Below are 57,671 nucleotides of genomic sequence, written 5' to 3'. Positions count from 1 at the left end.
GCGAAGCCGCGTTCCTGCATCACGCCAAACTCTGCATGCGTTACGGCGCCGCCGCCGTGGTGATGGCCTTCGACGAGAAGGGCCAGGCGGATACGTACGAGCGCAAGATCGAGATCTGCAAGCGCGCCTACGACCTGCTGATGACGATTGGCTTCCCGCCCGAAGACATCATCTTCGACGCGAACATCTTCGCGATCGCCACCGGCATCGAAGAGCACAATAACTACGCCGTAGACTTCATCGAAGCCGTGCGCTGGATTCACCAGAACCTGCCGTACGCCAAGACCAGCGGCGGCGTGAGCAACGTGAGCTTCAGCTTCCGTGGCAACGACCCGGTGCGCGAAGCGATCCACACCGTATTCCTCTACCACGCCATCAAGGCGGGGCTGACCATGGGCATCGTCAACGCCGGTCAGCTGGGCGTGTACGACGACCTCGCGCCCGAGCTGCGCGAGAAGGTGGAAGACGTTGTATTGAATCGTCACCCCGACGCCGGCGAACGCCTCGTCGAGTTCGCACAGACCGTCAAAGGGCAGGCCAAGGAAAACGTGCAGGACCTCGCCTGGCGCGAGTGGCCAGTTGAAGAGCGCCTGTCGCACGCGCTGGTCAAGGGCATCACGCAATTCGTCGTCGAAGACACCGAAGAAGTGCGCGCAAAACTGTTCGCTGAAGGCAAGCCGCCACTCGCCGTGATCGAAGGCCCGCTGATGGACGGCATGGCCGTCGTCGGCGACCTGTTCGGCGCAGGCAAGATGTTCCTGCCGCAGGTGGTCAAATCCGCCCGCGTCATGAAGTCCGCTGTCGCGCATCTCATCCCCTACATCGAGGAAGAGAAGAAGCGCACGGGTGCCGCCGGCAAGGGCAAGATCATCATGGCCACGGTGAAGGGCGACGTGCACGACATCGGCAAGAACATCGTCGGCGTGGTGCTCAGCTGCAACGGCTACGAAGTCATCGACCTCGGCGTGATGGTGCCGACCGAGAAGATCCTGCACGCCGCCAAGGAGCATGGCGCACAGGTCATCGGCCTGTCGGGCCTCATCACGCCTTCGCTCGAAGAGATGAGCTTCGTGGCCAGCGAGATGCAGCGCCAGGGCTTCGACATTCCGCTGCTGATCGGTGGCGCCACCACCAGCCGCGCGCACACGGCCATCAAGATCGCGCCGCACTACGAGCAGCCGATTGTGTACGTGCCCGACGCCTCACGCGCCGTGGGTGTCGTCACGAGCCTGCTGTCCATCGACGGCCGTGCCAGCTTCGTCGCCGAGATCGCGGCCGACTACGAGAAGGTGCGCCAGCAGCACGCGGCCAAGGCTGGCGTGAAGCTCATCAGCCTGGAAGCCGCGCGTGCGAATCGCTTCAAATGGAACAACGACCCAGCGTACGTGCCCGCCAAGCCTTCGCGCCCCGGCATCCAGCGCCTGCGCAATATCGATCTGGCGACGCTCGCCGAGTACATCGACTGGGGCCCCTTCTTCCAGACCTGGGACCTCGCCGGCCCCTACCCGGCGATCCTGACCGACAAGGTCGTGGGCGAGACCGCGACCAACGTCTTCAACGACGCGCAGAAGATGCTCAAACAGGCCATCGACCAGCGCTGGATCGAAGTGCACGCCGTCTTCGGCCTCTTCCCCGCCGCGACGAAGAACGACAGCGTGCTCATCTACGGTGACGAGTCACGCAGCGAAGTCGTCGCGCAATGGCACGGCCTGCGTCAGCAACACGAACGCCCCGAGGGCAAGCCCAACTATTGCCTGTCCGACTTCATCGCTGATGCCGACAGCGGCACACCCGACTGGATCGGCGCCTTCGCCGTGAGCGCTGGCCGTAATCTGGAAAAGCGCGTCGCCGAGTACGAAGCCCAGCACGACGACTATCACGCCATCATGCTCAAGGCCATCGCCGACCGCTTCGCCGAAGCCGCTGCCGAATGGCTGCATCAGCGCGTGCGCAAGGAATACTGGGCGTATGTGCCCGACGAAGCACTGAGCAACGACGAGATGATCGCCGAGAAGTACCAAGGCATCCGCCCCGCCCCCGGCTACCCGGCCTGCCCGGACCACACGGCAAAGGGCGAATTGTTCCGCCTCATCAACCCGACCGAAGCCATCGGCCTGGAACTCACCGAGACCTTCGCCATGAACCCGGCGGCGGCTGTTTCGGGCTTCTACCTCGCCCATCCTGAAGCGCATTACTTTGCGGTGAGCAAGATTGCTGAGGATCAGATGAAGGATTGGGCGTTGCGGGCGGGGTTCAGTGAGGCGGAGGCTAAGCGGTGGTTGGCGCCGTTGTTGTGATGCTGATGGTATGAATCAAAACGGGCCGCAATCGCGGCCCGTTTCACATTGCGTGCGGATATTCGTAGATACTGTTATCCCGGTCAAGCCTCTTCTACGCGGCCTGCCCGCCCTGCGCCCCGCCGGCTCAGGGTCGCCCCGTCTGCGTCAGGTCTAGAGCCCCAGTTCGCCAAGCCCCGGATGGTCATCAGGACGGCGCCCCTGAGGCCAATGGAACCTGCGCTCGCCCTCGGCAATGGGCAGGTCGTTGATGCTGGCGTAACGCCTTGCCATCAAGCCGTGTACGTCGAACTCCCAGTTTTCGTTGCCGCAGGAGCGGAACCACTGACCCGCTTCGTCGTGCCACTCGTAGGCGAAGCGCACGGCGATCCGGTTACCGGTGAAGGCCCACAGTTCCTTGATGAGGCGGTACTCGTGCTCGCGCGCCCACTTGCGTGTGAGAAAGGCCTCAATCTCGGCGCGGCCGCGCGGAAACTCGCTGCGGTTGCGCCACTGACTTTCGGGCGTATAGGCAAGTGCCACGCGTGCGGGATCGCGACTGTTCCAGGCATCTTCGGCGAGGCGCACTTTCTGGCGCGCAGTCTCTTCGGTGAAGGGCGGCAGCGGTGGGCGGGCGGTGGCGTTCATGGTTTCGGGTCCTGTGTGGATTGAAGCTGGGCGACTTGCGCGCGCAGTTGCTGCAACTCTTCAAGCAAAGGCGCGAGCATGGGTTTGAGTTCAGCTTCGGTGTAGCGCGGCGTGATGTGCTGCGGGCAGTTCCATTCGATGGCGTCGATGTGGATGAGTACGCCGCGCTCGACTTCGGCCGGGTAGGCAGGCAAGGCCAGTTGCGCCATCACGTCCGGCGCATCGTCGGCATGCACGATGCGCGCCCTGCCCCACAGCTTGAGGCGGCGCTGGCGCGGGTAGTCCATGAGGATCAGCGAGACGCGCTCGTCGGCATTGACGTTGCCCACGCTGATGTACTGCGCGTTGCCGCGAAAGTCCGCATAGCCGATGGTGCGAGCATCGAGCACGCGCAGGAAACCGGCCGGCCCGCCGCGGTGCTGCACGTAGGGCCAGCCGTTCTCGCCCACGCTGGCCTGATAGAAGCTGTCGCGTGAGGTGATGAAGGCGATGTCGGCTTCGCGCAGCGTGTTGCGCGGGTCAGAGGCACGTTCGAAGCCCTCCATGTGCGCGCGGCTGCCATAACGCGTCTGCGCCGCGCGCACGCTATCGGTGAAGCTGATGTCTGCAAAGGCGCGCGCCATGGTGATTCCTTTCTGTTGATAAAGCACCACGGCCTGAGCTTGCAATACCGTTCAGTCAGGTGAATGGCATCACGTTTCGTCGTTCCCGCGAAGGCGGGAACCCAGTGTCTTTCAACGTCGCTGGATTCCCGCCTTCGCGGGAATGACGAGCCTCAGGCCGGGACTGGTCGTGCTCAGACGGACTTGTGCGAGACGAGGGGGAAATCCACGTCGGTCTGCGCCACGTTGTTGATGTAGTTGGTGAGCACGTTGAGCGCGACGTTGAGCACGATCTCGACGACCTCTGCTTCGCCGAAACCGGCAGCACGCAGGCTGGCGAGGTCTGCATCGACGACGCGACCACGCTCGGCGGCCACACGGCGGGCAAACTTCAGTGCGGCAGCAGTCTTGGCATCACTGGAATGCGCGTCACGCGCTGCGTTGATCTCGGCCGCGTCGATCTTGGCGAGATTGGCGGCGAGGTAGCTGTGCGCCGAGAGGCAGTAGTCGCAGCCGTTGTACTCGGCAATCGCCAGGGCGATGCGTTCGCGCAGTTGCACGGGCAGCTGACCCTTGGCGAGTGCGCCGTTGAGCGAGAGATAGCCTTCCAGCGCGGCCGGGCTGTGGCCGACCAGCTTCATCAGGTTGGGCACGACGCCCAGTTGATTGTGGACGGCGTCCAGCAGGGGGCGGGATGCGGCGACGGATTGTTCGACGGTGGGGATGCTGATGCGGGACATGGTGGATCTCCTTGGGTTTGCGGGGCCGTTGCACACCATGTGCAGCGGATGGAGCGCATTCTTCCAAGTTCCACTTCGTTGAAGAATATCCATACAATGCAATTCTTAATTCCTCTTTTCGGAATACCGGATTCGCGCCATGGATCGCCTGCTGGTCATGTCGGTGTTTGTCGCTGTCGCCGAAGAAGAGAGCTTTGCCGGCGCTGCGCGGCGTCTGGCCATGTCGCCGCCGGCCGTGACGCGCGCCGTGGCCAGCCTCGAAGCGCACCTGGGCGTGAAGCTGCTCAACCGCACCACGCGCTACGTGCGGGTGACCGAGGCCGGACAGCGTTACCTCGACGACGCGCGCCGCGTGATCGCTGCAGCGGATGAAGCGGACGAAGCGGCGGCTGGCATCAATGCCGCCCCGCGCGGCCATGTGACGCTGACGGCGCCGGTTTCATTCGGCCGGCTACATGTAATGCCCTGCGTGGTCGACTACCTCGCCCGCTATCCCGAGACCGAAGTGTCGGCCCTGCTGCTGGACCGCGTGGTGAATCTGGTGGAAGAAGGCGTGGACGTGGGCGTACGCATCGGCGAACTGCCGGACGCCAGCTTCAAGGCCCTGCGCGTGGGGCAGATCCGGCGCGTGCTGTGCGCGTCGCCGGACTACATCGCGCGCCATGGCGCGCCGACCACTCCCGAACAACTCGCGCATCACCAGATCATCGCCGCGACCAGCGTGAGCCCGATGGTGGAATGGCGCTTCGAGCGCGAGGGTGAAGCGCATGCCGTGCGCATCCGCCCGCGCCTCACGGTGACGAACAACGACGCCGCCATCGCCGCCATTGCGCGCGGCGCAGGCATTGCGCGACTGCTCTCCTACCAGGTCGCCGAGCATCTCGCGGCGGGCAGCCTGCAGGTGTTGCTGGCCGACTACGAGCCGCCGCCCATGCCCATTCATGTCATCCACCGCGAGGGACGGCAGGCCTCCGCCAAGGTGCGCGCACTGGTCGACCTGCTGGTCGCGCATTTGCGCGCCGAGGGCTCGTTGCAGTCGCCGGCCGCGGGCGTTCCCGGCCAGGTGTCCATGCCCATCGCGAACATGGACTGATGCCCGGCCTTGGCGGCTGGCGCACCACGTCTGCCTGTCCCGCTGCGGCTGTCGTCGGCCTCAGGGCTGCGTCGTTTCCCGCAGCCACTCGCGCGGCGACGCGCCTGTACAAGCCTTGAACGCGCGCGACAGCGCCGCCTCGCTGCCATAGCCCACTTCGATGGCGACGCGTTTCAAGGGGACGCCTTGCTGCAACGCGCGCTGGGCGAGGCTGACGCGCCAGCGCTGCAGGTAGGCGCCCGGCGTGCTGCCGACGCGTTGGCGGAAGTTGTTGGCGAAGACGCTGCGCGACATGCCGGCAAGCTGCGCGAGCTCGTCCAGATGCCAGTCCCGCGCGGGTTGCTCGTGCATGGCGATGAGCGCATGGCGCAAGCGCGCGTCCCCGAGCCCCGCGAGCATGCCCAGCTCGACCTGGCCCGATTCCATGAGCGTGCGCAGCACCTGGATGAGCACGATCTGGAAGAGGTTGTTGAGCATGGCAACGCGGCCGCAGTGCTGGGCAAAGGCCTCGGCGAACAGCAGGTCGAGCACGGCAGCGCTGCCGGGCAGCGCGTCGAGCGGCAGGCACACGAAGGCGGGCAAGGCAGCGGCCAGAGGGTTGGCCGCGCCACCGGCAAAGTGCAGGTTGGCGCAGGCGAGATCGGCGCCCTGCTGCGCATCGCTCACGAAGCGATGTGCGAAGGGGCGCGGGTAGAGCAGCAGGCTGGGCGCCGCGATGCGCGCGGCCGTCGTGCCGCCGTGCCGGACTTCGAGTGGGCCGCGCCGCACGAGGTGGAGCTGGCCCGCGCCTTCGGCGCCCTCCGCTGCGGCGGGCAGATCGTGAATGCCGCAGAGAGTGCCGGTGTGGAAGACGCGGGCGGTGACGGCGAAGTGTTCGAGCAGGGCGGCGAGTCGGTCGGCCATGGGCACGCTTTCGGAGCTGATACGTTCAATCAAGTATTCAAGACTATTTGTAGCAGATCGTATCAACTCTTGCGGCACAGTGACGACATCGCGCGGCACCCGCCGCCGAAACCATCACAAGGAGTTTTGCCATGTCGCTCGAAAAAGTGCTCTACACCGCTGAAGCTACCGCTACCGGAGGCCGCGAGGGCCGCGCCGTCTCGTCGGACGAAGTCCTGAATGTGCAGCTCTCGACGCCGCGCGAGCTGGGCGGCGCCGGTGGCCCGGGCACGAACCCGGAACAGCTTTTCGCTGCCGGCTATTCGGCCTGCTTCCTGGGTGCGCTGAAGTTCGTCGCGGCGCAGGCCAAGGTTGCGATTCCGGCTGATGCGCAGATCACGGGCAAGGTGGGCATTGGCCCGATCCCGACAGGCTTCGGCATCCAGGCCGAGCTGACCATCAGCCTGCCCGGCGTGCCGCGTGACGAAGCCCAGGCATTGATCGACAAGGCGCACATCGTGTGCCCCTATTCCAACGCCACGCGCGGCAACATCGATGTGACGCTGGTGCTGGCATAAGCGAAGCGCCGCAACCAGGGGGCGGCGTGGTCGCGCGGCCCCACCCTCGCGAGTCACACCGGGGCAAGTGCGTCAGGCCACAATGCTGCCCGTCATGGCATGCTTGCCAAACTTTATGCCCTCATCGTTCTCAGGGAGTGTGACGTGAAAGCCCTTCTTGTCTGCGGACTGCTCGTGATGTCGATTGCCGGCCCGCAAGCCCATTCTCAAGCCTACAAGTGCAAACAGGCGAATGGCCGCGTGAGCTTTCAGGATCAGCCCTGCTCTGACGCCGCCTCCGGCAGCACAATCAACCTGCCTGCCGCCCCGGCGAAAGGCGCAGCCGCGAGCGGCAACGAGTCGACGCCGAAAAAAACCGCCGAAGAACAGTGGCGCGATGTGCAAAGCCAGCGCCTGGAACAGAAGGCTCGCGAGCAGAACGAGAAGACTGCGGCATACAACAAGTCGGTGCGCTGCGATAACGCACGCCGCCGCCTGGAATTCCTGAAGATCGACCGACCGATGTTCACGCGCGACAAGGATGGCAACCGGCAATACTACGAAGACGGGCAGCGCGCATCGATGATTGCGGCGGCAGAGCGCACCGTGGCCGAGGAGTGCCGCTAGGGCGTGTTGCCGTGTGTCGCAGCAGCGCGACGCCGGCAGACCAGCAGCACTTCATCCACGCCAACACCATCGATCATGCCCGGCTCCAGCACCAGTTTGGGTTGGCGCGAGAGGCTCAGTGGCATGAAGAGGTTGTACCACCACATGGCGCGCTCGCGCTGATGCGTCAGCCACCACATGCCCGCTTCGAGCACGCGTGAAGACTTGGCCTGCAGGCCGTAGATCGCGCTTTGTTCCACCACGAATCCGTGCTCGTCGAGTTTGGCGAGCAAGCGCTCCGGCTCGTAGCGGCGGTGGTGCCCCACGAATTCGTCAAAGGCGTTCCAGCGTTCCGGGTGCAGCGGCACCGAGGCCAGCATGACCGCACCGGGGCGGGTAACGCGCGCCAGTTCGGCGAGCGAGCCATCTTCGTCTTCGACGTGTTCGATCACGTCAAAGGCACACAGAAAATCGGCAGAGCCCGACGCCAGCGGCAGACTGCCTATCTGGCCTTGCGCAACGCGCGCGCCGACGGCCTTCAGCGAAGCAAGCGCCGCATGGCTGATGTCGATGAACAAGGTGTCTTCCAGTGGCAGGCGCGGACGCAAGCCGGGGGCCACCTCGACCCGGCACTGCTGCGGCGCGAGCAGGCGACTGACAAGCGGCCAGGTGTTGAAGCGTTGAGGCCGCACAAGGCGTGCACCCGACCACAACGATTCGTAGAACCTTCGATTGTCTTCGACGATGTTTCTGGCAGCGGCGTCTCGCGGATTGCGCATCGATGGACCTGTGTTCACCCTGTGCGGGTGGCGTTGGGCAGGGCAAGAGCCGGCAGTATCGCATCAGTGCGGCGCCTGCACGCCGCGCCAGCCGCTCAGACCTTCTTGAGAAAACAGGCCTTGAGCATGAACTTGCCCTCGTCGAGCTTGCAGTCGACTTCGTGATCGCCCTCGCCAACGAGGCGGATGCTCTTGACCTTGCTGCCTTGCTTGAGCGTGATCGAAGAGCCCTTCACTTTGAGGTCCTTGATCAGCACGACGGAATCGCCGTCCTGCAGGACGGTGCCATTGGCATCACGCACGATGCGACCTGATTCCTCGGCAACAGCCGCTTGCTGCGGCCATTCATGTCCGCAATCTGCGCAGATGAAGTTGTCACCGTCGGGGTAAGTGTTTTCCATTGAACAGACGGGGCAGGCGGGAATGGCAGACATGGCGGGAACGCTTTGCGGATGGTTCAGAGGGCTCGCAGTATAGGCGCATCGCATGGTCTGCCATGCCGAAGTGGTCAAACCGGAAGGCGCCAGCGACCCACAACAGAAGCCCCGATCTGTGGCGAGGCGAGCAAGACGGCAGGCATCACTGGCGTGACGGGAGAGGGGATTTATATCCCGGATTCGACCAACACCAGGCGCTGAGCGGCAAGGTGCGCGCCTCGGCTCGACTCCGCACTCCGGACGGCGGAAACCTGTCGCCATCTGTGACTTATTCCCGATCCTTCGTTCTCCCGCACATACCGCGACATCACTTCCAGCACCGTTTTGACGCGGGTTCTGATGTTCTGCAACGGGTGCAAACCGCACCCCATCTGGCTGACCGGGGTGTGTCGCCATGGAGCTCAGCTCACCCTGCAAACCCCGGAAAACGCGCCGTAAGCAGACAGATCAGGATCATCCGCCTGATGATTCGGCAAGCCTGCTGAATCTTTAACCCATTGTTTTTCCGGTTTATTTTTGATCCGCAGATCTCGCGGGGCAGTAACTTCGGCCCCTGTGACGGATTTGTTGTTTTTATTAGTTTTGACGTTGTTAATTTATCCGCCTCACCGACAATGCACCTATCGCCAAGGCCGACACGGATCGGCGAGCAGCCTAAGCAGACAGAAACAAACTCTCGACTCTTCAGGGGACAAGGAATGAAAGCAATGCAGAAAACCACGCTGGCACTGGGTCTCTCCCTCGCCTTCGGCAGCACGGCCATGGCGGGCACGACTGGCGGATTCTCGACAGCCGATGGTGGCAACAAGACTGGCGCGCTGGCACGTACAGCCACATCCCTGCAAGACATCATCGATGCGATTGCCGAAGCCAAGACAGCCAAGCTGCCCCTCGTCGTGACCTACACGGGTAACGAAGACTCCTTGATCGCTGCCATGGTCGCCAACCACACGAAGAACTCGGCTGGCGACTGCCCCAACCCGCGCTGGAGCGACACATACCGCAAGGTGGAAGTCAGCGGCTTCACCTATGGCCTGACGATCCAGGGCGCAAACGGTTCGTCCGCCAACTTCGGCATCGTGCTCAAGGGTGGCTCCAGTGACGTGATCATTCGCAACATGAAGATCGGCGCGCTCGCCGGTGCCGCCAATGACGCAGATATGATCCGCATTGATGGTGCGTCGAACGTGTGGGTCGACCACAACGAACTCTTCGCGGTGAACAACGAGTGCAATGGCTCGCCCGATGGCGACCTGACCTTTGAAAGCGCGCTCGACATCAAGGGCGCGTCGCACAACATCACCGTGTCGTACAACTACATCCACGACAGCAAGAAGGTCGGCCTCGATGGCTCCTCGAACACCGACATCCAGGGCGGTCGCAAGATCACGTTCCACCACAATATCTACTACAACGTGAACGGTCGTCTGCCGCTGCAACGCGGGGGCTGGACCCACATGTACAACAACTTCTACGACAAGATCACCACCTCGGGCATCAACGTGCGCCAGGGCGGCTACTCGCTGGTCGAGAAGAACTGGTTCCAGAACTCCATCGATCCCGTGGTCTGCTTCTTCGATGGTGGCAGCAATTGCGGCTTCTGGGATCTGCGCAACAACAACATCACGGGCACAGCTGACTTTGCGAAGTACGGCATCACCTGGTCGACCCCTGCCAGCGGCGACAAGAGCGCTTCGGCATGGACCACGACGGCCACCTTCCCGCTCACCCTGCCCTACACCTATGAACCGGTGACGGCCCAGTGCGTCAAGGACAAGCTCGCCAGCTATGCAGGGGTCGGCAAGAACAACGCGCAACTGACCGCTGCAGCCTGTGGCACTGCCACCAGCTCCAGCAGCTCGGCCGCCGCTTCGTCAGTCGCTTCGTCCGCTGCGTCCTCGGCTGCTTCTTCTGCTGCTTCATCAGTCGCCTCCTCGGCCGCCTCGTCTGCTACAAGCAGCGCAGCCAGCTCGTCCGCCGGTGGCACGCCGCCGACACTGGCCGGCACGGGTGACTACCCCACTGGCTTCTCGAAGTGCGCCGACCTCGGCGGTACCTGCTCGGTCAGCTCGGGCACCGGCTGGGTCGCCTTCGGTCGCAGCGGCAAGTGGGTGCTGAAATATGTCGGTGTGGGTGGCAGCGCCGCCTGCACTGTCGCCGTGTTCGGCAGTGACCCCGGCGGCAACCCGAACAAGTGCTCGAAGCAGAACTGAGCACCAAGGAGCAACAGCAGTGACAAAAAAGCGCCCCGCACGGGGCGCTTTTTCTTTCTCAGGTGCAAACCCCGATGGCAGCGGGCGGCGCATGTGAAACACTGCGGGCACTTGATTTCACACAAAGATGAATCCGATGCATTTCACAGAGAGCGGCCGCCCGCCCACCGGAGCGGCCGAGCGTTACCGCGTGATCATCGCCGGCATCTGTGCCCTGATACTCAGCGTGGGGCTCGCGCGCTTTGCGTACACGCCGATGCTGCCCATCATGCGCGAACAGATCGGCCTGTCGGATCTCGCGGGTGGCTGGCTGGCGACGATCAACTACGCCGGTTACATGTCGGGTGCGCTGCTGGCCGCGTCAATCAGCGATCTGCGGTGCAAGTTCGTGCTCTATCGCGCAGGACTCGTCCTCGCCGTGCTCAGCACGGCAGCAATGGGGCTGACCGATGAGCCGGTGCTGTGGGCCGTACTGCGTTATCTCGCCGGACTCTCCGGCGCAGCCGGGCTGCTGCTGGCCTCCGGGCTGGCTTTGAACTGGTTGATACGCCATGGTCATCGCCCCGAGCTGGGCCTGCATTTCGCCGGGCTCGGGCTGGGCATTGTCGTATCGGGTCTCGCGGTCGCCGCCATGGTGGACTGGCTGAGCTGGGCGCAGCAGTGGCTGGGTCTGGGTCTGCTGGGTTGCGCGTTCTTCGTGCCGGCCTGGTTGTGGCTGCCCGCGCCAGCCCCCGCGCATGCCACGACGAATTCGCGTATCACAGCAGCGCAAGCCGCGTCACCGCGCTGGGTCTGGCTACTCACCGGCGCGTACTTCTGCGCAGGCTTCGGCTTCGTGATCAGCGCCACCTTCATTGTGACCATCCTCGTCAAATTGCCCATGCTGGCCGGCCACGGCGGCTGGGTGTGGGTAATCGTCGGCCTCGCGGCAGCGCCGTCGAGCTTCTTCTGGGATCGCGTCGCGCAAGCGTTGGGACCAAGCCCGGCGCTACTGCTGGCCTATGGTCTGCAGGTCATCTCCATCCTGCTGCCGGCCCTGAGCGGCGACCCGCTGCTCAACCTCTTGAGCGCCGCTCTGTATGGCGTGACCTTCGTCGGCATTGTCAGCCTCACGCTGACGCTGATAGGTCGCCGCTTTCCCGGCAATCCGGCAAAAGCCATGGCGCGCATGACCCTGAGCTACGGCGTGGCGCAGATCGTAGCCCCCGCCATGGCCGGCTACATCGCTACAGCTACCGGCAGCTACCGCGGCGCCCTGTTTGCCACGGCGGCGATCATGCTGTGCGGCATGGCCTTGCTGGGCTTGCTGATAAGGGAAGAACGCCGCCAACAGGCCTGAAGCTAACGTGCGACGCTGCACTGTCGCCCATATGGTTGCATTGCTAATCAACGTGATCTAGCATGAGTCCATGTTCGAGCAATGTCTCTACTTCAACACCACGGCGCTTGCACGTCTGCTTGAGCGCTTGTGGACACAGGCTTTCGCGCCGTTCGGTCTGACACCCGCACAGGCCTTCATGCTGCGTGTCGTGCTGGAGAAACCCGGCCTGCTGCAACGCGAACTGGCGGACGAGCTCACCATTGCCCGCGCCACCGCCACGCGTACGCTGGACGGTTTGCAGAAGCTCGGGCTCATCGAGCGCCACAGCACCGAGAATGATGGCCGCGAACAGGCGATTTTTCCTACCACGCAGGCGGTGCGTCTGCGTGATGCGATCAATGCTGCCAGCGGCGAGGTGACGCGTCGACTCAAGCGCGAGCTGGGTGCACAACACTTCGATGCAGTCGTTGCCGGCCTGCGAGGCATCCGCTCAAACCTCGAGTAAAAATTTTTGGGCTTTTAGTTGTATTGCTAATCAAAAGGAGATCGCCATGCCCATACTCAATGTAAAAGTCAGCGCCACAAAATCCCCCGAGCTCACGCGGCGCATCGCCGATCTGCTGCTTGACCTCACCTCACGCATCCTGCGCAAGAAGCGCGATGTCACGGCCATCGTCATTGACTACGTCGCTCACGACGACTGGCTGATCGCTGGCCGCCCGCTCAGCGAGCACGGCAAGAACAGCTTCTACTTCGACATACACATCACCGACGAGACCAACACCAAGGACGAGAAGGCGCAGTACATCCGTGAAGCCTTTGCAGGTTTTGCGGCCATCCTCGGCAATCTGCACGAAGAGAGCTACATCCACGTGCAGGATGTGCGGGCTGCTTCGTACGGCTATGGCGGCCGCACGCAGGAGGCGCGCTATCAGCATCCAGGCTGAGAGGGCGGAAGCGCACTTCTCCAGACCTGTAGTGATCGGCGTTTGTTGAGGAAGAACTGTCTTCGCGTGGCGAGCGTGGTCGCTCACCTGCCGGATCACAGAGAGTCCTAGCGCCGGCGGTTCTCGCTGGCTTTTTTTACTCTCAGCGCTTCATGTTGAACAAGGACAAGTGAAATGTGTGCCCCGATACCGATCCGCGTTGCAGCAGTCGGGGCGCCGCATCACTCCAGGCGCACGGCCGTGTCGAATATCCAGCTGCGGCGTATCTCGACGACATCGTAGTCACGGCTCAAGGCTGACGGGAACGCGGCATACGGCGCAGCGCCCTTGATGATCTGTCGTATCGATTCATCGATGGCGGGCACGCCACTGGAGGTAACAAAGGTCACCGATTCGACCGAGCCGTCGGCGCGAATGGCCACGGTGATGAGCGGGTGCACGTGTGGCTGCTTTGCGATGTCACGCACTTTCTCGATGGCGGTGTTGAGCTGGATCTTGCGGGCCCAGGCTTCGGCGTAGAGGACGAGATCGGTGTTGGCATCGCTGCGCCCGAAGAGCCTCGCACGGCGCACACCATAGGACAGAGGCAACGTAGTCGTACTGGCGCGCGATGCCGCGTCCCGTCGCGCGGCCTCTTCATCGAGCTGACGACCGATGGCCTTGAGCCGTGCCTCGCGCGCGGCCTCCTGTTCAGCCAGCTCGCGCTGCGCCTTTTCCTGCCGGGCACGTTCCTGACGTGCCGCCTCCTGTCTGGCCGCCTCCTGTCTCGCCGTTTCCTGCAAGGCGGCAAGACGCGCCACTTCGAGCAAAGCCCTCTCCTGTCGTAGCGCCTCGAGTCGCGCGGCCTCCTTGCGGGCCGCCTCCTGCCTTGCAGCCTCTTGCACCGCAGACTGCCGTGCGGCTTCGATACGCGCGGCCTCCTGCTGGGCGAGCTCGCGCTGTGCCTGCTCCTGCCTGGCGCGCTCATGCCTCAAAGCCTCTTGCTTCAAGGCCTCCTGTCTCGCGACTTCCTGTTTTATCGCTTCCTGTCTCGCCGCTTCGAGACGCTCGGCCTCCTTGCGCGCGGCGTCGGCGCGCTCCTGCTCCAGTCGTGCAGCGGCTTGTCGCGCTGCTTCCAGCCTTGCCGCTTCCTGCAGCACACGCTCGCGTTGCAGTTGGTCCTGTCGCGCCCTCTCCAGCCTGGCGGTCTCCTGTCTGGCGGCCTCGATACGTTCCGCTTCCTTGCGCGCCGCATCGGCCCGCTCCTGCTCCAGTCGGGCTGCGGTCTGACGCGCAGCTTCGGCCTGTGCGGCTTCCTGCAAGGCCTTTTCGCGTTGTGCCTGCTCCTGGCGCAGCTTTTCGAGGCGAGCCGCTTCCTGACGTGCAGCTTCAAGGCGTTCGGCTTCGCGCCGGGCTGCTTCGGTGCGCGCTTGCTCAAGGCGCGCTGCCTCCTGCCTTGCTGCCTCCTGCCTTGCTGCTTCCTGTTTCGCCGCCTCCTGCTGCGCACGCTCGCGCTGCAGCTGCTCCTGCCTGCTCCGCTCCTGACGCAAGATCTCCAGGCGTGCGATTTCCTGGCGCTCGTATTCGAGCCGCTGCGCTTCAGCGCGTTCCTGTTCCTGCCTCACCGCCGCCAGTCTGGCTGCCTCCTGGCGTGCCAGCTCCTGCTTGAGTTGCTCCTGTCGCACAGCCTCAAGCCGTGCGGCCTCCAGTCGCTCTGCCTCGCGTTTTGCCGCCTCGATGCGCGCCACTTCCAGACGCGCCTGTTCTTGCTTTGCCGCTTCCAGGCGCTCGGCTTCAAGTGCCACCCGCCTGCGTTCAGCCGCCTCGGCTTCTGCGCGCCGCACGCGCTCGGCCTCAGGCTCGGGCGCACTTTGCTCGATGATGGGTTCAGGTTGTCGCAGCGGCGCATTGCCGGGTTCAACACGGATGCTGGCTTCAGAACGCTCAGCCACCAGCACGGGCGCCTGCTCGGCGACGACAGCCACTGCGGGAACCTCTGGCGCCACATCGACGCGCTTCTCTACAGGTGGCGCAGCTCCGCGCTCGGCACTCTCGTGTGGCATGACGATCTGCGCGTCCGGGGACTCGGGCTCCACGGCCGTCGTGACCAGAACGGCTCGCAGCGTATCGAACCGGCGCTCGACGGCCGACAGGCCCAGCCCCGCACCGCCGAACCCGAGGGCCAGCAACAGGGCGTGCACCAGCAGGGACGCCAGGACCGCCAGACCCAGTCGCCTGTTGTCACGCGGAACGTCGAAATCAGATCTCAAACCGTAAAGCCTTGCTCAATGAACGACGGCATCGTACAGGCTCGCCCAAAGAAAAACGCACGCCGTTCTGCGGCGTGCGTTTCCGGGGGCGGCGGCAAGCGTCAATGCCTGCCGAAAACTGCCCTGGCGATCAACCCGGTTGCCTGGTGGTGCGCAGATAGGGCTTGATGGTCTTGTAGCCGGGGAAGAGCTTGTCGGCCTCTTCGTTCGACACGGCCGTGGTGATGATGACGTCATCGCCGTGCTTCCAGTTCACCGGCGTGGCGACGCGGTGCTTTGCCGTGAGCTGCATGGAGTCGAGCACGCGCAGGATCTCGTCGAAGTTGCGGCCGGTAGTCATCGGGTAGGTGAGCATCAGCTTGATCTTCTTGTCCGGACCGATGATGAACACCGAACGCACGGTGGCATTGGTGGCGGCGGTGCGGCCTTCCGAGGTGCCGGCCTCGTCAGCGGGCAGCATGTTGTAGAGCTTGGCGACGGCGAGATCCGTGTCGCCGATCATGGGGTATCTGACCTTGGCACCCTGCGTTTCCTCGATGTCGGCCGACCACTTTTCGTGGTTCTCGACCGGGTCGATGGAGAGGCCGATGAGCTTGGCATTGCGCTTGGTGAACTCGGGTTCGATCTTCGCCATGTAGCCCAGCTCGGTGGTGCACACCGGGGTGAAATCCTTGGGGTGCGAGAACAGGATGGCCCACTGGTCGCCGATCCATTCGTGGAACTTGATCGGGCCTTGCGTCGTGTTGGCACTGAAATCGGGGGCGATATCGTTGATGCGTAGTGACATGATGATCTCTCGTTCGTGCAGGTGTTGGAGCGAGTGGCGGCCGGGGCCCGGAAAGACAGGAAACAAGCGCTGCCGGGCCGGCGCCGACGGGGAGAAATGCTGGCTCAAAAATACTAGCACGGCGATTTCGACACCCCCTTCAATTGCTGGCTATAGCCGTCAGAGTCGCGAGTGTTCAGCCAGCCCCGACCGCCGTCATGTCACGCCTGCATGACACAGGGAATCTTCAGGCGCTCAGCGCCACGTAGACGTTCTGCACATCGTCGTGCTCGTCGATGGCGGCCAGGAAGGCTTCCACCTCTTCAAGCGCCTCGGCGCTCAGGCTGGCGGCGCTGACCGGATTCTTGGGCTTGTAACCGAGCTTGGCGGACAACACATTGAAGCCGTGACCGGCAAGCGCCTTGCTGACGAGGTCCAGTTCTGTCGGTTCGGTGTAGAACAGGGTCGTACCCTCTTCCGAGCCGGGTTCGAGGTCCTGCGCACCGGCTTCGATGGCGGCCTCTTCGGGGTCCGCGCCCTTGTCTGTGGGCTCGGCCTCGATCATGCCGAGGTGGTCGAAATCCCAGGCGACCGAGCCGGAGGTGCCGAGCTGTCCCTTCCGGAACAGCACGCGCATTTCGGGCGCTGTGCGGCGCACGTTGTCAGTGAGGCATTCGACCATCACCGCCACCTGGTGCGGCGCGAAGCCTTCGTAAATGACGTGTTCGAAGCTCACCGGCTCATCGGTCAGGCCGGCACCACGCTTGATCGCGCGCTCCAGCGTGTCCTTGGGCATCGAGGCCTTGCGGGCCTGCTCGACGGCCAGACGCAGGCGCGAGTTCATCGCCGGGTCAGCGCCGCTGCGCGCGGCAACGAGGATTTCCTTGACGAGCTTGCCGAAGATCTTGCCCTTGGCGTTGGCGGCGATGTCTTTATGCTTGGCTTTCCACTGTGCGCCCATGGCGGTCTCCGGTAACTGGCTGTATTCGATGCGAGACGCACATTCTACCGGGACGCGGCGAGGCTGAATGGATCGCTGGGTGGTGTCGCGAAACCTCTTCATGCGACATTTTCGTGCGGCATTTTCCTGCGACACTACGCCCATGCAACCACGCATCCTCCCCCTCGATACCGACAGCGAATACTGGTTCGCAGAAGGCTGTTTCATCCTCGAAATGCTCAACACCTCGGGCGACCCGGCGCTGTCGATTGCGCGGGCCCGCCTGCGTGCCGGCGGCGTCACGCGCTGGCATCGTCTGCGCGGCATTGCCGAGCGCTACGTCATACAGTCCGGCACCGGTGTCGTGGAACTCGGCCCCCCCGGCAACCCGACGCTGCAGCAAGCAGTGGCGCCCGGCGATGTGGTGCTGATTCCGCCGGGCTGCGCGCAGCGCATCCGCAATACGAGTGGTAATGAACTGGTGTTTCTCGCGCTATGCACGCCGCGCTTCGTGAAGTCGGCTTACGAAGATTGCGAGCCGGAAGCTGGCTGAAGTCGGGCCGGCGCCCGGTGTACTTCCGGGCCGTTGACCGCGTCGCATGCGCCCCTGCAGTATGTGTCACCCTGCAGAATCGATCCCCCGGCCCCGGGGCGCATCGCAACCGTCTGTTTCACGGAGAATCACATGGCGCGCTACAAATCCCTGAGTGACAAATGGGCCTACATTCCGACCCGCGTGGATCGCGGCGGTGACTGGAAAAAAGCGATGCTGGGCTTTACCGGCGTCAAATCCGCCAAGCTGAGCGACCTGCACCTGATCGCATCCAAACCCTCGCATCAGGGCAGCTACTCCGATGCGCATGTCACCTTCGTGCTCAAGGAAGGTAACGCCAAGCATCACATTTACTACCAGGTGAATAACGACAAGCTGGTCGCCGATTACGTGCTGGCGCCCAAGGGCTGGAAATCGTCGTACTGGCTGAACTTCCCCGAGTTGCGCGAAGCGGCCGAAGCCGAGCTGTTGAACCTCGTGCGCTACTGCCGCAGTGAGGGCACGCTCGACGAAATCCCTTCCGCCGTCTGACGCCCGCCGGACGCACGTCCCGCCGGGCGGGCTTCACGCCATCCGCATGTCCGCTGCCGTGCAGCGAGAGGCGACACACGCATAGAATGCGCCGTTCCCCACTCTCTCGCGGACTCCGCCCATGCTGAAACGATCCCGAATCCTGCTCGCAGCGCTGGTGGTGCTGGTTATCGCTGCGGCTGTGGCCCTGTTGTGGTGGCGCCAGGGCAGCGCGCCCGCTCACCCTGCCGACACCGTGGCAGCGAGCAAGCCGGAGGACGCCGCACAGCTGCAGACCGCCTTTGCGGGTGTGCTGGCGCAGTACCGCCAGATCATCGTGCTGCTGGCGGACGAGAAGAAGCAGTCCGAAGTCGAGCGCGGGTATGCCAATGCCGTGGCGCGCGCCCTGTTCCATGAAAAACTGGCCGCCAGCGATGCACTGTCTTCGCGACTGGCCAACATCGTCGCCGCCAACCAGCTGGGCGCGGTAGAAAAGCTGCTCGACTACGTGGAGTCGGACCCGGCACTGTTCGATGCCGACCGCCTCGCCTTTCGCGAGTTGCTGCGCGACCTGCAGGCCGAAGTGAGCAAGCTCGGCAGCCTGCCGGCGGTGAAGCTGCACAAGCGCATCAGCGATGACCTCGACGGCTTGGCCGAGATCGAGAAGAACTACGAACGCGAGATCAGCCAGATCTTCAGCCGCTTCGAATCGCGCGCCATCGTGCTCAAGCGCGAGCGCTGGGACGACTACCTCGCCAAGCTGGCCAAACTCTACAACCGCGCGCAGATCCTCAAGGAGCACGCGATGGTCGTGCCCTACTCGCCCGAGAAGCTGGCCGAGCTCGACAAGCTGCAGCGTGACAACCAGAGCGAGGGCGTCGGCAAGGGGCTGCCACCGAAGACCCTGGTGCTGACTTTCGACGATGGCCCGCATGGCCGCTACACCGAAGAGATCGAGGCCATCCTGCAGCAGTACGGCGTGCCCGCCATCTTCTTCCAGGTCGGTCGCAATCTCGGCACGATTGAAGGTAACCAACCGAAGCTGGGCATGCACTATCGCGTCGCACGCAAACTGGCCGCCGACGGTTTCACGCTGGCCAACCACAGCTATTCGCACGCGCAGCTGAACAAGACCACGGGTGACGCGCTGAAGGCCGAAGTGACAAATGCCGACGCGCTGCTCAAGCAGGTCGACGGCGGTCGCTCTTCGCTGTTCCGCTTCCCCTACGGCGCACACAGCAAGGAAGCCCTGCAGCTGCTGGAGGACGCCAGGCTGCAATCGATGATGTGGAACATCGATTCGCTGGACTGGGCTGACCCGGTGCCATCGTCGATTGCGGATCGCGTGCTGCGCTCGGTCGATGCAGAGGGACGCGGCATCGTGTTGTTCCACGACATTCACGAACGCACGGTGAAGGCCCTGCCGATGGTGCTGGATCGCCTGATGGCCGAGGGCTACCAGTTCGCTGGCTGGGACGGCGAGAAGCTCGCCCTGCCCAAAGGCAAGGCGAAGGCCGATGCCGGCGCTGCTGTGACGACGGGCTACAACCAGTCCTGGGCCGTCATCATCGGCATCGACGAATACAGCAAGTGGCCGCGCCTGCAGTACGCCGTGCGCGACGCACAGGCCCTGCGCGACACGCTGACCAGCAAGTTCGGCTTTGCGCCGGAACGCGTGATCACCCTGACCAATGCCGAGGCCACGCGCAATGGCATCCTGTCCGTCTTCCACGACAAGCTGGCCCACGCGGCGATGCAGAAAAACGACCGCGTGCTGGTGTTCTTCGCCGGGCACGGTGCGACGCGCAAGCTCAGCTCGGGCCGCGATCTGGGCTACATCGTTCCGGTGGATGCCGACCCGGAGAAACTCGCCACCGACGGCATCTCGATGAGCGAGATGCAGAACATCGCCGAGAGCCTGCCAGCCAAGCACGCCCTGTTCATCATGGACTCCTGCTACAGCGGCCTGGCCCTCACACGCGGCGGCAACAACTACCTGCGCGAGAACGCCAAGCGCATTGGCCGCCAGATGCTGACGGCGGGCGGTGCCGATCAGCTGGTCGCGGACGGCGGGCCCGAGGGACACTCCGTCTTCACCTGGACGCTGCTGCAGGCGCTGGGCGGCAAGGGCGATCTCAACGGCGACGGCTACATCACGGCGACCGAACTTGCGGCCTACATCGCGCCCGCCGTGTCCGGCGTCTCGCAGCAGACGCCAGCCTTCGGCAGCCTGCCCGGCTCGCAGGGCGGCGAGTTCGTTTTCGAGCTGCCGGTGGAAACAGAATTCCTCAGTGCCGGCACCAACCAGCTCTCTGGTGATGCGATCGCGCTCAATAACAAGCTCGACGCCGCAGCGCCTGCAGCCACCACGCCCACCATCGCAGCACCGGTCGCCTCGGCCCCCGCAGCCGTAGTGCCCGACCTGCAGGGCAAGGACCGCACAATCAAGGCCGGGCCCGTTATCGCCCTATCGTCACGCCAGCTGGCCCAGCGTGCCAATGACCGCGGCCTGCTGGCCTATCGCGAGAAACAGTACGCCGAAGCGGAAGAGGCCTTCACCGAAGCGCTGAAGCTGCGACCGGATTTTGCGCTGGCTGCCAACAACCTCGGCTACGTGTTCTACAAGCAGGAGAAATTCGCCGAGGCCGCACGCTGGTTCGAGAAGACCATCCAGCTCGACGCTTCACGCGCCGTGGCCCACCTCAACCTCGGCGACGCGCTGGCGCAGGCGGGTGAGAAGAAGCGTGCCGTGCAGTCGTTCAGAACCTACCTCGAACTGGCCCCGAACGGTGCCGCAGCCGCACACGCCAGAGAGATGATCGACAAGCTTTGAGCCACACCTGACGCACCAGAACACACTGCAAAGCAAAAGGGCCGCATTGCGGCCCTTTTGCTTTCCTGCAGCTGCGGCGCTTACTTGAGGTACTGCACCAGCGGCGAATTCAGGTCGCGCAGGCCATCGATCACCAGCTGGCCGACCGCAATCGCACCCTTCTCGCGGAAGTGCGTGTTGTCGCTGGTGTCGGAGGTGTAGGCCGGGAAACCCTCGGAGGCCTTGACCCACATGAAGTAGGCCTTGGAGCCCTCTTCGCCGACGCTCTTGAAGAAGGTCATGCTGCGCGCAGTCAGGTCAATGACGGGCGTACCGGTTGCGGCGCCGAGGTTGCGCACGGCTTGCGGGTAGTCGCCACCCTTGGTCGTGATGTGGCTGTTCTTCATGTTGCCCGAACCATCGGTGGCGAAGGTGCGACGCGTCACCGGCGTGATCAGGATGGGCTTGGCGCCAACGCTCCTGGCGTAGTCCACATAGGTCTTGAGCGTGTTGTAGAAAGTGGTTGCTGCCGGATTGCCATCTTCGTCGTTGTGGCCGAACTGGATCAGCAGATAGTCACCTGCCTTCATCTTGCTCTTGATGTCCGCATAGTTCGACGTGGTCAGGAAGCTCGTCGTGCTGGCGCCGGACTTGGCATCGTCGACCACGGTTGCCGTGCTCTTGAAGTACTGCTGGAAGGGCTGGCCCCAGCCCATGCGCGGGTAACGGTCGCTTCCGTACAGGCTGGCCGTCGAGTCCCCGGCGATGAAGATGCGGATCGCGGCCGTGCTGGTCGAGCTGCTTGCGGCGGAGCTGGTCACCGAAGAGCTGGAGCTCGACGCGACGACCGAGCTGCTGGCACTGCTGGCACTGGCCGATGCGGGGTTGTACGAGCACCACGAGGCATTCCCGGGTGCGCCGGGGAAGTTGGCCAGCGAACAGACGAAGCTACCGGTGCGGACGACGTTGGGCGAGAACACGCCGCCCTTGCCCATGGTGGTTTCATGAGTGCCGGTCATGGTGCAGGTGGCGCCGGGCTGGGCGCACTTGGTCCAACCCGACGGAGCGTCGGCGGCGGCAAAAAGCTGACTGCTCAGGGCGAGCAGGAGCACGCCCAGGCTGAGTTTGGAAATCACGGAATTCTCCTTTGCTTTGTGTCGCCAGAGGCTGGCGATCTGTCTCGTACTGCGTCTTCTTGTGGCAGCTGACAGCGGGATCAGCGTGCTGCGCAGGCTAAGTCGGCAGGATATTCCGCGCTTGATCCGGATTGCGGGAGCCGTCCGCCCTGTGTGATGCGCTGCACACAACCAGGCCGGCCTGACGTCAGCGGCTTGCCCTCAAAGCTGCTGTGCAAAGCGGGTTACCATGCGCTTCGCATGCCAACAAACAATCCGGGGGAAAAATGAGCGGCAACGTCTATGCAGCACCCAAAGCATCGCTGGAGCGACTCACCAAGGACTGCAGCGAGTGTGGCGCCGAGATCAACAAGAAAGCCGTGATTTGCCCCAAGTGCGGGGTCAAGCAGAAGGGACAGGTCAGCAAGGTTGCTCTGGTGCTGCTGACCTTCTTCGCCGGCGGCCTCGGCGCACACAAGTTCTACCTCAAGAAGCCCTGGTGGGGCCTGCTCTACCTGTTGTTCTTCTGGACCTGGATTCCGGGGCTGGTGGCGTTCATCGAGTTCATCATCTACCTCTGCACCAGTGAGGAGAGCCTCAACGAAAAGTATGAGGCCGGGAACAGCGGGGTGATTATCGCCATCGTCGTGGCCATCTTCGGTGGCATCGCCCTGATCGGCATCCTCGCAGCGATCGCCTTGCCGCAATATCAGAACTACACGATGAAAGCCAGGACCATGGCCGCGATCCAGAGCATCGAACCGCTGCGTCAGGAAGTGCAGCAATTCATCGTCAAGAATGGTCGCCTGCCACAGACACCAGAAGAAGTCACCGCCGACAACGTTCGCGAGCTGCCCAATCTCGGCACTGCCCGTCTGCAGGAAAACGGCCGCATCGTGATCCTGTTTGGTAACGCCGCAAGTTCGCTGCGCGACCAGACCATCGAGTTCGAGCCACGCATCGCCAACAACCAGCTCTCGTGGGATTGCACGGGTGGCTCCGTCAAGCCGATCTATCGCCCGCAGCAGTGCCAGCGACGCTGAGCGCAGGGCGCCGACACCAGAGGGCCTCAGGGCCCTCTTCTTTTTGGTGCGCGCAGGGCTCAGAAAAAAAACGCACGCCTGCAAGGGCGTGCGTCAGTACAACGAGAGCCGAAACTCTGAATGGATTACTTGAGCTCGAAGGCACCCAGATCAGGCGCTGAGCCAAGATAGGGCAGGCCGACGCTGATGCCCTTGTCGATCATCTTGCTGCTGCTGGAAAGACGGAAAAGATTCGTCTGCGGCAGGCTGCCATCGGCATTGCGGGCTGCCGTGGCAAGGCTCAGATCGAGACTGGCGAAGTCCGAGCTCGTCGCGGTGAGGCTGTTCCAGCTGTTGTTGGACTGATCGGCGTTGGCGATGCTGTCCGAGCTGGTTCCCGAGAGCGAGATGTTGTTGCGGAACTTGTTCTTCTCGCCCGATGCCAGCGAACCACCGAAACCGAAGTTGATGCCGTTCTTGAAGCTGATGTTGTTGTAGAGCGTCACGCCGCCGGTGTTGTTGTTCTGGTCAAAACCCTTGTTCGGCTGACCGAATGCAACCGACTGGGTGATGACATTCCGTTGCAGCTTGCTGTTGCCACCGAGCTTGAAGCCATTGCCGTTACCGGCGAACGCGCTGTCATTCCACAGGTTGATGCCGTTGTTGAACGCCCAGCTCTTCTCGATGGTCACGACCTCAGCGCTGTCAAACGTGTCATACCCGTCATCCGAGTTGTTCCAGGCGCGGCAACCATAGAAGAAGTTGCCGGGGCCCTGGGTCTGCTTGGAGGCAAAGCCGTCGGCCATGCTGCCGTTCTTTTTCGGATCGTAGTTGTTGTAGGCGTCAACGTTGATGACTTTGGTATACGAACCACCCTTGTTGATTTCCAGGCCGCTGTTGCGGTTGTTGTAGAACGCGACGTTCTCGAAGGTGTTGTTGGCACCCGTCACGTAGGTGCCCTGGTAGCCGGCACGCGTGATGTCGATGCCCTTGAAATACCAGTAGTTACCCGTGAGATAGAAGCCGTACGAATCCTGCAGCCAGGTCTTGTCCGGCCACTGGAAGTCGATCTTGGCGCGCCCGCAATTGGCGGCGACAAGGTAGATCCTCGCGCTGGAGGAACCCGACTGCGACAGCGTGATGGTGTTCTTCGCGCCAGCGGTGTAGGGAATGTTGTAGGTGCCGGGTTGCAACAGGACCATCTGGCCGGCACTCACGGACGACAGCGCGGCACTGAGGCTCATCGGTGCCGAGAAACTGGTGCCTGCACCGCTGCTCGACGCACCGGGCGTCACGTAGATGATCTTGCTTGCCGTCAGGTTGCTGGTCTCGGTGCCGCAGCCCGTTACGTAAGGATCAGCGCTCACCGACGAAGCCACGCTGGAGCTGCTCGAGCTCGACGACGCGACCGAAGAAGCAACCGAAGAGCTGGATGATGCTACCGACGACGAGGACTGCGACGAACTGCTCGATGCCACGCTGCTGGAGGCCACGCTGCTCGACGAGCTCGTCGTGGTGCCCGCATAGGAACACCAGGCCGACGAAGTGAAGGTGTTGCTCGGGAAGTTGCTCGACGAGCAAGCCACACTGTTCGTGAAAGTGCCGTAGACGAAGCTGCCGGACTTGCCCAGCGCGACCGAACGCGTGCCGCTGAAAGAACAGGTCGCGCCGGTGTTCTGGGCGCACTTGGTATAGCCGGACGGAGCGTCCGAAGCCGCCTGCGCGCCGCCGGCGAACAGGCTTGCCAGCGCGATGGCGCCGAGCAGTCTTGCGTACATGTGTGTCTCCTCGATGGTGTGGTGAAGCGCACGAGCACCGCGACGCGGCCCCGGGCTTCTTGTGTGTGTTCCCCGCATCGAGACGCTGGCCCTGACGGCCGGGACATCGATCAGGCCACCGCATTCTATAGTTTTTCTGTCGAACAAACTACCCGCGCGGCAGTGCAAGTGCTTGTTCTGCCAGAAGAAGCACGCGGCGGATGCCATACCGCCAACCCCGACACTTCGTTCGACATCCCGGCCTTCCGCTGAAGAGCCCGTATCCGTGTATCCGTATCCGTCACCGTCGCGCAATAACGACGTGAGAGCGCCTTTTGCGACGGAATTTCAGGGGTGACAACAGCCTTCAGCGCTTGCTTGCCCGATTGGACAGAACACGCCTGCCCCTTCGGCCATGGCGCCAGAAAGAACGCAGGCCTAGGCTACGCAACAGAATTTAACAATCAACACGCACAGCCGTGACAGAGAGTCAGATGCCGGCCGGGCATTGCACCCGCGCCTTGTAGCCTGTCGTCCTCCTAACCCCTGTCGTGATCCTGCGGCTTAGCCCGCGTGAGGTGCAGCCCCCGCCGGGCAGCCCGATAAGGGAGTTGGAGAACGATGCTGGACCAGGCCATCCGTTTTCTCGCCGACACCACCAATACGCATCTGCGTAACAGGGGGCTGACGAGCACCAACGTCGGTGAGGTCATCGTTGGCCAGCTCGTCGACGACGCAGGCAAATGGGCCATCGCGCCGGACAACATCGGCCTCACCCTCATCAACATCGAAGAAGACCGCGTGATGCGCTCGCAGCTGCCGGACTACGCCTACGTCGGCGGCAGCCAGGTGTTGTTGCAGCCCGAACTCAAGCTCAACCTCACCGTGCTGTTCCACGCGCGCCCGTCGGCCAACGACAAATACACGCAATCGCTGCGCTTCCTGTCGAACCTGCTGACCTTCTTCCAGGCGCACCCGGTGTTCACGCCTGACGAATACCCCGCGCTCGATCCGCGCATCGACAAGCTGCTTGTCGAAATGCTCGCGCTGTCGACCGAGCAGCTCAACCAGATCTGGGCCTACCTCGGCAGCAAGTACCTGCCCTCGGTGGCCTACCGCGTACGCATGGTGGTGCTGCAGGACGTCGAGCCGCTCGCCATCGGCAAACCCATCACCGACATCGAAACCGCGCTGGGCAACAAATGAAGATCCGCTTCTCACCGCTGACGACGATCAGCATCGCGCACGATTACTACAGCGAAGCCTGTCGCGACATCGAATTCGTCCCGACCGAAAGCACGCGCGAACGCCTGCGCGCCGGCCGCATCATTGCGCGCATGCTCGAAGGGCGCCTGCACCTGCTCTACGAAGCCGAAGCGCCGAAAAAGCCGGTCAGCGACATCTCTGGCGAAACGCTCTATTTCGCCCTGCGTCTGCAGAACACGCGCTTCGCCAATATCACCGCTCCCCTGCTGGCGGACCCGCGCCTCACACCCCTGTTCAGCAATACCGTCAGCCCGACCACGCTTGACGCCCCTGTCGGTGTAACGGTTGCAGCAGGCCTGCACGCTCACACCCCGCTGTCCAGCACACGCCCCGTCACGCTGCGCCTGCTTGACGCCACGGGCAATGTGCTCGATGCGCGCATGCTCAGCGATGACAACACCAGCTACGACCTGCGCAGCCTGCCCAATGGGCGTTACCGCATCGAGGAAGACTACGGTGCCGGCGTCATCGAACAGCGCCAGCTCCTCATCGACGCCGAATTGCGCGACACCGGCGCCTGGGGCGTGCTGGCCATCCGCATCGACGACGGCTTCTACGCGACACCACCCGACTTCACGCTGACTTTCGCCGCCCGCAGCGAACCGCTGCGCTACTACATCGTCACGCGCAACTGGACCGCCGAAGAAGTCGCGGCCCTGAACATCGTCGACGAAGGTGCGGCCACTGAGGGTCGCCCACCCATCGTTTTTGCGGCCGTACCGGCGCCCCTGCCGGACGACTTCATCCAGAAATCGCTGCTCGGGGACAGCAGCGCCGACATTGTCGTTTTCCAGTCCCAATCAGCTGTAGCGCGGCGGGAGCGCGGTCTGAAGAAGTTGAATCTGAACCGCAGTACGACCGTCCTGATCGAGCACCTGCCGCTGCCGGGCCCTGAGCGGGCGAAGGCAGATCTCATTGTCCATCTCTCCAAACCCTGAGGCCCATCACCATGCCAACCTACAAGACACCCGACGTCTACGTTGAAGAAATCTCCGTCTTCCCGCCTTCGGTGGCCGAAGTCGAAACCGCCATCCCTGCGTTCGTAGGCTATACAGAGTTCGCAAGCCGCATCGTCAAAGGCGACCTCGTCGGCATACCGACGCGCATCAAGTCACTGCTCGAATACGAAGCGCTGTTCGGCTACGGCCCCGCCATCGCCGTGACCGAAGTCGTACTCGACGACAACAACAACTTCGTCAGCGCCGCCATCAGCTCGAATTTCTATCTCTACGACAGCCTGCGCCTGTTCTTCGACAACGGCGGTGGCGACTGCTACATCGTGTCGGTCAAGGCCGACAAGTATGCCAGCCAACCTGATCGCGACGAATTGATCGCTGGCGTCAAGGCCGTCAAGAAGTTCGATGAGCCGACCATCCTGCTGTTCCCGGACGCTGCCGGCCTGGATGCCGACAAGCTCTCCGCCGTACAGCAAGTCGCACTCAAACAATGTGGCGAGCTGGGCGATCGCGTCGCTGTGCTCGACACAGTCCGCACCGACGCACTGGGCACAGCCTTCCGCGACAAGATCGGCATCAACAGCCTCAAGTACGGCGCAGCCTACACGCCCTGGCTCAAACTCAACTACAGCAAGAATGTCGGCTACGCCAACATCAAGAATGCGCTCAAGAAGGGCGGCTCCAGCGTCACCTTGCAGAGCCTCACCTCTGATGCGGGCCTGCTGGCACTGATGAAAACCATCGATGACTCGCAGGCCGACATCGCCGGTTTCGACGCCCGCATCAACACGGCAACGGGCGCCATCAGCAAGAGCGTTTCGGCCCAGCAAGCCGAACTGATGAACACCTATCGCTCGACGCCCTCCGCCGCGAACATGCAGAACCTGTTCGGCTACCTCTACCGTCTGGCCGAACTGGTCGACGGTGGCGTCACCGGCGGTAGCGCCTTCGTGCACACCAAGCTGAAGGACGACGCTGCAGCCAGCATCACCAGCACACTCAAGACGGCCTACACGAACCTCATCGCGTTCGAAAAGGAACTCAAGGCCCGCATGGAAGCCGCACCTGCCCCTGGCCCATTTGCCTACACCGTGCAGTGGGATGCTGGCTCTGACCCCAGCGCCACGGAATGGGGTGGCATCTTCGGTGCATCGTCACCCGCAGCCACAACCACCGGTATCGCAGCAGCCCTCGACGAAGAGGTCGAGCTGCTCAATGCCGCACTGCCCTTCATCAATGCCGCTTTCGCAACAGTCAGCGGTGTCATCAGCGGCCTCGTGAGCGCTGCCAGCGGCTATCGCAACACCGCCGAGCAAGCCCTGCTCGAAAACTTCGGCGTCTACAGCAACCTCATCAAGGGCATCAACAACACTTTGACCAGCTGCCCGCCCAGCGGCGCCATCGCCGGCATCTACTCGCTGGTCGACAACCAGCGCGGCGTGTGGAAGGCCCCGGCCAACGTCAGCCTCAACAGCGTGATCGGGCCGGAGGTGAACTTTGACACCTCCGACACCGACGGCCTCAACGTCGACACCGTCGCCGGCAAATCCATCAACGCCATCCGCGCCTTCGCCGGCAAGGGCACCCTGGTGTGGGGCGCACGCACACTGGCCGGCAACGACAACGAGTGGCGCTACGTGTCGGTGCGCCGCTTCTTCAACATGGTCGAAGAGTCGGTCAAGAAGTCGACCTACTGGGCCGTGTTCGAACCCAACGATGCCAATACCTGGGTCAAGGTGCGCGGCATGATCGAGAACTACCTGACGCAGAAGTGGCGTGAAGGTGCGCTCGCCGGCGCCACGCCGAAGGATGCCTTCTTCGTGCGCTGCGGTCTCGGCGTGACGATGAATGCGCAGGACATTCTTGAGGGCCGCATGATCGTGCAGATCGGCATGGCCGTCGTACGCCCCGCGGAATTCATCATCCTGCAGTTCTCGCACAAGCTGCAGACCTCGTGATGTGCCACTGAGCCCGCAACCCTTCACCCAACATTCAAGGACACATCATCATGCCCGCACAATATCCCTTGCCCGTCTTCCACTTCACCGTGCAGTGGGGCGGCACCCGTATCGGCTTCTCCGAAGTCTCCGGCCTCACGCAGGAAAACCAGGCCATCGAATATCGCGACGGCTCCTTCCCCGAGTACTCGTCAATCAAGATGCCCGGCCTGCGCAAGTTCAGCAACATCACGCTCAAGCGCGGCATAGTCAAGAGCGACAACGAGTTCTTCAAGTGGCTCTCCACCGTCAAGCTCAACACTGTCGAGCGTCGTGACGTGGTGATCAGCCTGCTCAACGAGAAGCATGAGCCGGTCATGGTCTGGAAAGCCCAGAACGCCTTCCCGGTGAAGGTCGAAGGTCCCGGTCTGAAAGCCTCCGGCAACGAAGTGGCCATCGAGTCCATCGAGCTGGCGCACGAAGGTCTGGAACTGCAGAACGACTGACGCAGCGCAAGCCGCCTGAGCGAGCTTCTGCCGCCCTCCGGCAGGGCTTCGCTTGGCCCGGCAAAACCGACACACCCCTATCAGAACCATGGCGAACATAACTCGTTTCAGCGATCACCGTGAGTGCGACGCTGCCTTGCCGGGATGCAGTGCAAGGCGCGAGAAGCGCTGCGTGGTCATTCCACGCGAGCGCCGAGCAACGCAGCAATGCGCCCGGCAAGGTAGCGGCCCGCAGGGTTGGGGCTGGCTGCCGAACGCCAACGCGCAACCCTTGCCACAAGGGGCTCTCAGCCTCGTTGAATCACGTTCCTGGCAGAACGACGCAGCCAGATCCAACGCAGCTCAGGGGGATCGCTGAAATGAGTTATTACCCTCCGGTCGGCTTTCATTTCAAGGTACAGGTCAATGACCTGGGCCCGAATGACCACGACATCCGCTTCACGGAAGTCGGCGGTCTCAGCCGCGAGATGGCCACCGAAGAAATTGCCGAGGGCGGCGAGAACCGCTTCATCCAGAAGTACCCGCTGCGCGCCAAGTACCCGGAGCTCGTGCTCAAACGCGGCCTGCTGCTCAACTCTGCCGTGTGGGACTGGATGCGTGAATGCATCGAGGACTACCAGATCACGCCCAAGAACGTGGACGTCATCCTGCTCAACGAGAACCACGACCCCCTGATGACCTGGCACCTCGCCAATGCCTACCCCACAAAGTGGTCGATCACTGACCTCAATGCCAACAGCAACACCGTGGTCATCGAAACGCTGCAGCTCTACTACCAGTACTTCACCGTCAACAAGTCGAGCTGAGACAGGAACACACCATGCCCATCATCGTCGACGAAGTCGTCATCTCGGTCGAAGTCAGCAATCAGGCTGCTGGCGGCGGCAGTGCGCCGCCTTCGGCCAGCGAAGGCAAGCAGGATGTCGTGGCCGAATGCGTCGAGCGCGTGCTCGAAATCCTGCGTGATCGTGAGGAGCGCTGATCGTGGCTGACACACCGAACGGCGAACTCAAGAAGCTGACGATCTTCGCGCACAAGGCGCCGGATTGTTCGGACGCAGCCATCGGCAGCTTCGAGGCCTATGTGAATCCGAACGAGATCACGCTCGCCTACGAAGTCGAGTACGACGCCGCACAGGGCTCCGGCACGACGGGCAGCCGCATGAACTTCAAGAAGATGAAGCCGGGCGACCTCTCGCTCACCTTCTTCCTCGACGGCACGGGCGCGAACGGCAAGAAGATCGACGTGCAGAAGAAGATCGAGGAATTCCAGACGATCACGATGTACAACGGCGACATCCACCGCACCAACTACCTCAAGGTCTGCTGGGGCACGCTGACCGTCAAGAAGTGCGTGCTCAAGAACGCCTCCATCGCTTACAAGATGTTCCGCGCTGATGGTGTACCCATGCGCGCCATCATCACGGCGAGCTTCATCGACACGGCCGACGACAAGACACGCGTCGCGATGGCGCAGGACCAGTCGCCCGACCTGACGCACAAACGCGTCTTCAAGGCCGGCGACAAGCTGCCCACGCTGTGCAACGAGATCTATGGTGACCCGCGCTACTACCTGCGCGTCGCCGAGGCCAACGGCCTCGACGACTTCCGCAACATCGCGCCCGGCACGCAGATCTTCTTTCCGCCATTGGAAAAGTGATGTCCGACACGCGCGCCCTACCCGTCGCAGCCGAACATCGCGAGTTCATCGTCAAGGTCGATGGCAAGGAGATGTCCAAGGAGCACCAGCTGCTGTCGGTGAGCATCAGCCTGGTCGTCAATCGCATCGCTTCGGCGCGTCTTGTCTACCTTGATGGCAGCGCGGCGAGCAGTGACTTTCCGCTTGGCAATGGCGACCTGCTGCTGCCGGGCAAGAAGATCGAGATACTCGCTGGCGCGGGCAAGAGCTCGGAGTCGATTTTCACCGGCCTCATCGTGCAGCAGCAGATCAAGGTACGCGAAGCCAGCGCCCCGCAACTCATCGTCGAATGCCGTCACGCCGCGATGAAGATGACCGCCGTGCGCAGCAACGCCGGCTATTTCGACCAGAGCGACAGCGGCATCATCGAAGCCCTGCTCGGCAAGGCCGGCATCACGGGCGACATTGATCCGACCTCCCTCAAGCACAAACAGATGCTGCAGGTCGCCACTAGCGACTGGGACTTCCTGCTCGCCCGAGCGCAAGCCAACGGCCTTCTCATCTGGCCCGACGCCGACAAGCTCGCCGTCAAGAAGCCCGCCACCGATGGCGCCTCCGCCTGCACGCTGCAGTTCGGCGCCACCCTGCTGGAGTTCGATGCCGAGATCGACGCACGCCAGCAATACAAGGCCGTGCGCAGCATCGCGTGGGACCCTGCCCAGCAAAGCCTGCTCGAAGTCGATGGCGCCACACCCGGCTTCAGCGGCCCCGGCAACCTGAATGCCGACGATCTCGCTGCTGTCGCCGCTGCCGAGCGCCAGCCGCTGCGCAACAGCGGCCTGGTCGAAGCCGAGGCACAGGCCTGGGCCGATGGCGAATGGCTGCGCAGCCGCGTGAACAAGGTCTGCGGGCGCGGCAAGTGCGAAGGCATTGCCAGCATCAAGCCCGGTGGTGTCGTCACGCTGTCCGGTGTAGGAGCGCGCTGCAACGGCAAGGTCTTCGTGACCGGTGTGCGCCACGTGTATGACCTCGTGCAGGGCTGGAAGACGCACGTGCAGTTTGGCGGCCTGGATCGCCTGCCGCCCGACGACATGTCCGCACCACCTGCCGGCGCCCTGCTCGCCCGCGTGGCCGGCCTGCAGATCGGCATCGTCGTCAGCAACGAAGACCCGGACGGCGAAGACCGCGTGCGCGTGCGCCTGCCCATGATCGACAACGCCGAAGACGGCATCTGGGCACGCGTCGCCAGTCTCGATGCCGGCAAGGAGCGCGGCTTCTTCTTCCGCCCCGAGATCGACGACGAAGTGGTGGTCGGCTTCCTCGACGAAGACCCTCGCCACGGCATCATCCTCGGCATGCTCCACAGCAGCGCCAAGCCGGCACCCTTCAAGGGCTCGGACGACAACCACCTGAAGGGCTACGTCAGCCGCGAGAAGATGAAGCTGACTTTCGATGACGAGAAGAAAGTCATCGTCGTCGAAACGCCGGCCGGCAACAGCATCACGATCAGCGACGACGACAAATCCATCGTGCTCGCCGATCAGCACAGCAACAAGATCACCATGAATGCCGACGGCATCAAGATCGAGAGCAGCAAGGCGCTCGAACTGAAAGCCGGCACCGAAGCCAGGATGGAATCGGGCACCGGCTTCTCGGCCAAGGGCGGCACCGAGCTCAAGCTCGAAGGCGGTACCCAGGCAGAAATTTCCAGCAGCGCCGTGACCAAGGTCAAGGGCGGCATCGTGCAGATCAACTGACTCGGCAGGAGCACAGATCATGGCATTCGCAGTCTGCGTCGGCGACACCACCACCCACGGCGGCACCATCGTCGGCCCCGGCGCGCCGACCGTGCAGATCGGTGGCAAGCCCGCTGCGGTGATGGGAGACACCCACGTGTGTTCGATCCCGCCCTCGCAGGCGCACCCGCTGGTGTCCAGCCCCTTCCCGAGCGGCAGCCCGACCGTGCTGTTCGGCGGCGTGCCGGCCCTGCGCAATACCGACACCTGCCTGTGCGGTGCGATGGCAGCCGTAGGCCAACCCACCGTGATCATCGGCTGAGAGGCAGACAGACATGGCAGACGATCTGTATCAATCCTTCCTCGGCACAGGCTGGAGCTTCCCGCCGCGCTTCGTAGCGGGCGGCGTCGCCATGAGCCACGACGAGCAGGACATCCAGGAGAGCCTCAAGATCCTGTTCGGCACCGTGCCGGGCGAGCGCTTCCTCGAACCCAAGTTCGGGCTGGACATGCAGGCCCTGATGTTCGAACCGATGAACATGACCCTGCGCAGCATCGTGCTCGATCGCGTGCGCACGGCCATCCTCATCTACGAGCCGCGCATCAAGCTCATCAACCTGCAGATCGACAACCCCGACCCCAACGACGGCGCGCTGCGCATCCTGCTCGAATACGAAGTGCGCGCCACCAACTCGCGCTTCAACCTCGTCTTCCCGTTCTACAGCACCGACAGCAATGAAGTGCGTGGCACGGTTGCGGGAGCCATGAAATGAGTTCTGAGAGCATTGTCCAGAACATGATCTCGCAGCTCGGCCAGTCGCAGGCCGACCGCTCGCCGCCCGAGCTCGCGCCGGAATTCTTCCAGGTCGACCCGCGCAGCGAAGCCGACCTGCTCGCCGAAGCACGCAAGCAAGCCGCGCTGATGCGCTTCTACGACAACCGCCCCGACAAAGCTTCGGGCAACTGGGCAGACTTCATCCCCGCGCCCGCCCCTGGCAGCAGCGATGCCGAGCTGCTGGCCCGCAGCGAAGGCGACGTGCCGCCGCACCTGGGCCTGCTCGGCAGCTTCTTCGCACTCTACCGCGAACCACAGGCCCTGCTCAACGCATTCACTGCGCGGCACATGGACTTCCAGTACCGTCGCGCGCTGGGCTTCACAGCGCGTGCCGCACAGCCCGACCACGCCCACCTCGGGCTGGAGCTGAAGAAGGGTGCGGCCGCCATCGCCATCACGCCCGACCAGGCCTTCACGGGCGGCAAGGACGCCACCGGTGTCGAGCTGATCTACAAGCCCGTGCGCGACGTGGTCATCAACCACGGCAAGGTCAGCGCGCTGCACAGCGTGCATCGTGGCGAACGCACATTGCATTTCGCTCCTGTGGCCAACTCGGCCGATGGACTGGGCGCCGCGCTCGATGCGGCGCAACCCAAGTGGTCCGGCTTTGGCGACGACACGCTGCCGGCCGCGCCGGTCGGCTTTGCGCTTGCCTCACCCGTCCTGCGCATGCAGGAAGGCAAGCGCCACGTCACGCTGGAACTGACGCTGGGTGGCGTCGATGCCACACGCCACACGGCCGACAACTTCAAACAGTCGCTCGAAGCCCATCTCACCGGCCCCAAGGGCTGGCTGGGCCCCTTCCCGGTCGACGCCAGCGTGCAGGGTAATCTGCTCACAGTCACTTTCGAACTGGGCCCGAGCGACGCTGCCGTCGTCGACTACAAAACCGATCTGCACGCCATGGCCTTCAGCGCCCAGGCGCCTGTCGTGCAACTGCTGCTCAAGCCCGACACAGCGCTGGGCTACACCGATCTCGACACCCTCTCGCTCAGCGTGGCACGCGTGCGCGTCGACGTTTCGGGCGTGCAGAACCTCGTGCTCGAAAACGACTTCGGCAGCCTCAACCCCAAGAAAGCCTTCCAGCCTTTCGGCCCGCAACCCGTGGTCGGCAGCCGCTTCATGGTCGGCTGCGAAGAGGCACTGTCCAAGCACGTCACCGCGCTCAGCGTGAACCTGACCTGGCAGGCGCTACCTCCCAACCTGGTGCTGTACTACAACCACTACAGCAACAAGAACCAGCTCTCGAACGGCGTGACCGGCCAGCTGGTGTTCAGCGACCGAACCGGCCAGGAGCACAAGAGCAAGCAGGACATCCTGCTGCGCGACAGCGCGGGCGTGACGCACCTCAGCCCCACCGCGCCAGCCGTCGAACCCGAGCACGGCGGCAACAGGTACGAGCGCCGCGACCGCCGCCTCTTCGGCCTGCTGTCGGGCGGCAGCATCGTGTCACGCCTGCTGGGCCAACGACAGCGCCTGCACTTCCCCATGCTCAACCGGCCCGTGGTGCCGCCGCCCGCGGTGCGCAACGGCTTCATCACCGTGGCGCTGGAAGACGACTTCCTGCACGCCGATTACCGTCGCGAGTCGGTGTACCACGCCATCCACCAGGACAAGGTCACCCTCAACGAGCCCTGGACGCCCACCGCGCAAGGCATCAGCCTCAACTACAGCGCCGAGTCCGATGCCATCGACATGAGCCTGACGGGAGAAGCCGGCGAGACCTCCTTCACCAACCCCGACGTGCAGTTCTTCCACGTCGGCTGCTTCGGTCAGGCACGCGAGCACAGCTTCCTGCGTGAGCAGCTCGACTACGTCAGCCAGAAGACGGTGCCCCTGCTGCCGCAGTACCCCGACGACGGCGAGCTGCTGATCGGCGTGTCAGGTGTCGCTGCGGGTGACTCGCTGAGCCTGCTGCTGCAGGTGGCCGAGGGCAGCGCCGACCCCGAACTCGCCACACCCACCGTCAGCTGGTCGGTACTCGCCGACAACCACTGGCGCGCGCTGACGCCGCAGGAACTGGCGCTGGACACCACCAACCACCTGCTCACCAGCGGCATCGTCGCGCTGACCCTGCCGCGCGAGACCAGCACCGAACACACGGCCATGCCCAACGGCCTCGTGTGGCTGCGCGCGGCGATCCACAGCGGCAGTGCAGCCGCCTGCCAGCTCATCGAGATCGCCAACAACGCCGTCGAAGTCGCCTTCCACGATCAGGGCAACGACCCGGCTCATTTGAACAGCACCCTGCCGGCCGGCAGCATCGCCAAGCTCAAGGCGCCGCAATCTGCCATCAAGAGGATCGCCCAGCCCTATGCCGGCTTCGGTGGCCGCCCGGTCGAAGACGACGCTGCGCTGACACGCCGCGCCGCAGAGCGACTGCGCCACCGCAACCGCTGCATCACGCCGTGGGACTACGAGCGCATGTTGCTCGAAGCCTTCCCCTCGGTGCACAAGGTCAAGTGCATCCCGCACGCCAGCGAAAGCTCATGGCTCGCACCCGGTCACGTGATGCTCATCGCCATCCCCGATCTGCGCAACCAGAACGCGGTCGACCCGCTGGCCCCCAAGGTTGATCTCGACACCCTCACGCGCATGCGCGAGTTCGCGCAACAGCACGTCGGCATGCAGGTCGCCCTGCACGTGAAGAACCCGCGCTACCAGCGCGTACGGCTGGACTTCAAGGTGCGCTTCCACACCGGCTTCGCCTTCAACTTCTACCGCAACGAGCTTGAACAGGCCCTGATCCGCGCGCTGTCGCCCTGGGCCTTCGACAGCGGTGACGGCAACACGCGGCAGATCGAATTCGGTGGTCGCCTCTATCGCTCCGTCCTGCTCGACGTGGTCGAAGAGCTGCCCTACGTCGACTTCGTCACCGACTTCCGCATGGGCGTGGTGCCGGAAGACGGCAGCGCCTTCGCCGATGTCAGTGAGCTCGCACCGCAAACCCCGGACGCGATCTTCGTCTCCGACGCCCACCACATCATCGCCGAGGCGGACGCTTTCCCGGCACTCCCCGCCGCGCCGCAAAGCTGAGGTCAGGTCATGCTGCTCACACCCACCCTGTCACGCCAGAAAGAGCCGGTCGCCGCACTCGACCAGCAGCAACTGCACGCGCTCGGGCTCGACCACGTGCGTCGCCTGTCGCGCCGGCTGTGGACTGACCACAATCTCCACGACCCCGGCATCACTACGCTGGAGCTGCTGTGCTACGCCCTCACCGAACTGGCGTACCGCTCGCGCTTCCCGCTCGAAGACCTGCTCGCCACCCCCGACGACAACGCCGGCAACATGGCCGGCCAGTTCTTCACGCCGCGCCAGATCCTGCCCAACCGCGCATTGACCCAGCGCGACTACCGCAAGCTCATCATCGACCTGCCCCAGGTGCGCAACGCCTGGTTCTACCCCGTCCCGCACACCTTCTACGCCGACACCATTCAGAAGAAGCTGCGCCACGACGACCCGCACACGCCGGGCATCCGTCCTGTCACCGTGAAGGGCCATTACGGTGTGCGCATCGAGCTCACGAACCCCGACGCCACCAAGGCCGAGAAGGAAGCGCTGTACAAAGTCATCGACACCACGCTGCAGGCCAATCGAAACCTGTGCGAAGACTTCGTGGACATCGACGAGGTGAAGCAGCAGCACTACAACCTGTGTGCCGAGCTGGAACTGACGGCCGATGCCGATCCGCTGGAGATCAGCGCGCAGATCCGCTTCCAGGTGTCGCGCTACCTTGCGCCGCCGGTGTTCGCCCACAGCCTCAGCGAGATGCTGGCGCGCACGCATGCCGACGGCACGCCTTACACCGTGCCCGAACTCTTCGAAGGCCCGGCGCTGGCACATGGCTTCATCGACGACGCCGAGCTGGACGCTGCCGAGCTGCGCCGCGAGATCCGCCTGTCCGACATCATCAGCATCATCATGGACCTGCCCGGCGTGCGCGCCGTGCGCGACATCGTCATCAACGCTGTCAGCTTCAACAAGCTCACCAAGACCTGGGACGCCACCGAAGCCGAAGACAAGTGGCGCCTCGTCGTACCCGAGGGGCACCTGCCCGTGCTCGTCGACGACGTGAACCGCCTCGTGCTCTACAAGCGCGGCGTACCGGTGCCAGTGAGCAGCAGCGATCTGCAGGCTCGCGTCGATGCACTCGAAGCGGCCGAAACGGCCGCCATCGAATCGCCCGGTGCCGAAGACCTGCCCCTGCCGCTGGGCCGCCCGCGTGACACCGCGAACTACCACAGCTTCCAGCTGCACTTCCCCGAGGTGTATGGCATCTCCGCCGTTGGCCTCTCGCCGCAGGCCGATGCCCAGCGCCGCGCACAGGCGCTGCAGCTCAAGGGCTACCTGCTGTTCTTCGATCAGGTGCTGGCGAATTACTACGCCCAGCTCTCGCAGCTCAATCGCGTCTTCCGCCTGGACTTTGCTGCCGACTACGAAGCCGCCCTCAGCGATGAGGCGCGCCGCGCCGTGGCCCGCACGCGCTTTGCACAGGTGGTGCAGAGCATTCCCGGCTACGCCGACATCTACAAGGCCGGCATCAGCGAGATCGAACTGGCCTCGCTGCTGGAGAGCGACAGCGAGGCCATCGCGCATCGCAACCAGATTCTCGATCACCTGCTGGCGCGTTTTGCCGAACAGTTCCACGACTACGCGCAGATCATGCGTTCGGTTTTCGGCGACAGTCCGACGCGGATGGCCATCGTGAAGAGCCGCTATCTGCAGGCCTTGCCCCAGCTTGGCGCAGCGCGCAGCATCGGCTGGAACAAGTCGCTCAAGACGCCCGAGAGCCAGTGGAACAGCCTCAACATCTCGGGCCTCGAACAGCGCCTCGCAGCCCTGCTCGACATCCCCAATCCCTCACGACGCAACCTCGGCACCGTCTCTTACGACGCCTACACCGAGGTCGACAAGGTTGATGACAGCTCGCCCGAGTACCGATTCCGCATCAAGCACCCGGTCAGCAACAAGATCCTGCTCAGCAGCAGCAAGAACTACCCGACTGCCGACGCGGCAAAGCTGGAGATGGAAGTCGCGATCACGCGTGCCCAGCTCGCCGAAGGCTATCAGCGCAAGACCACGGTCGACGGCAAGCGCTACTTCAACATCATCGACGCGGGTGGTGAGGTGGTGGCGAGACGCATCGAGTACTTTGCCAGCGCCGACCTGATGGAAGCCGCCATCGCCGCCTTGATGGCGCACCTGCGCGACTTCTACAGCGGCGAGGGCATGTACCTCATCGAGAACCTGCAGCTGCTGCCGGCCGAGACCAAGGCGCCTTTCACGGAGCCCTTCTTCCCGATCTGCGTCGATCCCTCGTGCAGCGATTGTGCCGACGACGACCCTTACTCCTACCGCATCCACATCGTGCTGCCGGCCTATGCGGGCCGCTTCCAGCACATGGCCTTCCGCAATTTCGTCGAAGAGACGATCCGCCAGGAAGTGCCCGCTCACATCCTGCCCAAGATCTGCTGGATCGATGCGGACCAGATGGCCGCGCTGGAGTCGGTCTATCGCGACTGGATCCCGGTGGCCGGCGACCTCAAGCATCCGTCACGCGCCGAGCGCATGCAGAAGCTCATCGACGTGCTGACCGGCAAGGACTTCAAGAGCGTCTACCCCACCCGCTTGCTGCATGACTGCAGCTGCGACGAAACCAAACCTCCCTTCATTCTCGGCCGCACCGCGCTGGGCAGTGAAGACCTGAAAGCCTGAAACGGGAGCAAGCAAAATGGCCGATCCAGTCAAAGCAGTCCTGAGCCTCGAAAAACTGACCAGCGAATACAGCGTCTTCGAGCGTGACCAGGTCCTCACCGAAGCGCAGCTCAACAGCGTTGCCAGCTACTTCGACGACCAGGAGCGTCTCGCCCGTGTCGAACTGCTGGGTGTCGGCTGCGTCGGCGGCCTGCGCGTCTCCATTGCCACCGGTGGCAAGGTGCGCGTCAGCAAGGGGCTGGGGCTCACCACCGACGGCGACCTGCTGATGCTCGCCAGCGATACGCTGTACGACAGCTTCAAGCCCTATGACAACACCGCGCCCTACTACAGCCGCTTCTACACCGGCGTGGCGCCCAACCAGACCATGCTGCCCGTCTTCGAGCTGGTGCGCGAAGGCGAGAGCGACGTGCTCAAGAAACCGCTCGCCACACTGCCCTCCGCGCTCAACAGCTACGTCGTCGTGATGTACATGGAGAGCTATGAGCTCGACCACGACCTGTGCAGCGCCGCCGACTGCGACAACCTGGGCATTGTCGCCACGCACACGCCGCGCATGCTGCTGGTGCGCGAGACCGATGCAGCGGCGCTGCTCGGCACGATCTCCTCGCTCACCGACAAGGCCAGCCAGCTGCCCGTGCTGGTCGCCACCCGCCCGCAGATCAGCGGCGCACTGACTACCACCGCCGCCCTGGCATCGCTTTACCTCACGGCCTGCACCACCATCAAGAACGCGCTGGTCAATGCGGTCGATGAACTGCACAAACAGATCCCCGTGCTCACGCAAGATCTGTTCGGCGGCGACCCCAGCCCGGCCTGGATCGCCCAGCTCAACAGCACGCTGACGAGCTACAGCAGCAACACCAGCGGCATCCAGTATTTCTACGACTACCTCAAGGACCTCGTCGAAACCTGGAATGCGCTGCGCGACGCCTTGCTCGACAACGACTGCGTGATGTGCCCCGACCTTATGGCCTTCCCCAAGCACCTGCTGCTCGGTGCACTCAAGGCCCCGGCCACCTTGCGCACCGGCTTCTACGCCTCGCCGCTGACGGGCAGCGCGCGCACGCACCTCGCGCATGCGCACTTCCTCGCGCAGAAGCTGCATGTGCTCATCAACACCTTCCAGCGTCCCGCCAACCTCAGCGGCGCCGATGCCGTCATCGTCACGCCCGGTCGCAGCGAACTGGTGAGTCTCGAAGAGCGTGCGATTCCCTACTACTACGCGAAGACCGACAGCGGCTTCTCCCTCCTCGCCAGCTGGAGCTGGCTGCGCAGCAAGCGCGGCACGCATACCGGCATCACGGCCTACCGTGCTGCCACGCTGGGGGCCAGCGCAGCCGCACAGGCCCCGCTCACCGGCCAGATCGGCCAGTACGACTTCTTCCGCATCGAGGGCCACCTCGGCCAGAACGTCGACACGGTGATGGACAAGCTCGAAGCCGAAATCAAGGCACGCAACCTGCCGTTTGCCGTGCGTGCCGTGCTGCTGCACTCCAGCACCGGCCCGATCAAGCGCCGACCCAAGATCCGCTACAACGACCTGCACCGCATCCACAAACTGTTCCGCGCCGAAGTCGACACGCAGCTCGAACGCGCCACAGAGTTCAGCAAGGCCTTCAGCGAAAAGGTGGCGGAAGGCGCCAAGGGAAAGCTCTTCCCCGACGAGGGCACGCGCGCGACGGAGGCAGCCAACACCCACGGCTCCTTCTCCAAGTCGGCCGGTAATGTGCGCAAGGCACTGACCGCGAAGCGCTACAGCGACTTCCGCGCCGATAACACCTGGGCCTCTTCCCATTCGGAAGCGCAAGTCACCGCCGCAAACTTCAAGCGTCAGTTCGGCGATATTGCGCGTACCGACTACATCACGGCACTCGACACCCACCTGTCGAACAACCACCGCCAATGGCTGGACTGGCTTGACGTGCTCATCGACGACAAGGACAAGAAGGCCGACGAGCGCGTACTGCTCGCCAACTATCTCAAAACCCACCCCGGTCTCGAACACTACGCCGGCGTGCTGCGCGGCGGCACCTTCGTGGTGGTCTACAACGACAGCGCGACCGTTGTTGCCGACTTCATGCTGCCCTATCGTGAGACCGAAGACGCCGAGGACGAAGCCGACGAGCCGACGCTGACGCCGGTCGTGCCGGATTTCATCCGTGAGGGTGTCAAGGTGCTCAAACCCATCGAATGGCGCTTCGACGATCTCAAGACCGGCATCCGCGACGAGTGGCTCAAGGAAATCAACATCCAGAAGGACTACCAGGTCTTCTTCAAGGACTCTCTGGGCTCCATCGCCGAAGTGGTCAGCAAGTTCAACGTCGGCAACGTGAAAGATCCGGGCTTCGGCTTTGTCGACACCGGCGACTCGCTGCTCAACTCCCTGCTTGAAGACCTCAAGGGCAAGGCCAACCAGCTCGACAAGCTGCGTAACGATGTTGCCAGCGGCAAGCTGGGCAAGGAGGCGGAGGCCGCGGTCAAGAAGCAGATCGTCCAGTACGAACAGGAGATCGCAAAGGGCGTTACCAATGCCACCCAGCGCATGGTGGATGCCGGCGTCAGCATGGCTGCCGGCCAGCCGGGCGCCAACGCCGTCGCCGAGATGGGCAACGCGCTCGTCAAGGTCAAGGACGATGGCGCCGTGAAGACTGCGCAGGCCGGGCTGCAGACCATCGCGAACAGCGCGCCGCAGGGCTCCTCCAATGCGGCGCACGCCGTCGCCAATGTCGTGGGCATTAAATTCTGACAACCATGCCAGTGCCGCACCGCATCCGCCGCCAGCGCTGGGAAGTTCGCGTGCCTGACAAGGCCGCGGGCTTCGCCGCGCGTGCGCAACTGCGCAGCGCGCTGGAGGACAGCCTGCTGCCCGCCATGAGCGCAGCCTTCGATGCGGTCTGCGGTGACGACGAGATCATCCACATCCCACGCCTCACGCTGCACATCCGCCTCGGCAAGATCGAGGCCCTGGCGACCGACCTGCCTGAGCAACTGCCCGCCCTGCTGCGCGAGCAGATCGAAGCCGCACTCGCCGGTCGCTCGCCCGAGGGTGGTGCCGTGCGCCACATCCAGCGCGCTGCTGGCCGCCGCAACACCGTCATGCACTACCTGCAGAGCGGCCACCTCGCCTGGTACGACGCGCCGACCGACGTCAGCGACACGACGCCGGACCTCGCTGCACTGCTGCGCCAGGAAGCCCTGCCACTCGCCAGCCAGTGGCTGCGCGGCCCCGGCGTACTGCAACGCAGCCTGCCGCGAGACTTCGACACCTGCGTGGCCTTCCTCTTCCGCTTCCTGCAGTTACTACCCGAGGCCCTGCGAACCGAGTGGGTGCCCGCCATGCTTGACCGCGCACCCGATGCGGCCAGCGTGCTGCGCTGGCGCTATCCCTTGCACGCCTTTCTCGGCAGCGTGCAGATCAGCGAAGTGCCCACGCACAGCCTGATGCTGGCGCAAGCCGCCACGCTGGCGCAGCTGTGGGTGGGTAGCCCGCCGTCCAGCATGCAGGCCCTGCGTGCGCTCATTGCGCCCCTCAGCGGCATTCCTGCCGTGTTGCTCGACCTGCTCGACGAACCGCTAGCAATGCGCCCCGATCACTTGCTCGCTGCCGACAGCGTGCGCGCGCCCAACCCGACGCGCCGCGATGACCCCGCACAGACGACAAACGCGGCAACGCAGTCCACCGAAGGCATGCCCGACAACGCAGCGGCAGCCATGCCTGCGGCGCTACCGGAAGCGGAAGCACCACACGCCGCGCAGAACCTGCCGCCCCTTGCCATCGCCACCACGCTACCGCGCGATGAAGACAGCACCGACACACAACTCGGTCTGCGCGTCGCCAGCGCCGGCCTCGTGCTGGCGCACCCCTTCCTCTCCAGCCTGCTGCTGGAGTGCCGTCTGCTCGATGACAAGGAGATTCCCGTCGCGAAGCTGCCGCGTGCCGCCGCGCTGCTGCACTGGCTGGCCTGGAGTCGCGACGAGGTCCACGAATTCGAGCTGGGCTTCATCAAACCGCTACTGGGCCTCTCGCCGGACGCGGCGCTGGCGGTCTCGCCTGGCCTGATAGACGACACCGACAAGGCCGAGTGCGCGGCCCTGCTGTCGGCCATGGTGTCGCACTGGCCAGCCCTGCGCAGCACCAGCGCAGAGGGGCTGCAAACCACCTTCCTGCAACGCACGGGCCTGCTGCGCCCGATCAGCAACGGCCCGCAAGAGGGCTGGCAGCTACAACCCGAACCCCGCCCCTTCGACATGCTCCTCGGCCAGCTGCCATGGAGTATCAGCATCGTGAGACTGCCATGGATGACCAGACCGATCTTCACCGACTGGCCGACGCCCTGATCGCTAACGGCCAGGACCTCGAACGCGAACTCGACTGGTTTGCCAGCCAGCTGGAACTGCGCCTCAAGGCCTACTTCGGCGACCCGTCGCAAAGCCCGCCGTTGCCACAGGAAGGCACACCGCCACCTGACCTGTCGGCCAGCCAGTCGAGCTGGTCGCGCTTCCTGCAGCGCTACGACATCAGCGCTGCAGAGCGTCTGCTGATCGTGCTGGCCCTCGTGCCGCATCTGCGCCCACAACTGCTCGACGTGCTGCTGACGCGCAACGACGTCACGCAGCGCCCCTTCACCGAGTTCGGCGGCTACACCGGCCGCCCTGACGCGATGGCAGGCAGCGGCTTCATCCCCAGCATCGAGACCGCGCAGTTCCTGCTTGCCGGCGACTTGCTGACCGAACGCCTGAAGGTCGCCAGCATGCTGGAACCCGAAGCCCGCCTCGCGCGCCTTGACGTGCTCTACACCAGCCATGTCGCACCGGGCGAGCCGCGCAGCAGCGCCGCACTGCGACTCTCGCCGCGCTTTGTCGCAACGATCACGCGCGGGCAGGACGAGCGCCCGGCATTCAACGAATACTTCCCCGCGCGCCGCATCACCAGCGGCCTGCGCTGGGACGAGCTGGTGCTGCCCGAAGCCACGCTGGCCCAGCTCGACGAAATCCGCAACTGGCTGCAGCATGGCAGCACCCTGCTCGACGACTGGGGCATGGGCCACCGCCTGCGCCCCGGCTACACGAGTCTGTTCTGCGGCCCGCCGGGCACGGGCAAGACGCTGTCCGCCGCGCTGCTCGGCAAGCTGTGCGGCTGCGAGGTCTACAAGGTCGACCTGTCGATGGTGGTGTCGAAGTACATCGGCGAGACCGAGAAGAACCTCGCGCGCATTTTCGAGCAGGCCGAAGACCGGCGCTGGATCCTGTTCTTCGACGAAGCCGATGCGCTGTTCGGCAAGCGTACCCAGGTCAGCGATTCGCACGACCGCTATGCCAACCAGGAGGTCAGCTACCTCCTGCAGCGCATCGAGGATTTCCGCGGCGTCGTGATCCTCGCCACTAACCTCAAGGGCAACATCGACGACGCCTTCCTGCGCCGCTTCCAGTCCGTCGTGCACTTCCCGCTGCCGCGCAGCGCCGAACGCCTGCGCCTGTGGCGCGAAGCCTTCCCGCCGCGCGCCACGCTGGAGCCGCGCCTCGACCTCGCCCGCCTCGCCGAGCGCCACGAACTGTCGGGCGGCACCATCATGAACGTCAGCCGCTACGCCGCGCTGCGTGCGCTGGCGCGCGCCGACACGACCATCCTCGCATCGGATGTGGAAGAAGGCATCCGCCGCGAGTTGAACAAAGAGGGCCGTGCGCTGTGAGCGCCTGCCTTGAGCAAGCTTTCTGATCCGCCCATGAGAACCGGGCAGAACAGAGCCTGCACACTCGCGCTCCCCCCTTTGCAAAAGGGGGGCTGGGGGGGATTTCGTCTGGCCACGACAAGACCAATCCCGCTCTTGCCCACGGGCTGCTTTGCACGGCAGCCCGGCTGCGTAGAGGCAGAGCAATGCGCTGCCAATTCCCTGCCTCGCCCCCCTTTTGCAAAGGGGGAGGTCGCACATCGCGTGGCGGAGCCGTGTTCCACCCGCGTCTGTCTCCGTCGCTAACACGTCACCATGCAGACCCAGGGCCCACAACTCGTCAACCGCCCAGCGCCCCCGGCGCCGGTTGTCACCGGGCCGACTGCCGCACCCTCCGCCACCACGCAAACCCTGCAAAGCACCATGGGCGGCGCGCGCACTTCGCCCGGCATGGTCGGCAGTGCGCCGGGTGATGCGCGCCTCTCTGCCATCGACAAGCTGCTCGGCGAGCGCTTCTATCGCATGCGCAACGGCCAGGTCATCGAGCTGCCGTCCGACATGACGCGCGAGAGTGCCGCGAAGCTGGAGGCTGAGGCCGAGGCGGCGAAACAAAGGCTCGGCAAGGGCCCCGGCCCGCTACCCATTCCCGACGTGCGCAAACCTGCTGACAAGAGCGGCAAGAAGGATGGCAAGGCCACCGGCAGTGACAAGCGTGCTGGCGGTGCGAAGGGTGGCAGCGCCCGCGGCGCTAATCGTGGCAGGGGCAAGGGGCAGCTGCGTGAAGTCGGCGGCAAGGTTGCGCTGTTCCTCATTGCCAGAGCGCGCCCGGTGCTCGCACGTGGCACCGCCATGCTGGCGAAGCTTTCCGCCAACGAGCAGACGCACGACAACGCTGCGCAGAAACTCGAACAGAGCGAGAAGGCCGTGGTGTCGCCCGTGGCCGAGAACCAGTCGCGCAGCAACACCGGTCAGGTCAATGCAGTCGGTGCGCGCCCCGCGCCGCCCGTCGACGAGAACAAGGGCAAGCAGACCCTGCAGCAATCGCTGCGCGACAACGTGCCGAAGAACATCGAGGACGTCGACAACTTCAAGCGCGACATGAAGGGCCAGCACATCGGTGCCGATGTGCTCAAGACCGTGCAGGGCGACAAGAACGCCGTCGTCGGCACCTTCGCCGACATGGGCCAGACCCCGCCGCCGGCCGCGCCTGACCACACGCCCGAGGCACTACCGCCGATGGAGAAGGCACCGGCCACACCCAACCTACAGCTGGGCGCAAACGCCATTGCGCCGCTGCAGCGCGAACACACCGACGTCAGCAAGTTCACCAACGAGGCCGACGCCAAACTCAAGGAAGAAGGCGTCACGCAGGAACAGCTCGACATGGTCGACAGCGGCGACCTCGCCACGGCCAACAAGGAGAAGAAGGGCATGGCCGACATGGCGGCCAAAGAGCCCGCGGCTATCCAGAACTTCGCAAAGCAGGAGACCGCGAAAGTCGACGCCGACATGCAGCAGAGCGAGAAGAAGCAACGCGATGCCATGGTCACGCGCCGCAAGGGCGGCCTCGGCGCCACCGGCGAAAAGCAGCGCCACGCCAAGACCACGCTGGAGAAGAAACGCGAGGAAGTCGCCAACCACATCAACGGCATCCACAAGGCCGCACAGGCCAAGGTGACGAAGAAGCTCGCCGATCTCGAAACGCAATCGATGAAGCGCTTCGACGATGGCAATGCGCAGGCGACGCGCGACTTCGAGAACAACGTCAATCGCGACATCGACGCCTTCAAGGACGACCGCTACTCCGGCATGTTCGGCTGGGCGCGCAAGGCCAAGGACTGGCTGCTCGGCATGGACGAACTGCCGGGTGTGAAGGCCATCTTCGACCGCAACCGTGCTGCCTTCGTGAGCCGCATCGAAGGCCTCGTCGCACAGATCAGCGCCGACAACAAACGCGTCATCCAGGAGTGCAAGGACGAGCTGGCACAGGCTCGCAGCACGATCAAGGACTACGTCGACAAGCTCGGCCCTGCACTCAAACAGATCGGCCAGAAGGTGGCGGGCGAAGTGAGCGAACAGCTCGACGCCCTGGACGGCTTCATCGCGAAGAAGGAAGAGGAGCTGCAGCAGCAACTCGCCGACAAGCAGCAGGCCGCCATCAAGGCCATCGACGAGAAGATCGAGAAGATGAAGGAGGCCATGTCGGGCGCGCTCGCCAAGCTCGGCAAGCTGCTGCTGTGGGCCGCCAAGAAGTTCTTCACCTGGGCGCTGTCGAAGTTCGGTTATTCGCTCGGCGAGATCGAAGACATCATCAGCAAGGGTGCGGCCGTGCTCAAGGCCATCTTCACGCAGCCCATCGCCTTCGTGAAGAACCTCATGCGCGCCGCCATCACGGGCTTCGAGAACTTCGGCAAGAACTTCCTCAAGCACCTCAAGGATGCGCTGTTCGAATGGCTCACGGGCTCGCTCGAAGGCCTCAAGCTGCCCTCGGTGTGGAACCTGCAGGGCATCATCGGCGTCGCGCTGCAGATGATTGGCGTCTCATACACCAATCTGCGCAAACACCTCGTCACCGAGATGGGCGAGCCCGCCGTGAGCGGGCTGGAGAAGACCTTCACACTCGTGAAAACCCTGGTCACCGAAGGCCCCATGGCCGCGTGGGAACAGCTCAAGAGCATTGCCAGCGAGATGAGCGAAGCCTTCGTCGCAGCGGTGCAAGACTTCATCAAGATGAAGATCATCGAGCAGGCCATCCAGTGGGTGGTGAGCCTGTTCGTGCCCGGCGCCGGCATCGTCAAGGCCATCATCGGCATCTACGACACGGTCGTCTTCTTCATCCAGAAGGCGAAGCAGATTGCGAAGATGGTGTCGAACTTCCTCGGGTCGATAGCCGAGATCGCGGCCGGCAACATCGGTGCTGCCGCACAGGCGATGGAAGATGGCCTCGCACGCGGCCTCTCCCTCGTCATCAACTTCCTCGCCGCCCTGCTACGCCTCAATGGCATCACGGCGAAGATCCGCGACGCGATACAGAAGGTGCGTGACAAGGTGGACGGCGTGCTCGCCAGGGTGGCGAAATGGGTGGCGGACAAGGCGCGCGGGCTACTCAGCCGGGCCATGGGTGGTGACCCCAAAGCCACGCCACAGCAACGCCTCGATCAGGGCATGGCCGAGGCATACACCGCCGTGATGAAGTATCACGGCAAGCCCGTGGGCGCTGTTGTGCTGCGTCCTCTGCTCGCGGTCATTCGGGTCAAGCACCGCATGACGCGTCTGGATGTCGTGCTCGAGAACGGCAAGTGGACCATCGAAGGTGAGGTCAATCCAAAAGCCAAGAGGCCGACACCGGTTGAAGGCACCGGCGCTGCGGGCATTAGATCCAAGGTTCATTACTACACAGCCAATGGCAATCGCGGCGCCACGCGCATGCTTGCCGACCCTATCGGCCCGGACTTCAAGGAGTTCGGCAGCCGGCCCTCCGAAGCGGGTGCGCCGCCGATCTGGGAGAAGGTCAACATCCGCCGCAAATCCGATATCCGTCTCTACGTGCTGGGGCATCTGCTCAATCATCGCCTGGGTGGTGCCGGCGACCGCAGCGACAACCTCACACCGATCACGTTCAGCATGAACGCGCGGCACTACTCGCAGGTCGAGAATTTCATCGTCGACAACATCGGCACCAAGTCCAAGCCACGCTGGTACCGCTACGAAGTCATCGTGAACTACCCGTCGAGCGCACGCACCATCAGCGACGCCGATGAGAAGAAAGGCGTTGTCTCTCAGGAAGGATTGCTCGCCAAATCGTTCGATTGCAACTGGCAGGAGCTGGAGGAAGACCCGGACGATCCGGGAGAGTTGAAGAACAAGGTAGGCAGCAAGAAAGAAAAGGTCACCGTCGACCACGACATTCCGCCCTACCCGGACACCTGAGTCGCATGAGCGCTATCCACACTACTCGCGCAATTCGTCGTTCCCGCGAAGGCGGGAACCCAGCGACTTTTCTTTGCCGTTTCGAACGACACTGGATTCCCGCGAGTACCCTCTCCCCCACCCCCTCCCCCGCAAGCGGGGGAGGGGAGCGCAGTGCGGCTTCGCCGACTGTAAAGCTGGCGGGAATGACAAGTGCTCCGGACGCCTGAACGCATGAGCACCGCCGTCACCACGAAAACCACCGCACCCACCGTGCAACGCGCCGCGCAGGTCAACCGCGCGACGACGCTGCCGGCGCCGGTGCGTGTGCCATCACCCCCGGTAACGGTGCAGTGCGCACCAGCAATGAAGGTCTCGTCGCCCAACGATGCAGCCGAGAAGGAAGCCGAGGAGACGGCGAAGCGCGTGATGCAGATGCCGGCCGGCATCAAGCGCCCCGGCGCGGCAGACCAGCCAGGCGGCAAGAGCGGCGGCACGAAAACCGTCATGCGTTCGGCATGGCAGTCGCCCTACTTGGCGCGCATGGCAGGCCTCATCGTGCAACGCGAATCGGCACTGGCGCGCATGGTGGCCGAAGCCAGCCCGCGCGGCATCGCCCTCGTGCAGCGGCAGAAGCGCTCGGCGAGCACGGTCGATGGACAAGTGGATGTGTCGGCCAACCTCGCTGCCGAGATCCGCAACGCGCGCGGCGGCGGCAGCCCGCTACCGCCCAGCGTGCGGCGCTTCATGGAACCACGCTTCGATGCCGACTTCAGCGGCGTGCGCGTCCACACCGGCGAGCAGGCGGCGGGCATGTCGCAAGACCTGTCCGCCAAGGCCTTCACGGTGGGCCAGGACATCTTCTTCGGCGCCGGCCAGTTCAAACCCGACACCGCCGAAGGCAAGGAGCTGCTCGCCCACGAACTCACCCACACCGTGCAGCAGGGCGGCGCGAAGCAAGGCGCCGGTGCGCAGCGCAGCGTCGACGACAGCGTCGTCCATCGCGAACCGGTGGCCGAAGGTACGATCCAGCGCGACCTGCTGCCGGACCCTTGGGACTACGTCAAGGAGAAGGCCGACAGCCTGCCCGGCTACCCGCTGTTCAAGGTCATCATCGGCTACGACCCGCTCAACCAGACGTCAGTGCCACGCGATGCCGGCAACATCATGCGCGGCGTCATCAGCCTGCTGCCGGGCATCGGCCCCAAGATCAACGAAGCGCTCACCAACCACGGCGTCTTCGCCAAGGTCAGCGCCTGGGTGTCGACAGCGTTCGACGCCGTCAAGGATGTCGGCAAGAACATCTGGAACGACGTCAAACAGTTCATCAAGAACATCGGCTCCAAGATCCTCGGCGGGCTCGGTGCGCTGTGGGAGAGCGGCAAGGCCATCATTACCGGTCCCATCGACCAGGTCATCGGGCTCGCCAAGTCCCTGGGCACAGGCATCGTCGAGCTGATCAAGGACCTCATCCTCAAGCCCATCGGCGCCTACGCGCAAACCACCAGCGGCTACAAGATCCTGTGCGGCATCATGGGCAAGGACCCGATCACGGGCGATGCCGCCAGCCTCGATGGCGAAGCCCTGATGGGCGCCTTCATGGACTTCGTGAACCAGGGCGAAACCTGGGCCACGATCAAGCAGGCCAAGGCCATCCCGCGCACTGTCGCGTGGTTCAAGCAGAACACGGGCATCCTCAAGCAGAAGGTCATGGCCATCCCCGGCCTGTTCCTGACCGCACTGAAATCGCTGACGATCTACGACATCGTCCTCATCCCCCTGGCTTTCATCAAGCTCGGCAAGGTCTTCGCCAACTTCGCAGGCGACTTCATCACCTGGGCCGCCAAGGCCGTGTGGGATCTGCTGGAGATCGTCTTCGACGTCGTCAAACCCGGCGTCATGGGCTACGTCAAGCAGACCGGCGGGGCGCTCAGGGACATCCTCAAGAACCCCATGCCTTTCGTGCGCAACCTCGCCAACGCGGGCAAGGCCGGCTTCAACATGTTCGCCGGCAACTTCGTGAACCACCTCAAGAAGGGTCTGCTCAACTGGCTGACCGGCTCACTGCCCGGCGTCTACATCCCGAAATCCTTCGACCTGATGGAGCTCTTCAAGCTCGGCCTGTCGGTGCTCGGTCTCTCCTGGGCCAACTTGCGCGAGAAACTCGTCAAGGTGCTCGGTGAGAAGACGGTTGCCTTCGCCGAAGGCGCGGTTGACGTCATCATCACCCTGAAGAATCAGGGTCCCATTGCGGCCTGGGCACAGATCAAGGGCCAGCTCGGCAGCCTGGTCGGCACCATCGTCGACGGCATCACCGGCCTCGTCGTCGACGCCATCGTCAAGAAGGCCATCCCCAAGGTCGTCGCGATGTTCATTCCGGGCGCCGGCTTCATCAGCGCGATCATGTCCATCGTCACGCTGATCACCACGGTCTACGAAAACATCAAGCAGATCGCCGCTGTAGGCAAAGCCATCGCAACCAGCATCGTGCAGATTGCCGCCGGCAACATCGGCGCCGCCGCCAAGAAGGTCGAGGGCATCCTCGCCGGCATGCTCAACATCGCCATCAATTTCCTGCTCAACTTCGCCGTCGGCAAGATCGCCGACAAGGTCATGGGCGTCATCCGCAAGGTGCGTGACCCCGTCGACAAGGCATTGGATGCGGCGATTGGCTGGGTAGTCGGTGTAGCCAAGAAGCTGCTGGCAAAGCTGATCGGCAAGGGCAAGGATGCGCTCAAGAAACTGTTCAACTGGGGAGCTACCAAGGCACGCTTCCGCGACGACACGGGGCACGGTCACACCATCTTTGTCGAAGAGGGTTCGTCGCCCAAGCTGATGATTGCCAGCGCCCCCAAGGCCGCGGACGCGTTCCTCGCAGAATACCTGTCGAAGAAAGACGCAGCCTTCAAAGACGCCAACAAGGACAAGATTGGCGCCGTCGGCGGCGCCATCAGCAAGGCACGCGGACTCATCACTACCATTGCCGCCATGGAGCGCGCCAACAAGGCCGACCCGGCGCTACCGGGCAAACAGGCCGAACTCAAAGCTGCCAATGACGCCATCGGTTCCACCGTTGATGCGCTCATCAAGGCCGATGGTATCGTCGGGCCGCTGTTTATCGACCGCAAGCAACTCGGCTGGACACCAGAGACGATTGCGCACTTCAGTGACCGAACGAAAAACCCGATCTGGGATACCGTCAAAGCGGACGCCCAGCCAGGCGAATTCAGAAATGCGAAGTTTGATATCCGCCACAAGATATCGATCAGCGACACCATCTCCAGCACCGATGCCGCCATTCGCCCCAAGAAATTCTCCGAAGCCGCAAACATGCTCAAATCCCATCCCAAGCATCCCACCACGCCTGCCAGCGAGACCAAACCCGGCATCGTGGCTGCCGCACGCGAAATGTTGCAGAAGGCCAATAACTACCTTCCCAACCTGTTCCTCGGAAAAGCCTCCGAGAACCGCAGACTCGGTAAGCGCTACGACGATAAATTTGCTGACGGACCAAACAAGGCCAACGCAGTCGCTGCGCAAAAGGCTGATTTCATCGAGCAATTTGGCTTTGCTGGCGAAACATTCACGATAACCATTGAACGCAAATCGATAAAGCGCAACACCAGCGACCTCGTCGAGCAACACACCGTTCCGGGCAAAGGAAATAAAAAATGATTAGCGCGGCACCGATCACGGCCGATCTGTTTTGCGAAGTGGTGGTGCAGATTTGCGCCACATTTGATTGGGCACCCACCAGTTTTGATCGTGAAGGCGAACACGTCGTTGCCGTAACGCTGTCACCCGACGATGCATTCAGCGAAGTGCTATGGATTCTGGACGCAGCTGGCCAATGCTTCCGCTGTCTCGTCATCTGGCGTCACACCCTTAGCGGCACACAACTGACTGAGGCCCTTGTATTCAGCGCGCTCGTCAATGAACGCCTCTACCTCGGCTGTGTTGAACTGCATCTGCAGTCCGGCAACCTTCTCTTCCGCGACGGCGCCGCCATCACCCCCGGAACGCTCCACGACGAAATCGGAGCCGTCACTTCACGCGTTTTTGATCTTGCGTCGCGTTACACCCATGTCTTGCAAAAGCTACAAGCTGGCGTGTCCGCCAGCGAGGCCCTTTCCTGAACGCATCGCCCATTCCGCAGGAGGCTGCGCATGCTCATCTCCGTCATCAACCTCACCGCCGGTCACATCAAGGACGACGAACTGCAGACCGTCATCCGCGCCATCAACCGGCAGATCAGCGAAGACTTCGAACCCTACTGGCATTTCGGCGCGCGTCTGCGTCTTGAGGGCCACGGCGGCAGCACGAAGACCAAACAATCCTTCGCCGACCTGCGTGGCGATGCGATCCTCTACCTGCTCAAGGAACCCAACGTCGACGACGCCCTGGGCTACCACGAGGCCAACAACAACGGCATCCCCTACGGATTCGTCTTCACCGGCCTGTCAAAAGAACTCGGCGAATCCTGGACAGCCACCTTCTCGCACGAAGCGCTGGAGCTGCTTGCCGACCCGCTCGCCAACCTGCTCGTGCAAGGCCCCCACCCCACCGAGAAGCGCCAGGTCTTCCACTGGTTCGAGATGTGCGACGCCGTGCAATCGGAGACCTACGAAATCGACGGCGTCACCGTCTCCAATTTCGTGCTGCCGCTCTACTTCACCGAAGGCTCGGAACCTGGTGCCCGCAACGACTTCCTCGGCCGCGGCCACAAGCGCAAGACGCTCAAATCCTTCAACGTCAATCCCGGCGGCTACATCGGCTTCTTTGACCCCAAGACGGGGAAGCATGAGAACTTCTCTATCGAAGCCGATGAGACTGCGGCAAAGCGGAAAGCCATCAAGGGGCGGCTTGCGAGCGGGCGGGGGAATCAGCGGAAGCGGAGCATGAAAACTCCGCGACGCTGAAAGACCTGTCATCGCAAACGATGCCATACACGCAGTGCAGTCCCTACAATCCAAGTACAGACATCACCAGAAGGCGCTCAGAAGTAGCCCGGGCCGGCCTCCTGTCAAAGACTCCAAAACAACCAGATGGATATTCGTCATGTATGACCTGATGATGGGGCTTCTTCTGCCTGGCACCCTACTCTCAGCTCTAGCCGCATTTTTATGTGGGATTGGAACGATTCTTTATTTGTCGTGGCTATGCATTCGAGCAGTCAAAAACAAAAATCCTGTCCATGCAGGCTTGTTCTCAGCCTCGGCTTTTCTGACGCTGGCGGGGCTGTATGGACTAACGTTCTTGATTAGATCTCAACCAGGTGAGTGGCCATTCAATCCGCTGCACTTCCCAATTTACGTCATGTATATCGCCTTCTGTGGGACTGGCATGTACATGCTTACGAAGTAGCCGCGCCAGGTTGCCGCTCGAACCCGTGTGATCTCTTAGCCTCCACACGGTGAGAGCACCGCACGAAATCTGCCTAGCGCGAATAGCGCGGCATCATGACGCATCCATCTCAAGTCAGGCAGTTCACAAAACCTGAGCGACACCTTATCAACCCTCTTCTCAATAGTCTGGGCCATCTTGTTTGTGCTTGGGCAGTTTGCAATATGGCTATTGCTACCTCCAATCGTACTAGCCCTGCTGATCAAACAGGTTCTGAAGAAGCGCCTTGGCTTCCAGTTGAATCGCTATTGGGTTTTCTTCATCGCACTGATGCTCGCCATTCCATCGTATTGCGTGGTCGAGACCTTTCTGTCTCACCACTATGTAATGAAGTATGTAGACCGGTTGAGCGAGTCGTAAAAGAAGACATTGAGTTCAGACGAGCATTTCTGGTCGTCATCCTTCAAGTACAAGAACGATGAGGATCAAGAAGCCTGGTGCATTTTCTATGCGGGCAGCAAGTAGCCCGGATGCAGGCGCAAGCCGGAATCCGGGACTCCACGTGCTGCACTGCCCCCGGATTCCGCTGCGCTGCATCCAGGCTACCCGTTCATGGCGAACTCCTGCCCCCGATCCGCTTCACCCCCAAGGAGGATTGATTGCGCTTCATCTCTTGCCACGTCGATACCCATGCCGACCGGATCCTCGACATCCTCAACGAGGCCATCCTCAACTCGACGGCTTTGTACGACTACAAGCCGCGCACGCTGGAATCGATGCGTGCCTGGTTCATGACCAAGGCATCAAACAGCTTCCCGGTGATTGGCCTGGAAGATGACGCAGGCGTCTTGCTGGGCTTCGCAAGCTACGGCACATTCCGCGCTTTTCCGGCGTACAAGTACTCGGTGGAGCACTCGGTCTACGTGCATAAGGATCACCGTGGCAAAGGCATTGGTCTGGCACTCATGCAACGTCTGATTGCCATGGCGCGGGAGAACGCGGTGCACGTGCTGATCGGCGGCATCGATATCGAGAACACCGGCAGCATTGCGCTGCACGAGAAGCTTGGCTTCACCCATGCAGGCACCATCCGGCAAGCCGGATTCAAGTTCGGGCGCTGGCTGGATCTGGGCTTCTATCAACTCATACTGGATACGCCGGAGGTACCAGTTGATGGTTAAGCCGGCGCAGTACCGACAACTCGCCGAGGACCAGGGATGACATCCACTCACGAACTGCTGTTTGTTGTCGTGACGCTGGCCGCCCTGTTGTGGATTGCCATCAAGGCGACGCTTGTTGTTTGTCGCGATCCGCTGATTGAACGCCCCCAGAGGTCAGCCCAGCTTTCTCTCGTCTGGCTGCTACCCCTCATAGGGCCCCTGGTCGTTCTCGCCGTGCAGCAACCGCAAAAGACCAGGCGGAGAGTCAGCGCCTCGGGAAGTAGTGCCAATGAGGACAAAGGCAATGCAGCCGACGTCTTTGAGGCGCTCGTGGAAGGGCTGGACAAGGATTGACCAGGCTGGGGAAGACCATGTCCAGCAACCAGGTCGCGCAGCTCAACGTCGCCACGATGAAGGCGGCACTCAGCGACTTTGCGTTCAGGTCGGGGCATGTCGAGATCCTGCGGTGTCCTCTTCAAGCTCGTCGTCGTAGGCGATCTCGTAGACCTGCAGCAGCCACAGTTCGGCATCGCTGGCGACATTGATCGCTGCGATGTGGCCTCCGTTCTGGCCTAGCCAGCGCGCCTTGCCCCAGGAAATCGCCTCGTAGCGGATGCCGCCTGCCAGCAGCGGTGCCGGTTCGGGGATTTCACTGCGCTCCTGCTCGGGGCTATCGTCATCATCCTTGCTGTTTTCCTTGTAGCACCAGAGACTCACCTTGGCGTGAGGGTGCGCGTTGGCGTCTTGATGATGGCCTTGCACGACGTCTCGCCATTCGTCTTGTCGGTGCCGGTCAGGTAACCAGGCACATCCACCGCGAAATAGGCCCAGCTGTCGGCGTTGTGCAAAGCGTATTCCGGCGTCTGGTCAGCGATCAGGGTAGCGGCTTACCGTCACTGACTCTGAGTTTCCAAGTGCGCTTGCGCTCGTCGATGGCGGTAAGCACGCCAGCCTTGGTATCCAGTGACAGCGAAGCGACGTACACCTCCTGTGCGTCGCGCTCTTCCTTCTCGTCAAACTGGATCTCGTAGAGTTGAACCATCCAGAGTTGCTTGCCCGTCGCTTCATCGACCGCAGCAATCACGCCACCCGCCTGCTTGAAACCATGCTCCATCGGGCGACGCATCTGCTCGTAGCGAATGCCGGCATGCGATACGGGTCGCGCTGTCGGCGCCCGGCGTTTTGCTGATTCCATTTGCACATCCTTTCTGTTGTTTGTGGCGTCGGCGCTCACGTTCTGCGCACACGCCGCGCAGGCCAGCAGCGCAGCAAGGCCGACGCGTATCACGACAAGGCCTCGGTGACTGCGCTGGCCGGCACGTTGCCCAGCACATCGCCGCAGAAGTCGGCCCAGCTATCGGCGTTGTGCAAAGCGTATTCCGGCGTCAGCACGGTGGAGCCCTCCGGCTTGAGACCTTTGGGGCCGTACACGATGTCTTCGGTCGACACCTGCTTGTGCGACAACTCGTGAATGATGGTGCGTGCGCAACGGTACAGGGGACTCTGGTTGCTGGGCGCCACTTCGCCAGCCTTCGCAAGCCAGGCCCCTTGCAGGTAAATCACGCTCATCGATTCAGCGGTGTAGATGAATGCCCAGTCTTTCCAGCCGCCCGTGTTGCGATCGTCGGGCTCATCGGAAATCACGACACTGCTGTCGTTGCAGGCTGCCGCAATCTTCATGTAGCCCGTCGCCAGCATGTGCGTATCGCACGCCGTCGCGGACTACATTCGCCACAGATGGGGGAACTGTGCGATCACCCGAACGATTGAACGTCGCGGCGACCCTGCTTCAAGGCTGCAGCGTCGAGGTTCTCGCGGCGGGATCCACAATAAAACGCAGACCACGCTCATTTTCGATCCGCAGCTTGCCGTCGGGCTGCAGTACCATGCTCTTGAAAAAGACGTCCTGCACGTCACCTTCCTTGCCCGGTACGCGGGTGTTGTCGTAGACCTTGAGCACCCACAGCCGTGCGCCAGTTGCTGCGTCATGCGCTGCCAGATATCCGCCCATCTGGTCCAGACCGGCCACCAATCCGTTCTTGATCTGCTCGTAGCGCACCCCGGCGTGCTCGACTGCCTCCACTTGGGGCGCGGGAATACGGCTGCCTGACTTCTTCATGACAATGGGTTCCTTGGTGGAAATGGCTGCTGCATTGCTGGCGCAGCCGGC

Annotated in this window: 49 protein-coding genes (1 of these 49 cut by a window edge); 33 read left to right on the top strand and 16 right to left on the bottom strand. The window is 63.3% G+C overall.

Annotated features, from left to right (window positions below; all coding sequences use genetic code 11):
• Nucleotides 1–2,297: the 3' portion of a methionine synthase gene (gene metH / locus ABEA02_RS13515; RefSeq protein WP_345533595.1), read on the top strand. Its footprint begins 1,393 nt before the window's first position; 2,297 of the gene's 3,690 nt are visible here — the last part of the coding sequence; its start codon lies off the left edge, out of view; the stop codon is at nucleotides 2,295–2,297.
• A 153-nt stretch (nucleotides 2,298–2,450) separates the two neighbouring features.
• Here the strand turns inward: metH and ABEA02_RS13510 are convergent, their stop codons facing one another.
• From ABEA02_RS13510 to ABEA02_RS13500, 3 genes are all read right to left on the bottom strand, one after another.
• A complete protein-coding gene (locus ABEA02_RS13510; protein ID WP_345533594.1) occupies nucleotides 2,451–2,924 on the bottom strand; it encodes a nuclear transport factor 2 family protein in 474 nt (157 codons plus the stop codon).
• Nucleotides 2,921–3,547: a pyridoxamine 5'-phosphate oxidase family protein gene (locus tag ABEA02_RS13505; protein ID WP_345533593.1), complete on the bottom strand. Its 627-nt coding sequence runs from the start codon at nucleotides 3,545–3,547 to the stop codon at nucleotides 2,921–2,923. The genes ABEA02_RS13510 and ABEA02_RS13505 overlap by 4 nt, the downstream gene beginning before the upstream one ends.
• Before the next feature lie 173 nt (nucleotides 3,548–3,720).
• The gene (locus ABEA02_RS13500) at nucleotides 3,721–4,266 is read right to left on the bottom strand and encodes a carboxymuconolactone decarboxylase family protein (protein WP_345533591.1); all 546 of its coding nucleotides are present in this window, start codon (nucleotides 4,264–4,266) and stop codon (nucleotides 3,721–3,723) included.
• A 139-nt stretch (nucleotides 4,267–4,405) separates the two neighbouring features.
• On the opposite strand from ABEA02_RS13500, the gene ABEA02_RS13495 reads away from it, so the two are divergent.
• A complete protein-coding gene (locus ABEA02_RS13495) occupies nucleotides 4,406–5,359 on the top strand; it encodes a LysR family transcriptional regulator (RefSeq protein ID WP_345533589.1) in 954 nt (317 codons plus the stop codon).
• 60 nt (nucleotides 5,360–5,419) lie between these two features.
• Here ABEA02_RS13495 and ABEA02_RS13490 read toward each other — a convergent pair whose 3' ends face one another.
• Nucleotides 5,420–6,262: an AraC family transcriptional regulator gene (locus ABEA02_RS13490; RefSeq protein ID WP_345533587.1), complete on the bottom strand. Its 843-nt coding sequence runs from the start codon at nucleotides 6,260–6,262 to the stop codon at nucleotides 5,420–5,422.
• 131 nt (nucleotides 6,263–6,393) lie between these two features.
• Between ABEA02_RS13490 and ABEA02_RS13485 the strand changes: the two genes are divergently transcribed.
• A complete protein-coding gene (locus tag ABEA02_RS13485) occupies nucleotides 6,394–6,819 on the top strand; it encodes an organic hydroperoxide resistance protein (RefSeq protein WP_345533585.1) in 426 nt (141 codons plus the stop codon).
• Between the two features lie 144 nt (nucleotides 6,820–6,963).
• Complete coding sequence (locus tag ABEA02_RS13480; protein ID WP_345533583.1) at nucleotides 6,964–7,425, top strand: DUF4124 domain-containing protein; 462 nt, start codon at nucleotides 6,964–6,966, stop codon at nucleotides 7,423–7,425.
• Here the strand turns inward: ABEA02_RS13480 and ABEA02_RS13475 are convergent.
• Entirely contained in the window at nucleotides 7,422–8,183 is a 762-nt protein-coding gene (locus tag ABEA02_RS13475; RefSeq protein WP_345533581.1) for a class I SAM-dependent methyltransferase, read from the bottom strand. The two genes, ABEA02_RS13480 and ABEA02_RS13475, sit on opposite strands and share 4 nt — an antisense overlap.
• Before the next feature lie 95 nt (nucleotides 8,184–8,278).
• The gene (locus tag ABEA02_RS13470) at nucleotides 8,279–8,617 is read right to left on the bottom strand and encodes a zinc ribbon domain-containing protein YjdM (RefSeq protein WP_345533579.1); all 339 of its coding nucleotides are present in this window, start codon (nucleotides 8,615–8,617) and stop codon (nucleotides 8,279–8,281) included.
• A 710-nt stretch (nucleotides 8,618–9,327) separates the two neighbouring features.
• Between ABEA02_RS13470 and ABEA02_RS13465 the strand changes: the two genes are divergently transcribed.
• From ABEA02_RS13465 to ABEA02_RS13450, 4 genes are all read left to right on the top strand, one after another.
• The gene (locus ABEA02_RS13465) at nucleotides 9,328–10,833 is read left to right on the top strand and encodes a pectate lyase family protein (protein WP_345533577.1); all 1,506 of its coding nucleotides are present in this window, start codon (nucleotides 9,328–9,330) and stop codon (nucleotides 10,831–10,833) included.
• Nucleotides 10,834–10,969: 136 nt separating this feature from the next.
• A complete protein-coding gene (locus tag ABEA02_RS13460) occupies nucleotides 10,970–12,172 on the top strand; it encodes a YbfB/YjiJ family MFS transporter (RefSeq protein WP_345533575.1) in 1,203 nt (400 codons plus the stop codon).
• Nucleotides 12,173–12,242: 70 nt separating this feature from the next.
• Nucleotides 12,243–12,659 carry a MarR family winged helix-turn-helix transcriptional regulator gene (locus ABEA02_RS13455; RefSeq protein WP_345533573.1) on the top strand — a complete coding sequence of 139 codons (417 nt, stop codon included), beginning with the start codon at nucleotides 12,243–12,245 and terminating at the stop codon, nucleotides 12,657–12,659.
• Between the two features lie 46 nt (nucleotides 12,660–12,705).
• Nucleotides 12,706–13,101: a tautomerase family protein gene (locus ABEA02_RS13450; RefSeq protein WP_345533571.1), complete on the top strand. Its 396-nt coding sequence runs from the start codon at nucleotides 12,706–12,708 to the stop codon at nucleotides 13,099–13,101.
• A 221-nt stretch (nucleotides 13,102–13,322) separates the two neighbouring features.
• Here ABEA02_RS13450 and ABEA02_RS13445 read toward each other — a convergent pair whose 3' ends face one another.
• The 3 genes from ABEA02_RS13445 to ABEA02_RS13435 form a co-directional block, all read right to left on the bottom strand.
• Nucleotides 13,323–15,350 carry a TonB C-terminal domain-containing protein gene (locus ABEA02_RS13445; protein WP_345533569.1) on the bottom strand — a complete coding sequence of 676 codons (2,028 nt, stop codon included), beginning with the start codon at nucleotides 15,348–15,350 and terminating at the stop codon, nucleotides 13,323–13,325.
• Nucleotides 15,351–15,480: 130 nt separating this feature from the next.
• Nucleotides 15,481–16,137, bottom strand: a complete 657-nt coding sequence (locus tag ABEA02_RS13440; RefSeq protein WP_345533568.1) for a peroxiredoxin — start codon at nucleotides 16,135–16,137, stop codon at nucleotides 15,481–15,483.
• Nucleotides 16,138–16,363: 226 nt separating this feature from the next.
• Complete coding sequence (locus tag ABEA02_RS13435; RefSeq protein ID WP_345533566.1) at nucleotides 16,364–17,077, bottom strand: YebC/PmpR family DNA-binding transcriptional regulator; 714 nt, start codon at nucleotides 17,075–17,077, stop codon at nucleotides 16,364–16,366.
• 67 nt (nucleotides 17,078–17,144) lie between these two features.
• On the opposite strand from ABEA02_RS13435, the gene ABEA02_RS13430 reads away from it, so the two are divergent.
• The 3 genes from ABEA02_RS13430 (at nucleotide 17,145) to ABEA02_RS13420 (ending at nucleotide 20,952) form a co-directional block, all read left to right on the top strand.
• A complete protein-coding gene (locus ABEA02_RS13430; protein ID WP_345533564.1) occupies nucleotides 17,145–17,609 on the top strand; it encodes a cupin domain-containing protein in 465 nt (154 codons plus the stop codon).
• Nucleotides 17,610–17,741: 132 nt separating this feature from the next.
• The gene (locus ABEA02_RS13425; RefSeq protein WP_345533562.1) at nucleotides 17,742–18,140 is read left to right on the top strand and encodes a hypothetical protein; all 399 of its coding nucleotides are present in this window, start codon (nucleotides 17,742–17,744) and stop codon (nucleotides 18,138–18,140) included.
• A gap of 121 nt (nucleotides 18,141–18,261) precedes the next feature.
• Entirely contained in the window at nucleotides 18,262–20,952 is a 2,691-nt protein-coding gene (locus tag ABEA02_RS13420; protein ID WP_345533560.1) for a polysaccharide deacetylase family protein, read from the top strand.
• Between the two features lie 80 nt (nucleotides 20,953–21,032).
• On the opposite strand, the gene ABEA02_RS13415 is transcribed toward ABEA02_RS13420, so the two are convergent.
• On the bottom strand, nucleotides 21,033–22,067 hold the full coding sequence (locus ABEA02_RS13415) for a rhamnogalacturonan acetylesterase (RefSeq protein ID WP_345533558.1): 1,035 nt from the start codon (nucleotides 22,065–22,067) through the stop codon (nucleotides 21,033–21,035).
• 266 nt (nucleotides 22,068–22,333) lie between these two features.
• On the opposite strand from ABEA02_RS13415, the gene ABEA02_RS13410 reads away from it, so the two are divergent.
• Nucleotides 22,334–23,089: an NINE protein gene (locus ABEA02_RS13410; protein ID WP_345533556.1), complete on the top strand. Its 756-nt coding sequence runs from the start codon at nucleotides 22,334–22,336 to the stop codon at nucleotides 23,087–23,089.
• Nucleotides 23,090–23,214: 125 nt separating this feature from the next.
• Here the strand turns inward: ABEA02_RS13410 and ABEA02_RS13405 are convergent, their stop codons facing one another.
• The gene (locus ABEA02_RS13405; protein ID WP_345533554.1) at nucleotides 23,215–24,846 is read right to left on the bottom strand and encodes a right-handed parallel beta-helix repeat-containing protein; all 1,632 of its coding nucleotides are present in this window, start codon (nucleotides 24,844–24,846) and stop codon (nucleotides 23,215–23,217) included.
• Between the two features lie 600 nt (nucleotides 24,847–25,446).
• Between ABEA02_RS13405 and ABEA02_RS13400 the strand changes: the two genes are divergently transcribed.
• The 21 genes from ABEA02_RS13400 to ABEA02_RS13300 all read left to right on the top strand — a co-directional run bounded on the left by ABEA02_RS13400 (nucleotide 25,447) and on the right by ABEA02_RS13300 (nucleotide 55,855).
• A complete protein-coding gene (locus ABEA02_RS13400; protein WP_345533552.1) occupies nucleotides 25,447–26,031 on the top strand; it encodes a Pvc16 family protein in 585 nt (194 codons plus the stop codon).
• A complete protein-coding gene (locus ABEA02_RS13395) occupies nucleotides 26,028–27,029 on the top strand; it encodes a hypothetical protein (protein ID WP_345533550.1) in 1,002 nt (333 codons plus the stop codon). The genes ABEA02_RS13400 and ABEA02_RS13395 overlap by 4 nt, the downstream gene beginning before the upstream one ends.
• A gap of 11 nt (nucleotides 27,030–27,040) precedes the next feature.
• Nucleotides 27,041–29,005 (top strand): phage tail sheath family protein, encoded by a 1,965-nt coding sequence (locus ABEA02_RS13390; protein WP_345533548.1) that lies wholly within the window; start codon nucleotides 27,041–27,043, stop codon nucleotides 29,003–29,005.
• 50 nt (nucleotides 29,006–29,055) lie between these two features.
• Complete coding sequence (locus ABEA02_RS13385; protein WP_345533546.1) at nucleotides 29,056–29,490, top strand: phage tail protein; 435 nt, start codon at nucleotides 29,056–29,058, stop codon at nucleotides 29,488–29,490.
• 359 nt (nucleotides 29,491–29,849) lie between these two features.
• Entirely contained in the window at nucleotides 29,850–30,296 is a 447-nt protein-coding gene (locus tag ABEA02_RS13380; protein ID WP_345533544.1) for a phage tail protein, read from the top strand.
• A 14-nt stretch (nucleotides 30,297–30,310) separates the two neighbouring features.
• Entirely contained in the window at nucleotides 30,311–30,472 is a 162-nt protein-coding gene (locus ABEA02_RS13375; protein WP_345533541.1) for a DUF5908 family protein, read from the top strand.
• A 2-nt stretch (nucleotides 30,473–30,474) separates the two neighbouring features.
• Nucleotides 30,475–31,149, top strand: a complete 675-nt coding sequence (locus ABEA02_RS13370; RefSeq protein WP_345533539.1) for a CIS tube protein — start codon at nucleotides 30,475–30,477, stop codon at nucleotides 31,147–31,149.
• Nucleotides 31,149–32,885, top strand: a complete 1,737-nt coding sequence (gene vgrG, locus ABEA02_RS13365; protein WP_345533537.1) for a type VI secretion system tip protein VgrG — start codon at nucleotides 31,149–31,151, stop codon at nucleotides 32,883–32,885. Before ABEA02_RS13370 ends, vgrG begins: the two co-directional genes overlap by 1 nt.
• Before the next feature lie 19 nt (nucleotides 32,886–32,904).
• Nucleotides 32,905–33,186, top strand: a complete 282-nt coding sequence (locus ABEA02_RS13360) for a PAAR domain-containing protein (RefSeq protein ID WP_345533535.1) — start codon at nucleotides 32,905–32,907, stop codon at nucleotides 33,184–33,186.
• Nucleotides 33,187–33,199: 13 nt separating this feature from the next.
• Nucleotides 33,200–33,637: a GPW/gp25 family protein gene (locus ABEA02_RS13355; protein WP_345533533.1), complete on the top strand. Its 438-nt coding sequence runs from the start codon at nucleotides 33,200–33,202 to the stop codon at nucleotides 33,635–33,637.
• The gene (locus ABEA02_RS13350; RefSeq protein ID WP_345533531.1) at nucleotides 33,634–36,735 is read left to right on the top strand and encodes a baseplate J/gp47 family protein; all 3,102 of its coding nucleotides are present in this window, start codon (nucleotides 33,634–33,636) and stop codon (nucleotides 36,733–36,735) included. The genes ABEA02_RS13355 and ABEA02_RS13350 overlap by 4 nt, the downstream gene beginning before the upstream one ends.
• Before the next feature lie 9 nt (nucleotides 36,736–36,744).
• A complete protein-coding gene (locus tag ABEA02_RS13345) occupies nucleotides 36,745–39,417 on the top strand; it encodes a YegP family protein (protein WP_345533529.1) in 2,673 nt (890 codons plus the stop codon).
• Between the two features lie 16 nt (nucleotides 39,418–39,433).
• Nucleotides 39,434–42,166, top strand: a complete 2,733-nt coding sequence (locus ABEA02_RS13340; protein WP_345533527.1) for a hypothetical protein — start codon at nucleotides 39,434–39,436, stop codon at nucleotides 42,164–42,166.
• Nucleotides 42,167–42,171: 5 nt separating this feature from the next.
• A complete protein-coding gene (locus ABEA02_RS13335) occupies nucleotides 42,172–43,758 on the top strand; it encodes a contractile injection system tape measure protein (RefSeq protein WP_345533525.1) in 1,587 nt (528 codons plus the stop codon).
• Nucleotides 43,716–45,110, top strand: coding sequence for an ATP-binding protein (locus ABEA02_RS13330; protein ID WP_345533523.1), 1,395 nt, complete (start codon nucleotides 43,716–43,718; stop codon nucleotides 45,108–45,110). The genes ABEA02_RS13335 and ABEA02_RS13330 overlap by 43 nt, the downstream gene beginning before the upstream one ends.
• A gap of 294 nt (nucleotides 45,111–45,404) precedes the next feature.
• The gene (locus ABEA02_RS13325) at nucleotides 45,405–49,019 is read left to right on the top strand and encodes a DNA/RNA non-specific endonuclease (RefSeq protein WP_345533521.1); all 3,615 of its coding nucleotides are present in this window, start codon (nucleotides 45,405–45,407) and stop codon (nucleotides 49,017–49,019) included.
• Between the two features lie 213 nt (nucleotides 49,020–49,232).
• Nucleotides 49,233–52,673: an eCIS core domain-containing protein gene (locus ABEA02_RS13320; RefSeq protein WP_345533520.1), complete on the top strand. Its 3,441-nt coding sequence runs from the start codon at nucleotides 49,233–49,235 to the stop codon at nucleotides 52,671–52,673.
• Nucleotides 52,670–53,134, top strand: a complete 465-nt coding sequence (locus ABEA02_RS13315; RefSeq protein WP_345533519.1) for a hypothetical protein — start codon at nucleotides 52,670–52,672, stop codon at nucleotides 53,132–53,134. Before ABEA02_RS13320 ends, ABEA02_RS13315 begins: the two co-directional genes overlap by 4 nt.
• Nucleotides 53,135–53,164: 30 nt before the next feature.
• Nucleotides 53,165–53,917, top strand: coding sequence for a hypothetical protein (locus ABEA02_RS13310; RefSeq protein WP_345533517.1), 753 nt, complete (start codon nucleotides 53,165–53,167; stop codon nucleotides 53,915–53,917).
• Between the two features lie 1,083 nt (nucleotides 53,918–55,000).
• Entirely contained in the window at nucleotides 55,001–55,522 is a 522-nt protein-coding gene (locus ABEA02_RS13305; RefSeq protein ID WP_345533515.1) for a GNAT family N-acetyltransferase, read from the top strand.
• A gap of 36 nt (nucleotides 55,523–55,558) precedes the next feature.
• Nucleotides 55,559–55,855, top strand: coding sequence for a hypothetical protein (locus ABEA02_RS13300; RefSeq protein WP_345533513.1), 297 nt, complete (start codon nucleotides 55,559–55,561; stop codon nucleotides 55,853–55,855).
• Between the two features lie 84 nt (nucleotides 55,856–55,939).
• On the opposite strand, the gene ABEA02_RS13295 is transcribed toward ABEA02_RS13300, so the two are convergent.
• From ABEA02_RS13295 to ABEA02_RS13275, 5 genes are all read right to left on the bottom strand, one after another.
• Nucleotides 55,940–56,218 (bottom strand): hypothetical protein, encoded by a 279-nt coding sequence (locus tag ABEA02_RS13295; protein WP_345533511.1) that lies wholly within the window; start codon nucleotides 56,216–56,218, stop codon nucleotides 55,940–55,942.
• Entirely contained in the window at nucleotides 56,215–56,349 is a 135-nt protein-coding gene (locus ABEA02_RS13290) for a hypothetical protein (protein ID WP_345533509.1), read from the bottom strand. Before ABEA02_RS13290 ends, ABEA02_RS13295 begins: the two co-directional genes overlap by 4 nt.
• A 26-nt stretch (nucleotides 56,350–56,375) precedes the next feature.
• Nucleotides 56,376–56,696, bottom strand: a complete 321-nt coding sequence (locus ABEA02_RS13285; RefSeq protein WP_345533507.1) for a hypothetical protein — start codon at nucleotides 56,694–56,696, stop codon at nucleotides 56,376–56,378.
• 89 nt (nucleotides 56,697–56,785) lie between these two features.
• On the bottom strand, nucleotides 56,786–57,181 hold the full coding sequence (locus tag ABEA02_RS13280; protein ID WP_345533505.1) for a M35 family metallo-endopeptidase: 396 nt from the start codon (nucleotides 57,179–57,181) through the stop codon (nucleotides 56,786–56,788).
• A gap of 109 nt (nucleotides 57,182–57,290) precedes the next feature.
• Nucleotides 57,291–57,620, bottom strand: coding sequence for a hypothetical protein (locus ABEA02_RS13275; RefSeq protein ID WP_345533503.1), 330 nt, complete (start codon nucleotides 57,618–57,620; stop codon nucleotides 57,291–57,293).
• Nucleotides 57,621–57,671 lie beyond the last annotated feature (51 nt).

The organism is Viridibacterium curvum (assembly GCF_039544165.1).
Taxonomy (GTDB): domain Bacteria; phylum Pseudomonadota; class Gammaproteobacteria; order Burkholderiales; family Rhodocyclaceae; genus Viridibacterium; species Viridibacterium curvum.
Note: the sequence above shows the minus strand (reverse complement) of the source record. Positions and strands in the feature narration are given on the sequence as shown.

What these genes read in the sequence shown, in the direction of transcription:
- ABEA02_RS13345 (WP_345533529.1), top strand. Translation starts at nt 36,745, where the DNA reads ATGCTGCTCACACCCACCCTGTCACGCCAGAAAGAGCCGGTCGCCGCA.
- ABEA02_RS13335 (WP_345533525.1), top strand. Translation starts at nt 42,172, where the DNA reads ATGCCAGTGCCGCACCGCATCCGCCGCCAGCGCTGGGAAGTTCGCGTG.
- ABEA02_RS13275 (WP_345533503.1), bottom strand. Translation starts at nt 57,620, where the DNA reads ATGAAGAAGTCAGGCAGCCGTATTCCCGCGCCCCAAGTGGAGGCAGTC.
- ABEA02_RS13330 (WP_345533523.1), top strand. Translation starts at nt 43,716, where the DNA reads ATGGATGACCAGACCGATCTTCACCGACTGGCCGACGCCCTGATCGCT.
- ABEA02_RS13390 (WP_345533548.1), top strand. Translation starts at nt 27,041, where the DNA reads ATGCCAACCTACAAGACACCCGACGTCTACGTTGAAGAAATCTCCGTC.
- ABEA02_RS13475 (WP_345533581.1), bottom strand. Translation starts at nt 8,183, where the DNA reads ATGCGCAATCCGCGAGACGCCGCTGCCAGAAACATCGTCGAAGACAAT.
- ABEA02_RS13315 (WP_345533519.1), top strand. Translation starts at nt 52,670, where the DNA reads ATGATTAGCGCGGCACCGATCACGGCCGATCTGTTTTGCGAAGTGGTG.
- ABEA02_RS13280 (WP_345533505.1), bottom strand. Translation starts at nt 57,181, where the DNA reads ATGAAGATTGCGGCAGCCTGCAACGACAGCAGTGTCGTGATTTCCGAT.
- ABEA02_RS13500 (WP_345533591.1), bottom strand. Translation starts at nt 4,266, where the DNA reads ATGTCCCGCATCAGCATCCCCACCGTCGAACAATCCGTCGCCGCATCC.
- ABEA02_RS13460 (WP_345533575.1), top strand. Translation starts at nt 10,970, where the DNA reads ATGCATTTCACAGAGAGCGGCCGCCCGCCCACCGGAGCGGCCGAGCGT.
- ABEA02_RS13380 (WP_345533544.1), top strand. Translation starts at nt 29,850, where the DNA reads ATGAGTTATTACCCTCCGGTCGGCTTTCATTTCAAGGTACAGGTCAAT.
- ABEA02_RS13440 (WP_345533568.1), bottom strand. Translation starts at nt 16,137, where the DNA reads ATGTCACTACGCATCAACGATATCGCCCCCGATTTCAGTGCCAACACG.
- ABEA02_RS13375 (WP_345533541.1), top strand. Translation starts at nt 30,311, where the DNA reads ATGCCCATCATCGTCGACGAAGTCGTCATCTCGGTCGAAGTCAGCAAT.
- ABEA02_RS13450 (WP_345533571.1), top strand. Translation starts at nt 12,706, where the DNA reads ATGCCCATACTCAATGTAAAAGTCAGCGCCACAAAATCCCCCGAGCTC.
- ABEA02_RS13455 (WP_345533573.1), top strand. Translation starts at nt 12,243, where the DNA reads ATGTTCGAGCAATGTCTCTACTTCAACACCACGGCGCTTGCACGTCTG.
- ABEA02_RS13430 (WP_345533564.1), top strand. Translation starts at nt 17,145, where the DNA reads ATGGATCGCTGGGTGGTGTCGCGAAACCTCTTCATGCGACATTTTCGT.
- ABEA02_RS13325 (WP_345533521.1), top strand. Translation starts at nt 45,405, where the DNA reads ATGCAGACCCAGGGCCCACAACTCGTCAACCGCCCAGCGCCCCCGGCG.
- ABEA02_RS13360 (WP_345533535.1), top strand. Translation starts at nt 32,905, where the DNA reads ATGGCATTCGCAGTCTGCGTCGGCGACACCACCACCCACGGCGGCACC.
- ABEA02_RS13320 (WP_345533520.1), top strand. Translation starts at nt 49,233, where the DNA reads ATGAGCACCGCCGTCACCACGAAAACCACCGCACCCACCGTGCAACGC.
- ABEA02_RS13355 (WP_345533533.1), top strand. Translation starts at nt 33,200, where the DNA reads ATGGCAGACGATCTGTATCAATCCTTCCTCGGCACAGGCTGGAGCTTC.
- ABEA02_RS13510 (WP_345533594.1), bottom strand. Translation starts at nt 2,924, where the DNA reads ATGAACGCCACCGCCCGCCCACCGCTGCCGCCCTTCACCGAAGAGACT.
- ABEA02_RS13300 (WP_345533513.1), top strand. Translation starts at nt 55,559, where the DNA reads ATGACATCCACTCACGAACTGCTGTTTGTTGTCGTGACGCTGGCCGCC.
- vgrG (WP_345533537.1), top strand. Translation starts at nt 31,149, where the DNA reads ATGTCCGACACGCGCGCCCTACCCGTCGCAGCCGAACATCGCGAGTTC.
- ABEA02_RS13495 (WP_345533589.1), top strand. Translation starts at nt 4,406, where the DNA reads ATGGATCGCCTGCTGGTCATGTCGGTGTTTGTCGCTGTCGCCGAAGAA.
- ABEA02_RS13395 (WP_345533550.1), top strand. Translation starts at nt 26,028, where the DNA reads ATGAAGATCCGCTTCTCACCGCTGACGACGATCAGCATCGCGCACGAT.
- ABEA02_RS13310 (WP_345533517.1), top strand. Translation starts at nt 53,165, where the DNA reads ATGCTCATCTCCGTCATCAACCTCACCGCCGGTCACATCAAGGACGAC.
- ABEA02_RS13425 (WP_345533562.1), top strand. Translation starts at nt 17,742, where the DNA reads ATGGCGCGCTACAAATCCCTGAGTGACAAATGGGCCTACATTCCGACC.
- ABEA02_RS13340 (WP_345533527.1), top strand. Translation starts at nt 39,434, where the DNA reads ATGGCCGATCCAGTCAAAGCAGTCCTGAGCCTCGAAAAACTGACCAGC.
- ABEA02_RS13485 (WP_345533585.1), top strand. Translation starts at nt 6,394, where the DNA reads ATGTCGCTCGAAAAAGTGCTCTACACCGCTGAAGCTACCGCTACCGGA.
- ABEA02_RS13285 (WP_345533507.1), bottom strand. Translation starts at nt 56,696, where the DNA reads ATGGAATCAGCAAAACGCCGGGCGCCGACAGCGCGACCCGTATCGCAT.
- ABEA02_RS13420 (WP_345533560.1), top strand. Translation starts at nt 18,262, where the DNA reads ATGCTGAAACGATCCCGAATCCTGCTCGCAGCGCTGGTGGTGCTGGTT.
- ABEA02_RS13410 (WP_345533556.1), top strand. Translation starts at nt 22,334, where the DNA reads ATGAGCGGCAACGTCTATGCAGCACCCAAAGCATCGCTGGAGCGACTC.
- ABEA02_RS13465 (WP_345533577.1), top strand. Translation starts at nt 9,328, where the DNA reads ATGCAGAAAACCACGCTGGCACTGGGTCTCTCCCTCGCCTTCGGCAGC.
- ABEA02_RS13490 (WP_345533587.1), bottom strand. Translation starts at nt 6,262, where the DNA reads ATGGCCGACCGACTCGCCGCCCTGCTCGAACACTTCGCCGTCACCGCC.
- ABEA02_RS13350 (WP_345533531.1), top strand. Translation starts at nt 33,634, where the DNA reads ATGAGTTCTGAGAGCATTGTCCAGAACATGATCTCGCAGCTCGGCCAG.
- ABEA02_RS13385 (WP_345533546.1), top strand. Translation starts at nt 29,056, where the DNA reads ATGCCCGCACAATATCCCTTGCCCGTCTTCCACTTCACCGTGCAGTGG.
- ABEA02_RS13470 (WP_345533579.1), bottom strand. Translation starts at nt 8,617, where the DNA reads ATGTCTGCCATTCCCGCCTGCCCCGTCTGTTCAATGGAAAACACTTAC.
- ABEA02_RS13400 (WP_345533552.1), top strand. Translation starts at nt 25,447, where the DNA reads ATGCTGGACCAGGCCATCCGTTTTCTCGCCGACACCACCAATACGCAT.
- ABEA02_RS13505 (WP_345533593.1), bottom strand. Translation starts at nt 3,547, where the DNA reads ATGGCGCGCGCCTTTGCAGACATCAGCTTCACCGATAGCGTGCGCGCG.
- ABEA02_RS13435 (WP_345533566.1), bottom strand. Translation starts at nt 17,077, where the DNA reads ATGGGCGCACAGTGGAAAGCCAAGCATAAAGACATCGCCGCCAACGCC.
- ABEA02_RS13405 (WP_345533554.1), bottom strand. Translation starts at nt 24,846, where the DNA reads ATGTACGCAAGACTGCTCGGCGCCATCGCGCTGGCAAGCCTGTTCGCC.